This is a genomic window from Atlantibacter hermannii, from assembly GCF_009907385.1.
GTDB classification, from domain to species: Bacteria; Pseudomonadota; Gammaproteobacteria; order Enterobacterales; family Enterobacteriaceae; genus Atlantibacter; species Atlantibacter hermannii_A.
The window spans coordinates 57,672-115,342 of the sequence record NZ_JAAATR010000026.1; the positions used below are offsets into that span (position 1 = coordinate 57,672).

A 57,671-nucleotide genomic window follows, 5' to 3' on the forward strand; every position below is an offset into this window, starting at 1 on the left:
AGCACCACCCGCACCCTTCAGGCGCGTATCGTCATCGCCAACCCTGACCAGAAACTCAAGCCGGGCATGTATCTGGCCATCGGCCTGGACGCGCAAGAGGCGGGCACGCCGCGCCTGGCAATTCCGGAAGAGTCATTAATTGAAACCGGCAGCGCCAATCGGGTGCTGGTGGCCGAAGAGGATGGCTTCTTCCGGGCGGTGAACGTGAAAACCGGGATGCGCGGTGACGGCTGGGTAGAGATAACCGCCGGGCTGGATGAGGGCATGAGGGTGGTGACTTCCGGGCAATTCCTGATCGACTCGGAAGCCAGTCTGCGCAGCGCGCTGCCAGCCGGGGCAATAAAAACCGAGTATCAGGGCACCGGCGTGGTGGACGCGCTGGAAAACGACAGCGTAACGCTGTCCCACGGCCCGATCCCGGCGCTCAAATGGGGCGCGATGACCATGGACTTCGCCCTGAAATCGGCGCAGCCCGGCATCAAGCCAGGGGATAAGGTTCAGTTCTCCTTTACCATGAATGACGACGGCGCGGTGATTACCCATCTGGCACCGCTTAAGGAAGGTGCCCAATGATTGCCGCCATTATTCGAGGCTCGTTGAAAAATCGCTTCCTGGTGCTGATTGCCGCGCTGATGATGGCCGCGTGGGGCATCTGGGCGCTGATGCGCGCCCCGGTGGATGCGCTGCCGGACCTGTCGGACGTGCAGGTGATTGTGCGCGTTGCTTATCCCGGCAAAGCGCCGCAGGTGGTAGAGGATCAGGTGACGTATCCGCTCACCACCACCATGCTGTCGGTGCCGGGGGCGAAAACCGTGCGCGGATTTTCCATGTTCGGCGAAACCTACGTCTATATCCTGTTCGAAGACGGCACCGACCCGTACTGGGCGCGATCCAGGGTGCTGGAGTATTTAAGCCAGGTGCAGTCGCAACTGCCTGCAGAAGCGAAAGCGTCGCTGGGACCGGATGCCACCGGCGTCGGCTGGGTCTACGAATACGCGCTGATCGACCGCTCGGGCAAACACAGCCTGGCGGAGCTGCGCGCCTTACAGGACTGGACGCTGAAGTTTGAACTGAAAACGGTGCCCAACGTGGCGGAGGTGGCGAGCGTCGGCGGCATGGTGCGCCAGTACCAAATTCTGCTGCAACCCGAGCGGCTACGGGCGCTGAATATCACCCATCAACAGGTGGTGGACGCGGTCGGCCAGGCCAACCAGGAGAGCGGCGGTTCGCTGCTGGAGATGGGCGAAGCGGAGTATATGGTGCGCACCACCGGCTATCTCGCCAGCCTGGAGGATTTCCGTAACGTGGTTATCGCGAACCGCAACGGCGTGCCTGTACTGCTGTCCGATGTGGCGACGGTGCGCCTCGGGCCGGAAATCCGGCGCGGCGTGGCGGAGTACAACGGGGAAGGGGAGGTGACCGGCGGAATTATCGTGATGCGCTACGGAAAAAACGCGCTGGAAACCATCAATGCCGTGAAAAGCAAACTTAACGAAATCCAGCGTACCCTGCCGGCGGGCGTGGAGATCGTACCGGTATACGATCGCTCAAACCTGATTGAACACGCCATCGAAAACCTCACTCATAAGCTGATCGAAGAGTTTGTAGTGGTGGCGCTGGTTTGCGTGCTGTTTCTGTTCCACTTCCGCTCGGCGCTGGTGGCGATTATCTCGCTGCCGCTGGGGATTCTGGGCGCGTTTATCATCATGCATTATCAGGGGATCAACGCCAATATTATGTCGCTGGGCGGGATCGCCATCGCCATCGGCGCCATGGTGGATGCGGCGATCGTGATGATTGAAAATATGCACAAGGTGCTGGAGCAGTGGCGGCACGATCGCGACGGCAAAACCCCCAGCGGGGCGGAGTACTGGAAAATTGCCGAACAGGCGGCTGTGGAAGTAGGGCCGGCGCTGTTTTGCAGCCTGTTGATCATCACTCTGTCGTTTATCCCGGTGTTCGCGCTGGAAGCCCAGGAAGGGAGAATGTTCTCGCCGCTGGCCTTCACCAAAACCTGGGCGATGGCGGTTTCCGCCGGGCTGGGGATCACGCTGATCCCGGTGCTGATGGGCGCGTTTATTCGCGGACGCATTCCCGCCGAGCAGGATAACCCGCTCAATCGCTGGCTGATCCGCGCCTACGAGCCGCTGCTGGATAAGGTACTGAACTGGCCAAAAACCACGGTGGCGCTGGCGTTGATCCTGCTGGTGGCGACGCTGTGGCCGCTGAGCCGCCTCGGCAGCGAGTTTATGCCGCCGCTCGATGAAGGGGATCTGCTGTATATGCCCTCGACGCTGCCAGGCATTTCGGCGCGCGAGGCGGCGAAGCTGCTTCAGCAAACCGACCGGTTAATCAAAACCGTACCGGAAGTGGAAAGCGTGTTTGGTAAAGCCGGGCGCGCAGAAACCGCCACCGATCCTGCGCCGCTCACCATGCTGGAAACCACGATCCGCTTTAAACCACACGACCAGTGGCGGCCCGGCATGACCATGGACAAACTGGTGGAAGAGCTGGACGCGCGGGTGAAGGTGCCGGGCATTGCCAACGTCTGGGTGCCGCCGATCCGCAACCGGCTCGATATGCTGGCGACCGGCATTAAAAGCCCGGTAGGGATTAAGGTCAATGGCAGTCGGATTGAGGATATCGAACGGGTGGCCGGTGAAATCGAACAGCTGGTGAAATCGGTGCCGGGGGTGACGTCGGCGCTGGCGGAACGGCTGGCGGGCGGGCGCTATGTGGATATCGTCATCGACCGGCGTAAAGCGGCGCGCTATGGCGTTTCGGTCAGTGAGTTGCAGTCGATGGTCGCTACGCTGGTGGGCGGACAGAATATCGGTGAAACCATCGAAGGGCGCGAGCGTTACCCGATCAACGTGCGCTATCCGCGAGAATGGCGCGACAATATCCAGAAGCTGCGGGCCCTGCCGGTCGTCACCGCCAGCGGAAGCCAGGTTTCGCTGGCGGAGCTGGCGGAAATCACCGTCGCCGACGGGCCGCCGATGCTGAAGAGCGAAAACGCGCGGCTGTCGAACTGGATTTACGTTGATCTGCGCGGGCGGGATTTAAAATCCGCCGTGGAAGACATGCAGCAAATCGTCGCGGCGAATGTCACCCTGCCTCAGGGCGTTACGCTCTCCTGGTCCGGGCAGTTTGAATATCTGGAGCGCGCCACCGCAACGTTGAAAATCGTGCTGCCGTTTACTCTGCTGATCATTTTCATTCTGCTGTATATCACCTTTCAGCGCTTCAGCGACGCGCTGTTAATTATGGGTACGCTGCCGTTTGCCTTAATTGGCGGGGTCTGGCTGCTTTGGCTGCTGGATTATCACCTCTCGGTGGCGGGAGCGGTGGGCTTTATTGCCCTGGCGGGCGTGGCGGCGGAATTCGGCGTGATTATGGTCTTGTATTTAAATCAGGCGTGGCAGCGTAAGCGGCTTGAGCCCGGCGGCGAACAAACGGCGCAGTTGTTGCAGGCCATTCATGAAGGCGCGGTGCTGCGCGTGCGCCCGAAAGTGATGACGGTGGCGACCATCATGGCCGGTTTAATGCCGATTATGTGGGGAAGCGGCAGCGGTTCGGAGGTGATGAGCCGCATTGCCGCGCCGATGATTGGCGGCATGATCACCGCCCCGCTGCTGTCGATGCTGGTGATCCCGGCGCTGTATCTGTTAATCAAAAAACCGGGAAGATAGCCCCTGAAAATGAATATCGCCGGGAATATTGGGAATTATCTGAATATTTCCGGCGTGTTAATCATTTTTCAGGAAATACCCGAGAGACCGTTTAGGGTTGATTAAAATATCCTTTATTAGACTTTTAGACGTTTAAAAAAGGGCATTTATGACGTGACGGTATTTCAAAAAATTGTTGTTGTTTTTATCTTTCTGGCCCCGTTGGTCAGCAATACGGCGACAGCGGCCAAATTACTCGATCATATCGACGCGGGGTATACCACGCTGCGCGATAACGTGGCGGAAACCTGGCATAACCCACAGCATTACGATCTGTATGTCCCGGTGATCACATGGCATGCCCGCTACGCCTACGATCATGATAAAGCGAAATCCTATAATGAACGCCCCTGGGGCGCAGGGTTTGGCCAGTCCCGCTGGGATGAAAAAGGCAACTGGCACAGTTTATATGTGATGGCGTTTAAAGATTCATTCAACAAGTGGGAACCCATTGCCGGTTACGGCTGGGAAGCGACCTGGCGGCCACTGGAAGACGACAAGTTTCACGCAGGCCTGGGGTACACCGTCGGTGTGACGGCGCGCGATAACTGGCATTACATTCCCGTTCCGGTGCTGCTGCCGATGGCCTCAATCGGCTATGGCCCCGCAAATTTCCAGATGACGTATATCCCGGGCACTTACGGTAACGGGAATGTTTACTTTGCCTGGTTGCGATTTCAGTTCTAAAGGTACAAAAAAGGACTATATTTAAAGAGGTGACATAAACCTTGAAAACTAAGGGATAAATCGTGGTTCTACCTCTTTCTGATGAAAAGAACGCGACTTTTATCACTTTTTCTTAAACTTCGACTGGACAAATGTCACCACAATTGTTGTACTGATGCCCGACACAGCATTTGTGTCGTTTTTTCATGTAAAGGTAATTTTGATGTCTAAGATTAAAGGTAACGTTAAGTGGTTTAATGAGTCCAAAGGATTCGGTTTCATTACTCCGGAAGACGGCAGCAAAGACGTGTTCGTACACTTCTCTGCGATCCAGAGCAATGGTTTCAAAACTCTGGCTGAAGGTCAGCGTGTAGAGTTCGAAATCACTAACGGTGCCAAAGGCCCTTCTGCTGCTAACGTAATCGCTATCTGATTCGGCGTTCAGCAAGAATACAAAACCCGCTTAAGTGCGGGTTTTTTTTTGCGTCCGGTCCGGACGATCAGTAAAACAGATAAATCTTCAGAAAGCTCGCCACCACTAACGCTGTAAACAGCAGCGCGCTACCGCTTTGTACATACTCTCTCATCACATTTCCTCACAACGGGCTATAGCGCCATCGTTGCAGGGAAAGATTAAGCCAATATTAAGACGGCAGCGTTAGCGGGCGCTAAGTTGAGAAAATAACCAAAATGCGAGCGCGGTCATCATAAACGACCCTAACAGGTTCACCACCACGTTAAGCGCCGCCCAACCCAGTCGCCCGTCCTGAAGTAAAAACACCACTTCGGCTGAAAAGGTGGAAAAGGTGGTTAATCCGCCGCAAAAGCCGGTAGTGATCAGCAATTTCCACATCGGATCGATATGGCTCATGCGGTTGAACCAGGCGAGGCCTGCGCCGATGACAAAGGCGCCAATCAGGTTAGCCGTCAACGTGCCGATGGGGATTGCGTGATGCATGGGGTTCAGACGTAAACTGAGTAACCAACGGGCAAGGCTGCCCAACCCGCCGCCAAGAAAAACTGCAATCGCAATATTAATCACATGAATGCCTTGTATCGTTTGGATCAAAGCAAAGAGTGTACCGCTGACGGCATACTTATAGCTATGATTGTGAGAGCAATCACGGTAACCCTTCAGGAGCGCGCAATGAAAGTAGCGGCAGGGCAGTTTGCGGTGACGTCCGACAGTGTCAAAAATGTCGGGATTTGCATCGACTATATGCGTCAGGCGCAGGCGGCGGGCGTGGATCTGCTGGTGCTACCGGAAGCGCTGCTGGCGCGGGACGACAACGATCCGGATATGTCGGTTAATTCCGCACAGGCACTGGAAGGGACGTTCGTTAGCACGCTGTGCAAGGCGAGCCTCGACAGCGAAATGACGACGTTTCTTACAATCCATGTGCCGACAACCGCCGGGCGAGCGGCGAATACACAGGTCGCCTTACGAAATGGGGAGATCGTCGCGGTTTACCAAAAGATTCATCTGTATGATGCCTTCTCGATGCAGGAATCGCGTCTGGTGGACGCCGGGGCCACGGTAGGCCCGCTGGTGGAGGTGGCCGGTATGAAGGTCGGTATGATGACCTGCTACGATCTGCGCTTCCCGGAAATGGCAATCAGCCTGGCGCTTGCTGGCGCAGAGGTGTTAGTGCTGCCGACCGCATGGGTGCGGGGTTCGCTAAAAGAGCACCACTGGTCGACGCTGTTGGCCGCCCGTGCTCTGGACAGTACCTGCTATGTGGTTGCCGCCGGAGAGTGCGGCAACAAGAATATTGGTCAAAGCCGGATTATCGATCCGCTTGGCGTGACTATCGCCGCCGCGGCAGAAAGCCCGGCGTTGATTGTCACGGATGTGACAACTGAACGCTTAACAGAAGCGCGCGATAAACTGCCGGTCCTGAAGCATCGCCGCTTCGCGCCGCCGACATTATTGTGATGTTTTTTTAAGCAGAGCTTGATTCAGCTTGTTACAGATTGCTATTGTACGTCCGGCTCAAATAACCGTTAATTGAGTCTGGCTTTTCGGCTGCCATTCCGGCGCCTGTTTATTAAGAAGGTAAGTATGGGTGAGATTAGTATTACCAAACTGCTGGTAGTTGCCGCACTGGTGGTTCTGCTGTTTGGAACCAAAAAGTTACGTACGCTGGGTGGTGACCTGGGTGCAGCCATCAAAGGCTTCAAAAAAGCCATGAATGATGATGAAAACGCGGCGAAAACCACTGCTGCCAACGACGCGACTGGCGAACGCATCGCTCATAAAGAGTAATCGCAGCGACCAGACGTTAAGGTAGAAAAAAACCGGCTCAGATAAGCCGGTTTTTTTATGGTTGCAGATTCTTACGTAACAAGCTGTTACTTCACTTCTTCGCCTTTGGCCTGCATATCAGCATGGTAAGACGAGCGCACGAACGGACCGCAGGCGGCATGGGTAAAGCCCATCGCCATGGCTTCGGCTTTCATCTCATCAAACTCATCAGGGCTGACGTAGCGCTGCACCGGCAGGTGGTGGCGGCTCGGTTGCAGGTACTGGCCCAGCGTCAGCATGGTAACGCCGTGGCTGCGCAAATCGCGCATCACTTCAATGATTTCTGCATTGGTTTCGCCGAGGCCCACCATTAAACCGGATTTGGTCGGGATGTCCGGATGCGCTTCTTTAAAACGCTCCAGCAGCTTCAGCGACCAGTTATAATCCGCGCCCGGACGCACCTGGCGGTAGATACGCGGCACGTTCTCCAGGTTGTGGTTGAATACATCCGGCGGCGTGGCGTTAAGGATATCGAGCGCCTTGTCCATACGGCCACGGAAGTCGGGCACCAGGGTCTCGATTTTAATGTTCGGGCTTTTCTCGCGGATTGCGGTAATGCAATCGGCAAAGTGCTGCGCGCCGCCGTCACGTAAATCGTCACGGTCAACGGAAGTGATCACCACATAACGCAGCGCCATATCGGCAATGGTCTGCGCCAGTTTAAGCGGTTCGTTAGCATCGGGCGCAACCGGGCGACCGTGGGCCACGTCGCAGAACGGGCAGCGACGGGTGCAGATAGCGCCCAGGATCATAAAGGTGGCGGTACCGTGGTTAAAGCACTCAGCAAGGTTAGGGCAGGAAGCCTCTTCACACACCGAATGCAGGCCGTTTTTACGCATGGCTGCTTTGATGCCCTGAATACGCGTCGAGTCGGCAGGAAGTTTAATTTTCATCCATTCCGGCTTTCTTAACAGCGCTTCTCGCTCTGTCGCCACGTTTTTAACCGGGATAAGGGCCATTTTGTCGGCGTCGCGGTATTTAACGCCGCGTTCCATCACGATGGGTTTACTCATAGCATGCGTGTTCCAGTTGCGGATAACGAGAGAAAGCGTCTCAATTCAAGTAAGTGTTGTATTTATCAACTATTTTTGAATTAACACTACGCAGTATATCATTACTCCCTGCGGTAAAGCAGCCTCACCGCAGGTAAAAAGGGAACAGAATTGTAAAATGGTTGTTATTTTGTGCCCTTGCACAGGTTACAACCCTGTTTATTTGCGCAGCGGCTCGTTGACCATTTCCACCGGCGGGTTCCCCAGTAGCGCCAGGGTATGTCTCAGCAGCAGCGGGTTAACGGTATCGAGCGTCGCACCGTCACGGTAAGCGCTTACCTGGGTCATCTCCATACCCGCATAGCCGCACGGGTTGATGCGCAGGAACGGCGCTAAATCCATGTTGATATTCAGCGCCAGGCCGTGAAACGAGCAGCCTTTACGGATGCGTAAACCCAGCGAGCAGATTTTTTTCGCGCCAACGTAAACCCCAGGTGCATCGGCGCGGGGATGGGCTTCGATATCCAGCTCACCCAGGGTATTCACCACGGTTTGTTCCAGCAGAGTGACCAGATCGCGTACGCCCAGTTTGCGGCGTTTCAGATTGAGCATCACATACATCACCTGCTGCCCCGGCCCGTGATAAGTCACCTGGCCGCCGCGATCGCTCTGGATCACCGGGATATCGCCCGGCATTAATACGTGTTCCGCTTTACCGGCCTGGCCCTGGGTAAAAACCGGCTGATGCTCAACCAGCCAGATTTCATCCGGCGTGTCGGCGTCGCGCGTGTCGGTGAAAGTATGCATCGCCTGCGAAATCGGCTCGTAAGGCTGCAAACCCAGTTGACGAATAAGAATGGTTTCCTGAAACAAAACTGCGTCTCCGGAGGGAAAAGGTGGCGGGGAGTATAACACAGCTGGACCGGGGGGACCCGCAGACAACAAACCCGGCCAGGGGCCGGGTTGGGGATTACAGCACCATACGAACGATGTCGATATTACCTAATTCTTCGTACAGGGTTTCTACCTGCTCAATGTGCGTGGCGTTAATCGTGATAGAAACGGAGTGGTAGTTTCCCTTGCTGCTTGGTTTAACCTGCGGCGTGTAGTCACCAGGCGCATGGCGCTGAACTACCTCAACGACCATATCAACCAACTCCGGCTTCGCCAGACCCATCACTTTGTAAGTAAAGGGCGTCGGGAATTCAAGCAGTTCGTTAAGTTTGGTTTTCATGTCAGCTCCAGCATTGGATAAAAAATAATAACTCCCGCCTGAGCGGGAGTTGTTTTGATAGCTAGTATATGGGGACGTAAATCACACTTTCAAGTGTTCAATTTTTATCCAAACCAGTGGTGAAACATCAGCTTGATGTAATCAATGATTTTGCCGAAGAAATTGCCTTCTTCAATCTGCTCCAACACCACCAGCGGACGCTGCTCAATGGTTTTGCCATCCAGCTGGAAGTTGATGGTGCCGACCACCTGGTTTTTCGCCAGCGGGGCATGCAGCTCGCTGCTATTCAACACATAGCTGGCTTTCAGATCTTTCATGCGGCCGCGTGGAATGGTCAGATAAACGTCTTTATCGACGCCCAGCGACGCGCGATCGTGGTCGCCGAACCAGGCTGGCTCGGAGGCGAATTCTTTACCGGCTTTAATCGGGTTCACGGTTTCAAAGAACCGGAAGCCCCAGGTCAGCAGCTTTTTGCTTTCCGCTTCGCGGCCTTTGAAGGTACGTCCGCCCATCACGGCGGAGATCAGGCGCATCTGGCCTTCAGTGGCCGAGGCCACCAGGTTGTAACCCGCTTTGTCGGTATGACCGGTTTTAATGCCGTCCACGTTCAGGCTGTTGTCCCACAGCAGACCGTTACGGTTGGTCTGGCGGATGCCGTTAAAGGTGAACTCTTTTTCTTTATAAATAGTGTATTCGTTCGGCACGTCGCGGATCAGCGCCTGGCCGATCAGCGCCATATCGCGCGCGGAGCTGAACTGGCCATCAGCATCCAGACCATGAACGGTCTGGAAGTGGGTGTTTTTCAGGTTCAGCGCGTTGACGTAGTTGTTCATCAGGCCGACGAACGCGTCCTGGCTGCCCGCAACGTAATCCGCCATCGCCACGCAGGCGTCGTTGCCGGATTGCAGGTTGATGCCGCGGATCAGCTGAGAAACCGGAACCTGCATGCCCGGCTTCAGGAACATCAGCGAGGAGCCTTTAAACACCGGGTTGCCGGTGGCCCAGGCGTCGTTGCCGATGGTCACCAGGTCAGATTCTTTGAATTTTCCTGCCTTCATCGCCTGGCCGATGACGTAGCTGGTCATCATTTTCGTCAGGCTTGCAGGGTCGCGGCGCACATCCGCGTTTTGCTCTGCCAGCACTTTGCCAGAGTTGTAATCAATCAGGATGTAGGACTCGGCATCGATTTGCGGAACGCCTGGGATCATCGTTTTAATATTCAGGTCGTCGGCATGAGCGGTGGAGAGTGCCGCAACGGCCAGCGCTGTGGTGAGCGCGATGCGCTTAGCGAAACGTACGGAGAGAGTGGTCTTCATGGTAAAACAACGACATCCGTGATGAAGTGAAAAAAAGTGCCTTACTATAGCAAATGGCGGTTGGGCTGGCATCCGACTTTGCGAATGACTTTGTTAGCGGTTTTTACGCACCAACGCCGCGTCAGCCAGCCCGGATGCGTTACTGCGCGCCGCCGTTTGTTATGAATGACTGTAATTGCGCCTCGCTGCTCAGACGTTGCTGGAGCGCGGCGGCTTCGGATTTACTGCTGAACGGCCCAAGCTGAACGCGATACACCGCGCCGTTCGGCGTCACGCGCCCCGGCACGCCGAATTGCTGGCTGAGCTTCTGCTGCCACTGGCTGGCGCGCGCGCTGTCGCTGACCGCGCCGACCTGGACCACGTAGCTGCCTGTCGCGGCGGCGGTCACTGGCGTAGTGACGCTGCCCTGTACTGAACCCGGCGCAGTGACCGGAGCCGGAGCGGCGGCGGGCGCGGTTTGCGGTGCGGTCACCGGCGCAGTAACCGGAGCGGCAACCGCTGCCGGCGCATCGCTTTCAATCACACCGCTGTTCAGCGGCGTGGGCGCACCTAAAAACCCGCTACTGCGGACCGGTGCGCCAGTGGTATCTTCGCTTTGCAGCGTATCATTGCTGATGGCGCGCACATCGCCGGCGGGTTCCGCCTGTGGCATTGACGACGCGCTACCCATGCCGGTATTCAGGTCGGGACGCGCGGGCAGGGCGTAGGTCTGTTTAGCGACCGTGGTGCAGGCCATTCCCGGCCCGGACAGGGAGCCGTCCGGCGCAACGATAATCGGGTCGACACGTACTTTGGTGTTGTTCGAGGTATTCAGGCGGTCCGCGGACGCGCGGGACAGCGAAATAATCCGGTCATTGCCATACGGGCCACGATCGTTAATCCGCACCACAATCATGCGGCCATTCGCCAGGTTGGTGACGCGCGCATAGCTCGGGATAGGCAATGTAGGGTGCGCGGCGGTCAACTGCATCGGATCAAAGGCTTCGCCCGAGGCGGTCAGATTACTGCCCGGCTCGGCGTCATAAATAGCGGCCAGCCCGGCCTGGCTGAAGCGCGAGGCGTCCTGCACGATTTTATAGCTTTTGCCGTCGCGCTGATAATCCTGATTCACGGAAGGGTTCAGCGACTCATAGCGCGGCTCCGCGCCGCCGATTTCCACAACCGGGCCATTACACACCGCAGGCTGCGGGGCCACGGTGGTAGGCGCCTGACCGTCATCATTTGAACTACAGGCCGCCAGCAATCCTGCTGCGACGCAGATTCCAAGCCACTGCTTACGCATTGCGTTCCCCTTATACGCTTTTAGACAGCATTTTTCGGTGGGTATGTATCGACATCACGATACCAAACCCGGCCATCAGGACAATCAAGGCCGAGCCCCCATAACTCACCAGAGGCAGCGGCACCCCAACCACCGGCAGAATACCGCTTACCATACCAATATTCACAAACACATAAACGAATAAAATCAGCATTAAACCGCCCGCCATCACCCGGCCAAAGGTGGTTTGCGCCCGGGCCGCAATCCACAGCCCACGCATAATCAGCAGAATGTAGAGCGCCAGCAGGATCAGCACGCCGACCAGCCCCAGCTCTTCTGCCAGCACAGCGAAGATAAAGTCGGTATGGCGCTCGGGCAAAAACTCCAGCTGCGACTGGGTGCCGTGCAGCCAGCCTTTGCCGCGCAAACCGCCTGACCCAATAGCAATTTTAGACTGAATAATATGATAGCCCGCGCCGAGCGGATCGGATTCCGGATCGAGCAACATCATCACGCGCTGACGCTGATAGTCATGCATCAGGAAGAACCACAGAATCGGGATAAATGCCGCCACCAGCAGCACGGCGATTAAAATCAGCCGCCAGCTCAGGCCGGATAAGAACAGCACGAACAGGCCGGAAAGCGCCACCAGAATCGAGGTGCCGAGGTCTGGTTGCGCCGCCACCAGCAGCGTCGGCATGAAGATCAGCACCAGCGCGATACCGGTGTTCTTCAGGCTGGGCGGGCAGACGTCGCGGTTGATAAAGCGCGCCACCATCAGCGGCACCGCAATTTTGGCAATTTCCGAGGGCTGGAAGCGAACGATGCCCAAATCCAGCCAGCGCTGCGCCCCTTTGGAGATGGCCCCGAAGGCGTCCACCGCCACCAGCAAAATAATACACACGATGTACAGATAGGGCGCCCAGCCCTCGTACACGCGCGGGGGGATTTGCGCCATCACCACCATCACCACCAGCCCCATCAGGATCTGGCCGATTTTACGTTCAGTCATATCCAGGTCCTGGCCGCTGGCGCTCCAGATAACCAGGGCGCTGTAGGTTAACAGCGCCAGGATGATCAGCATAAAGGTGGGATCAAGATGGATTTTATCCCAGATGGTTTTTTTATTCGGATTATCGGTCATTAGTCCTCCGCCGCGGCCACAGCCGGATTTTCAGCGGGCAGTTCGGTGTTGTTATCCCCGAGCATGATATGGTCGAGGATCTGGCGCATGATGGTGCCTACCGCCGGGCCAGCGCCGCCGTTCTCCAGGATCATGGCGACCGCGACCTGCGGTTTATCGTACGGGGCGAATGCGGTCATCAGTTTGTGGTCGCGCAGACGCTCGGCGATGCGGTGGGCGTTATAGGTTTCGTTGGCTTTCAGACCGAAAACCTGCGCGGTACCCGACTTCGCGGCGATTTTATACGGCGCGCTGGCAAAATATTTGTGGCCCGTACCGTTGGCGCGGTTCGCCACGCCGTACATCCCGTCTTTGGCGATTTCCCAGTAGCCGGAGTGGATATCGCCCACCGGCGGCTGCTCCGGTTGCACCCAGGGCTGCTGTTTGCCGTCGATGGTGGTGCTCATCAACAGATGCGGCACTTTTACGATGCCGTCGTTAATCAGGATCATCATCGCTTTATTCATCTGCAGCGGCGTTGATGTCCAGTAACCCTGGCCGATACCGACCGGGATGGTGTCCCCCTGATACCAGGGCTTCTTAAAGCGTTTCTGCTTCCATTCACGGGTCGGCATGTTGCCGGAGCGCTCTTCCGCCAGGTCGATACCGGTGTAATGACCGTAGCCAAATTTGCCCATCCATTCGGAGAGCCGGTCGATGCCCATGTCATAGGCCACCTGATAGAAGAAGGTATCCGCCGATTCTTCCAGTGACTTGGTAATGTTCAGGCGGCCATGGCCCCATTTTTTCCAGTCGCGGTAGCGTTTTTCTGAACCAGGCAACTGCCACCAGCCGGGGTCGAACAGCGTGGTATTGCGGGTGATCACCCCGGAGCTCAGCGCCGAGACGGCGACATAGGGCTTCACGGTAGACGCGGGCGGGTAGATCCCCTGTGTGGCGCGGTTGACCAGCGGGGTATTAGGGTCGTTCAGCAGCGCCGAATAATCCTTGCTGGAGATGCCGTCGACGAACAGGTTAGGGTTGTAGCTGGGCGTGGACACCATCGCCAGCACGCCGCCGGTACGCGGATCGGTAACCACCACCGCCGCGCGGCTGCCCTGCAACAGCGTCTCGATATAGGCTTGTAGCTGTAAATCTATGGTGAGATGGATGTCATGCCCGGCCTGCGGCGGCACTTCTTTCAGCTGGCGGATCACCCGGCCGCGGTTGTTAACTTCCACCTCTTCATAGCCGGTCTGGCCGTGCAGCACATCCTCATAGTAGCGCTCAATACCCAGTTTGCCGATATCGTGGGTCGCGGCATAGTTCGCCAGCTTGCCGTCTTTGTCGAGGCGCTCCACGTCTTTGTCGTTGATTTTCGACACGTAGCCGATAACGTGGGTCAGGGCGGAACCATAGGGGTAGTAGCGGCGTTTATAACCTTTCACTTCTACGCCGGGAAAACGGTACTGGTTCACGGCGAAACGTGCTACCTGCACTTCCGTCAGGTTGGTTTTCACCGGGATCGACGTAAAGCGATGGGAGCGGGAGCGCTCTTTTTTGAATGCCGCGATATCGTCGTCCGTCAGATCCACCACGCCGCGCAGCGCGTCGAGCGTCTGCTGCACGTTATCGACTTTTTCCGGCATCATCTCGATTTGGTAGATGGTGCGGTTGAGGGCCAGCGGGATGCCGTTGCGATCGTAAATAATGCCCCGGCTGGGCGGGATCGGCACCAGCTTGATGCGGTTTTCGTTGGAGCGCGTTTGGTAATCGGTGTAACGCACGATCTGCACATTATAAAGGTTGGCGATCAGCACGCCGGTGAGCAGCAAAATCCCCACAAAGGCAACAAGCGCCCGACGCACAAAAAGCGCGGACTCAGCCGAATAGTCGCGAAAAGAATTCTGTAATTTCATCCGCTGCTTAATCTACCTGGTAGCGTTTACTCACGATGGTAAGGGTGGTTGGTGGTAATGCTCCACGCCCGATAAAGGCTTTCTGCGACCAGAACACGCACCAGCGGGTGCGGCAGCGTCAGCGCAGAGAGCGACCAGCTCTGTTCGGCAGCGGCTTTACAGGCTGGCGATAACCCTTCCGGGCCACCAATAAGCAGACTCACGTCTCGACCATCCAGCTTCCAGCGTTCCAGTTCATTGGCAAGCTGCGGCGTATCCCACGGACGGCCTGGAATATCGAGCGTGACAATGCGATTTTTGCCTGCTGCAGCCAACATCATTTCGCCCTCTTTATCGAGAATGCGTTTAATGTCGGCGTTTTTGCCCCGCTTTCCCGCCGGGATTTCGATCAGTTCGAACGGCATGTCTTTCGGAAAGCGGCGCAGATATTCGGTAAAACCGGTTTGCACCCAGTCAGGCATTTTGGTGCCAACGGCGACCAGTTGCAGTTTCACGCCTTAACTCCAGAGCTTTTCGAGTTCGTACAGACGACGGCTCTCTTCCTGCATGACATGCACAATCACATCACCCAGGTCGACAACGATCCAGTCTGCCGCGCTCTGGCCTTCAACGCCGAGCGGCATCAGGCCGGCATGGCGGGATTCGCTCAGCACGTGGTCGGCAATGGACATCACGTGGCGCGTAGAAGTACCGGTACAGATGATCATGCAATCCGTAATGCTGGATTTACCCTGAACGTCGATAGCAACGATATCCTGACCTTTCAGGTCGTCGATTTTATCAATAACAAAATCCTGGAGTGCTTTACCCTGCAAGTGTTCCCCCTGGGAATATGAACGCTGATGATGCCGCCGGGAGCGCATCAAACTCAATGAGATAACAGCGGCGACACGCCGGCTGTATGAAGTGGGCTATCATCCCACCGCTGACATGAGTTTGCATCGCCATTTTTGTAAAACAATTTAGAAAATGGCCGTCGGCGGGAGAAAGTCTGGCAGCGGAGGATATCAGCCTTATATAGCCTGTCAATACGCAACGGCTCGCCAGAAGAAAATCAGACGTCTCCACCCGGGTGAATAACCGCTGCCGCCCGGTTATTCAGGGTACGCAGGGTGACAAAATCCTGCTGGATTTCCACCATGCTCCAACTGCCTTGTTCGATCATAAAATGCCACAGTGAGGGCGGCGGCATCCCCATCAGCGTGGCGATGAGCAGACTCAGCACGCCCTGATGGCTAACCACCAGAATATTTTCCTGCGGCATGGCGCGCAAATCCCGGGAAAGCGCCAAAATCCGCTGTGAAAAATTGTGAAAGCCTTCGCCATTGGTGGGGACAGTGTTTTGCCAGTCCCGGCACCAGGCGGCATAGGTAATGGCGTCTTCACGCTGCAAATCAAGATGGTGGCGCATTTCCCAGTCGCCAAAATGCATCTCATTGAGCAACGGATTGGTTTCAATGGCCCGGTCGCGGCCCTCCAGCACCAGGTGAGCGGTATGCTGCGCCCGCCCCAGCGCGCTACTCAGCACCCGATCGAAAGGCACCGCCTGAAGCAGTTGTCCGACCTGCGTCGCCTGACGAATGCCCTGCTCGGTGAGCGCGGTTTCACTACGTCCGCTGTACAACCCGGCGACGTTCGCCTCGGTTTGTCCATGTCTTACCAGCCACAGTTTCATGCCTTGCTCCTTAATTCACCGCTATTGAGTCTACCATCAGTCGCCGCCTGGCGCAGGCTTTGGGGTAAGATGGCGTTTTACGATGACGGAGGCGAGATGTTTACCAGCAATCATGGCGGCAATATTCGCGAAGCGGGGGCGCTGGCCGGTGTGGATCCGGCGCAACTGATTGATTTCAGCGCCAATATCAATCCGCTCGGGATGCCCGCCACCCTGAGGCGCGCCATAATTGAAAATCTCGACGCGGCGCAGCGCTATCCGGATCCGGAGTATCTGGCGCTGCACCAGGCGCTGGCGGCGCATCACGACGTGCCGCTGAACTGGCTGATGGCGGGCAATGGCGAAACCGAACTGATTTTTCAGCTGTTGGCCCATCTCGCGCCCCGTCATGCGCTGCTGCTGACGCCGGGTTTTGCCGAATATCGCCGGGCGTTGAGCCGGGTGGGGTGCCGCATTACCGACTATCCGTTAACCGAAGCAGACGGCTGGCAGCCGGACAGCCGGTTGCTTTCGGCCCTGACGCCGGACCTTGACTGCCTGGTATTGTGTACGCCAAACAATCCCACCGGATTGATGCCGGAACGCGAGTTGATGCAGGCGATCGTTGCCCGCTGTGCAGAACACGGTATCGCGCTGGTGGTCGACGAGGCGTTTATCGACTTTATACCCGATGCTACCGGCTGCACCGACTGGCTTGCGGATCATCCCAACCTGTGGATTTTGCGCTCTCTGACTAAGTTCTACGCCATTCCCGGCCTGCGGCTGGGCTACGTAATTAACAGCGACGAGCAGCGCGTATCGGCGTTACGGGCCAGTCGCGAACCCTGGACCATCAACGCTTTCGCGGCGCTGGCAGGGGAAATCGTCCTGAATGACGCCGCGTATCAGCAGGCGACTTTTCACTGGCTGGAAATGGAACGGCATTTTTTATGGCAGGCGCTCAATGCGCTGCCGTCGATCACCGTGTGGCCAGGAGAGGCGAACTATCTGTTTTTCCGCTACGACGGTGAGCGGGATTTGCAGCGCCGGTTGCTGGCGCAGCATATTTTAATCCGCAGCTGCGCGAATTATCCGGGGCTGGACCCGCGTTATTTCCGGGTGGCGGTGAAAAGCCGGGCAGACAACGAGGCGCTGATCGCCGCGTTAACAGCAATCAGTCGCGATACAAACCGTGGCGCGTGATGTAGTCCATCACCGGGCCGGGAACGAGATCGTCGCAGGGCTGGCCGTTCTGCAGACGCTGGCGGATGTCGGTGGCTGAAATCGCTAACAGCGGCGTGTCGGCAAGAAAAATCTTCCCGGCGGGCAGGGCGTGGAGTTCGCCTGCATCGGTTGCCAGATGCTGTTCCAGCCAGCGCTGCTGTTCGGCATCGGGCATGGTGAGAGGATAACCCGGGCGGCGACTCACCAGCAGGTGGCAGCAGGCGAGAATATCGGCATAGCGATGCCAGGTTTGAAACGCCAGCAGCGAGTCCTGGCCGATAATAAACCCCAGCGGCTGCGCAGCGCCCTGTTCAGCACGCAGCGCTTCCATGGTGTCGGCAGTCCATGAGGGCATAGCGCGTTGCAGTTCCCGGTCATCGAGTTCGAACAGCGCATGGTTGTGGATCGCTGCTTCAATCATCGCTTTACGCTGGGCGCTGCTGGCCTCGGGCTGAGGCCGATGGGGCGGCACGTTATTAGGGATAATCACCACTTTTTGCAAACCCACCTGCCGCGCGAGCGCTTCTACCGGCTTGAGGTGCCCAAAGTGAATGGGATCGAACGTCCCACCGTAATAAGCAAGCAGCGCCTTAGCCATGGATAAACACATCCGGCAAGGCTTTATGGCACAGCAGCAGGGATAATCCTTCCAGCTCCTGCCATACCGATTGGCCATAATCCTGTTTTAGCGTCAGTTCGATCCGCGTGAGCAGGCTGACCGCCTGGCGCAGCTGATCGTCACTCAACCGGGCTAGCGCTTCGCTCAGCAGCGTGCGGCGGTTTTGCCAGACCCGATGCTGATCGAACAAATTACGCAGCGGCGCGTGTTGCGACTGGCGTTTAAGCGTGACCATCAGCAGCAGTTCCCGTTGTACGGTGCGCAGCAGGATCACCGGTTCGCTACCCTCCAGCCGTAGCTGTTGCAGAATGTGCAGCGCACGTTTGCTTTTGCCGGCCAGCAACGCATCCACCCAGTGGAACGGCGTGAAATGCGCGGCGTCGTTAACCGCCTGTTCCACGCGGGGCAGGGTGAGTTTGCCATCGGGCCACAGCAGCGCCAGCCGGTCCAGCGCCTGGGCCAGCGCCAACAGGTTGCCTTCGTAGCAGTAGCAGAGTAACTGGCAGGCCGCGTCATCCAGCGTGAGCTGACGGCTTTTCGCCCGGTTAGTCACCCAGCGCGGTAGCTGCGCCTGTTCGGGCGTCTGGCAGTTTACCATCACGCCGCGGCTGGACAGGGCGGTACACCAGGCGGCATTTTCCTGGGCTTTGGTGAGCTTCACCGCACGCACCACCAGCAGCAGATCCTCGTGCAGCAGGTTGACCAGCTCGGCTAATTTATCGTTAATCGCCGCGTTGGGGCCGTTGTCGGGAAGGATCAGCAGCAGCGTCTGGCGGCTGGCAAACAGGCTTAGTGCGCGGGTGATCGAGAAAATCTCTTCCCAGTCGGTTTGCGCATCGATCTGGCGGGTATGGTGTTCGTCGAAGCCTTGCTCCTGCGCGGCCTGACGGATGGCGTCCTGGCTTTCCTGCAGCAGCAGCGGATCGTTTCCGGTCAGCAGATACGCCGCGCGCAGCCCTTCTTTGAGCTGCGCGCGGAGTTGTTCAGGCCAGACTCTGACCATTACTGAGCGGAAAGCGTGGTGGAAACGCGGCCCGACGAGGTCGTCGTGCTGCTCTGCTGGGTGGTCGGCGCTTCAGATTTGGTGGCTTCCAGATCTTTTACCTGTACCGACATCAGCTTACGGATCAGTTGTTCCGCCGCGCGATCATACATTTCCTGGATAATGATGTCCTGTTCGGCATCTTTCGCCAGCGCGGTGAGTGGGTTATCGAAGAACGAGCGGAACACTTTGGTGCTGATCGGGTAAATATCGTGGCCCGGGATCAGCACTGTAGCATTGACCGTCATCACCATCTGATACTCCGCCGTACGGCCATCCTGGAACACCGACGCGGTATCCTGAGATATCAATGCGCCGCCAAGGCGCAGAGACGGAATGTCTTTCCGCACTTTACTCGGCTCAACTATTTCTACACCGTTCAGACGCAGCTGCTTACGCACCGCGCGGCTTAAGGGGCCATACGGGTCACCTGAATCCAGGATCAGCGTATGCATTTGCTCAGGCACCTGGGTGGTGCCGCGCAAGTGCCAGCCACATCCGGCGGTCACCAGTACCGCCAGGCTCACTATCAGAGTGATGAGATATCGCACGCTTCCTCCTGTGCTTAGCCAACAACCAGGTTAAGCAATTTACCCGGTACGTAAATCACTTTACGTACAGTTACGCCTTCAAGGTACTTCGCGACCAGATGTTCCTGAGCGGCGCGCTCGCGCACCTGTTGTTCAGTGGCATCGGCCGGAACGGTAATTTTACCGCGCACTTTGCCGTTAACCTGCACGACCACCAGACGGGAATCTTCCACCATGGCGCTTTCATCCGCCTGCGGCCACGGCGCGTTATCGATATCGCCCTCGCCATTCAGTTCCTGCCACAGCATAAAGCAGACATGCGGAGTGAACGGGTACAGCATGCGCACCACGGCCAGCAGGGCTTCACGCATTAACGCGCGGTCCTGATCGCTTTCCTGCGCCGCTTTCACCAGCTTGTTCATCAGTTCCATGATCGCGGCGATGGCGGTGTTGAAGGTCTGGCGGCGGCCGATATCATCCGTCACTTTCGCGATGGTTTTGTGGATATCGCGACGCAGCGCTTTTTGATCTTCGGTCAGCGCAGCGACGTCCAGATTGCCCGCAGCGCCCTGCGCCGTGTGCTCGTAAACCAGGCGCCAGACGCGTTTCAGGAAGCGGTTAGCCCCTTCAACGCCGGATTCCTGCCATTCCAGCGTCATATCTGCCGGAGAGGCGAACATCATAAACAGACGCACGGTATCCGCGCCGTAACGCTCAACCATCACCTGCGGGTCGATGCCGTTGTTTTTCGACTTCGACATTTTGCTCATGCCAGCATAGACCAGTTCGTGGCCCGCTGCGTCGGTGGCTTTAACAATACGGCCTTTATCATCACGCTCAACGATGGCGTCTACCGGGGAAACCCAGTTGCGCTCGCCGCTTGCGCCCACGTAGTAGAACGCGTCCGCCAGCACCATCCCCTGGCAGAGCAGCTGTCTGGCAGGCTCGTTGGAGTTCACCATACCGGCATCGCGCATCAGCTTGTGGAAGAAGCGGAAGTACAGCAGGTGCATGATCGCGTGTTCGATACCGCCGATATAAATATCCACCGGCAGCCAGTAGTTGGCGGCATTGGAATCGAGCATGCCTTTGTCGTACTGCGGGCAGGTGTAGCGCGCGTAGTACCAGGAAGACTCCATAAAGGTGTCGAAGGTGTCGGTTTCACGCAGCGCAGGCTGACCGTTAACGCTGGTTTTCGCCCACTCCGGGTCGGCTTTGATTGGGCTGGTGATGCCGTCCATTACCACATCTTCCGGCAGGATCACCGGCAGCTGATCTTCCGGGGTCGGCATTACGGTGCCGTCCTCCAGGGTCACCATCGGGATAGGCGCGCCCCAGTAACGCTGACGGGAAACGCCCCAGTCGCGCAGACGGTAGTTAATTTTGCGCTCGCCGACGCCTTTGGCGGCCAGTTTGTCGGCAATGGCGTTAAACGCTTGTTCAAACGGCAGGCCGTCGAATTCACCCGAGTTGAACAGTACGCCTTTTTCAGTCAGCGCCTGTTGCGACAGATCCGGCTCGGAGCCGTCCTGCGCCAGGATAACCGGCTTGATCGCCAGACCGTATTTGGTGGCGAATTCCCAGTCGCGCTGATCGTGGCCCGGAACGGCCATCACGGCACCGGTGCCGTATTCCATCAGCACGAAGTTTGCGACCCATACCGGTACCGCTTCGCCGGTCAGCGGGTGGATGGCGTTGAAGCCGGTCGCCATGCCTTTTTTCTCCATCGTCGCCATGTCGGCTTCGGCAACTTTGGTGTTACGGCATTCCGCAATGAAATCGCCCAGCGCCGGGTTGGTCGCCGCGGCAGCCTGCGCCAGCGGATGGCCCGCTGCCACGGCCAGATAGGTCACGCCCATAAAGGTGTCCGGGCGGGTCGTGTAAACCGTCAGCTTATCGGCGCGGTTTTCCACGTCGAAGGTGATCTCCACGCCTTCGGAGCGGCCGATCCAGTTGCGCTGCATGGTTTTGACGGTGTCTGGCCACTGATCCAGTTTATCCAGATCGTTCAGCAGCTCATCAGCGTAGGCGGTGATTTTGATAAACCACTGCGGGATCTCTTTACGCTCGACTTTGGTGTCGCAGCGCCAGCAGCAGCCGTCGATAACCTGCTCGTTCGCCAGTACGGTCTGATCGTTCGGGCACCAGTTCACCGCGGAGGTTTTCTTGTACACCAGCCCTTTTTTATACAGCTCGGTAAAGAACTTTTGCTCCCAGCGGTAGTATTCCGGGGTACAGGTCGCCAGCTCGCGGCTCCAGTCGTAACCGAAGCCCAGCATTTTGAGCTGGTTCTTCATGTAATTGATGTTGTCGTAAGTCCACGGCGCGGGCGCGGTGTTGTTTTTCACCGCTGCGCCTTCCGCAGGCAGACCGAACGCATCCCAGCCGATCGGCTGGAGCACGTTTTTGCCCAGCATGCGCTGGTAACGGGCAATCACATCGCCGATGGTGTAGTTACGGACGTGACCCATGTGTAGTCGACCAGAAGGATAGGGAAGCATCGACAGGCAGTAATACTTCTCTTTGCTCTCGTCTTCAGTCACTTCGAATGTGCGCTTCTCTTCCCAGTGATGCTGTACGTGGGATTCAATCTCTTCCGGGCGATATTGCTCTTGCATGGCAGCCAGTGGTCCTGTTTTCATTGCCGCTACGTAGGTAGCATGTATGAGTGTGATTAAGATCGGCATAGCATAGCCGATTCGACTGCGGCAAAACAGCCTTTGATTGGTTTCCCTGTTGCCTCCGACCTTTGCATTCCTTTACCTGCGATGTGCGTCGGCTAACATAGCCAGCCGGGATTAACGTCTATCATTAGAAGACGTTACCCGACCAGGAGAAGTGCTGAAATGAACAAGGTTGCTCAATTTTATCGTGAACTGGTGGCGACATTAACCGAACGTTTACGCAACGGTGAGCGGGATATCGATGCGCTGGTGGCCAGCGCGCGCCAGCAGATGGCGCAAACCGGCGAGCTCACCCGCACAGAAGCTGAAGAGGTAACGCGCGCGGTGCGGCGCGATTTAGAGGAATTCGCCCGCAGTTACGGCGAAAGCCAGGAAGAGTTCACCGACAGCGTATTTATGCGGGTCATTAAAGAGAGTATCTGGCAGGAGCTGGCAGACATCACCGACAAGACCCAGCTGGAATGGCGCGAAGTGTTCCAGGATTTAAACCACCACGGGGTTTATCACAGTGGGGAAGTGGTTGGTCTTGGCAATCTGGTGTGTGAAAAATGCCATCACCATCTGGCGTTTTATACCCCGGAACCGCTGCCGCTGTGCCCGAAATGCGGTCACGATCAGTTCCAGCGCAGGCCGTTTGAGCCGTAATAAACAAACATTAAAAAAGGAGCAGCCTGGCTGCTCCTTTTGGTTTCTGCGGACGATTAATGCAGGATTTTCGCCAGGAAGTCTTTGGCGCGTTCCGATTTCGGGTTGGCGAAAAACTCCTCCTTCGCCGAATCCTCAACGATTTTTCCTTCATCCATAAAAATCACCCGGTTAGCCACTTTACGGGCAAAGCCCATTTCGTGGGTCACCACCATCATGGTCATGCCTTCGTTGGCCAGCTCCACCATCACGTCGAGCACTTCATTGATCATTTCGGGGTCGAGCGCGGAGGTCGGTTCGTCAAACAGCATCGCCACCGGATCCATGCACAGCGCGCGGGCAATGGCCACACGCTGCTGCTGGCCGCCGGACAACTGCGCCGGGTATTTCTCGCCGTGCGCCGATAACCCGACGCGCTCCAGCAGTTTTACCGCTTTCTGACGCGCCGCCGCTTTATCGCGCTTGAGCACTTTCACCTGCGCCAGGGTCAGGTTTTCGATAATCGACAGGTGCGGGAACAGTTCAAAGTGCTGAAACACCATGCCTACGTGAGAGCGTAGCTCGGCGAGGTTGGTTTTCTTGTCGTTGACTTTGGTGCCGTTAACGATGATTTCGCCTTTCTGAACCGGCTCAAGGCCGTTCACCGTTTTAATCAGCGTGGATTTCCCGGAGCCGGACGGCCCGCATACCACCACCACTTCGCCTTTGGTCACTTCCGTTGAACAGTCGGTCAACACCTGAAATTGACCATACCATTTAGAAACATTTTTCAGGGAAATCATTATACCGTCCTTTTCTTCAGCCAACTGACCAGCAGCGACGCACTTAAACTAATGATGAAATATACGCCACCTGCAAACAGGATCATTTCGACCTGAGTCCCGTCGCGCTCGCCAATCGTGGAGGCGGTACGGAAGAAGTCTGCAAGGCTTAATACGTAAACCAGCGAGGTGTCCTGGAACAGCACGATGCCCTGGGTTAACAGCAGCGGCACCATGGCGCGGAACGCCTGCGGCAGAATAATCAGCTTCATGGATTGCCAGTGGGTCATGCCCAGCGCCAGCGCGGCGTTGGATTGTCCACGGGAGATGCTCTGAATACCGGCGCGGATGATTTCCGAATAGTAGGCGGCTTCAAACATCGAAAACGCCACCATGGCGGAAATCAGGCGGATATCGGTTTTCGGGGATAACCCCAACACGTTTTGCAGGAAACCCGGCACGATCAGATAAAACCACAACAGTACCATCACCAGCGGAATCGAGCGGAACACGTTCACGTAGCTGGTGGCGAACCAGGCGACAGGTTTAAAGCTCGACAGGCGCATGACTGCCAGCAGGGTGCCCCAGATAATCCCGATAATCACCGCCGTGACGGTGATTTTCAGCGTAATAACCAGTCCATCGAGCAAATAGGGGAAGGAGGGAACAATCGAACTCCAGTCAAATTCGTACATTATTTGCTCCCCAGATTGCCGGGCAGGCGGATTTTGCGCTCTACCACATTCATCACCAGCATAATCAGGGTGTTAATAAACACATATGCTAACGTAATCGCCGTGAAAGATTCCCAGGCGTGCGCCGAGTAATCCAGCAGTTTGCCGGCCTGCGCCGCCATATCCACCAGCCCGATAGTTGAGGCGATGGCGGAGTTTTTCACCAGGTTCATCATTTCTGAGGTCATCGGCGGCACGATCACGCGATAGGCGTTGGGCAGCAGCACATAACGGTAGGCCTGCGGCAGTGTGAGACCCATCGCCAGGGCGGCGTTTTTCTGGCCGCGCGGCAGCGACTGGATCGCGGCGCGGACCTGCTCGCACACGCGTGCGGCGGTGAACAGGCCCAGGCAGATCATCGACGACAGGAAAAACTGCACGTTGGGATCGAGCTCAGCTTTAAACCACATCCCCAGATCTTCAGGCAGCAGTTCCGGTACCACCAGATACCAGGTAAAGAACTGAACGATCAGCGGAACGTTACGGAACAGTTCGACGTAGCAGGTCCCGATCCCGGAGAGGAAACGGTTTGGGACGGTACGCAGGATGCCAAACAGGGAGCCGACGAGGAAGGCAATAATCCAGGCTGTGATCGACAGCGCGACCGTAACCTGAAAACCACTCCATAGCCAGCCCAGATAGGTGGTGTTGCCGAACGGGGCGGGCTGTAAAAAAATACCCCAGTTCCAGTCTATAGACATACGTTACTCCAAAAAAAATAAGGGTAGCCTGGCTACCCTCGAAGATTGCTACGAAGCCTTCTCCGCTGTTTCCTTATTTGACTCGCTGGAAACGAGAGGAGTGTTCACGCCGGATGGGGAACGGCCATCCGACGCAGAGTCTGTCCGGGCTGTCGAAACAATCGAGAGGGCAGGATGTCCCGCCCCTTAATGGTTGTAATTAGTTCAGTGCTTTATCGTTAGGCTCTTTGAACAGCGCTTTCATCTCATCAGAGAGTTCAAAGTTCAGGTTCAGGTTTTTCGGTGGGATCGGGTTCTTAAACCACTTGTCGAACCATTTTTCCGCTTCGCCGGAGGTCTGCGCCTGGGCGATGGTGTCGTCCATCAGCTTTTTGAACTCAGGATCGTCTTTACGCAGCATACAGCCGTAGGCTTCTTCGGACTGCGCTTTACCGACGATTTCCCACTGATCCGGTTTCTTCGCTTTCGCGCGTTCGCCAGCCAGCAGGGCGTCATCCATCATAAATGCCACCGCGCGGCCGCTTTCCAGGGTACGGAACGAGTCACCGTGGTCTTTGGCGCTGATAATGCGCATATCCATTTTCTGCTCGTCGTTCAGCTTGTGCAGCAGAACTTCAGAGGTGGTGCCGGAAGTGACGACAACCGCTTTGCCTTTCAGATCCGGGAAGTCCTTAATATCGCCGCCTTTCTTTGCCAGCAGACGGGTGCCCACCACAAAGATGGTGTCGGAGAAGGCTGCTTGTTTCTGGCGCTCAAGGTTGTTAGTGGTGGAGCCGCATTCGAAGTCAAAGGTGCCGTTTTGCAGCAGCGGGATACGGTTCTGGGAGGTGATTGGAATCAGTTTAACCTGCAGATCAGGCTTGTTCAGTTTCTTCTTCACCGCTTCAACGATAGCGTTGGAGTAATCCTGAGAATAGCCGACCACTTTTTGCTGATTATCGTAATAAGAAAACGGTACGGAAGATTCGCGATGGCCCACGACGATAACGCCATTTTTCGCGACTTTCGCCAGCGTACCTTGCTGTGCGGCAGCGTCAGCGGTTTTTGCCTCTTCGGCGTGGGCTAACCCTGCGCCCAACCCCATGACTAACATTGCTGCGGCCAGTTTACGTAATTGCATATCCAACTCCTTATCGTAGCGCCATCGGCGCCAGTGATAACCCATGTGAGTGTTTGTGTTGTTTTTATTGTTGCACTACTGCGCAACATTGTGTCTGCTTGTTAACATTTAGCCTGGCTGAATGTAAAGGTTTTGCTATTTATTTGTTTATTTTTGCGAAGTGCGCCGCACCATTTAAAGGCAAATCTCGCGCGTTGCACCGATATAGTGCTGCGGTTGATCCGTCGTGGTGCAACCCGCTTTCACCGGCTTCGTCCGAAAAGGAAATTTGCAAAGTGCCTGATAATATTAAGCAATCGTCGTGCCAGAAATAAAAAAGGCCAGCAAAGCTGGCCTTAAAAAGTGTAGAGCGGTTTAAAGATTTTTGCGGCGCAACGCGACGATCAACGCCATAAAGCTCATCACGCCAGTGAGCAGCCACAGGGGCCAGTGGCCGAAGCGGGCATAAGGAGTAATACCGCGGGCAGGCGTTACCTGGGCGGTTAATACTTCACGGGTAAACTGCGGGATCATCTTCTGTACTTCGCCGGTTGGGCTAATCACGGCGGTCACGCCGTTATTGGTGCTACGCAGCAACGGGCGCGCCAGCTCCAGCGCGCGCATCCGCGCCATCTGGAAGTGCTGCCACGGACCGATGGAGCGGCCAAACCAGGCGTCGTTGGAAATGGTCAGCAGGAAATCGGTGTCCGGCCGGAAGTTATCGCGCACCTGCTCGCCAAGGATGATCTCATAGCAAATCGCTGCGGTCATTTTAAAGCCGTGGGCCAGCAGTTGCGGTTGCTGATACGGACCGCGGCTGAACGACGACATCGGCAAATCGAAGAACGGCGCCAGCGGACGCAGGATCGATTCCAGCGGTACAAATTCACCGAACGGCACCAGATGATTCTTGTTGTAGCGGTTCGGGGAATTGTAGCTGTACGGGTTATCCGCGCCCAGGGTAATAATGGTGTTGTAAGTGTCGTAGCGATTCTGCTTGTTGAGACGCGCGTCCACCAGGCCGGTAATCAGGCTGGTATTGTGCTCGCGCAACATGCCGTCCAGCTCGGTCAAAAAGCGCTGCTGATTGATTTCCAGATCGGGGATCGCCGACTCCGGCCAGATAATCAACTGGGACTGGCCCATTTTCGGCTCGGACGCGTTGAGATAGATGCGCAACGTATTCAGCAGTTCGCTTTCATCCCACTTCAGCGACTGGGGAATATTCCCCTGCACCAGCGAGACGTTAAGCTGGCGCTCCGGCAACAGTTGATACCACTGGATATAACGCAGCGGGAAGGGCAGCGCAAAAAGCACCACGGCGAAGATGGCTGGCGCAATATGCCGACGCGCCAGCGCCAGTACCATCAAACCGCTGACCATCATCAGCAGAAAGTTAATCCCTTCCACGCCGGTAACCGGCGCCAGGCCTTTAAGCGGGCCATCCACCTGGCTGTAACCGAACTGTAGCCACGGGAAGCCGGTCAGCACCCAGCCGCGTAAAAATTCCGTTACCTGCCAGACCACCGGCGCGGCAATTGCCACGCGCCAGGCGTTGGTTTTCGGCCACAGTTTACCCAGCACGCCCGCGAACAGGCCGGTGTACAGCGAGAGATACGCAGCCAGCAACACCACTAAAAAGACGTTGATCGGGCCAGGCATCCCGCCGAACTGGGCGATACTCACGTAAACCCAGTTAATACCGGTGCCAAAGAGACCCAGCCCCCAGAAAAAACCAATCCAGGCGCTTTGCAGCGGGCGGCGGTTGAGCGTCAGGCCCTGCAAGCCGATCAGCGAGATCAGCGCGGCGGGCCAGAAGTCATAAGGAGAAAAAGCCAGCGTTCCGCTGGCTCCCGTTAACAGCGCCAGCAGCAAGCGCACGCGCTGGCGTTCAAACAATGCAGAAAAGCGCATTCCATTACTCTTCAAGTTTGGGGGAAGGCGAGTCGTCCGGAATTTTTACATGAACCTGGATAATGCGTCGGCTGTCCGACATGGCGACCTTAAACTGGTAGCCGTCGATTTCAACAGTTTCGCCGCGCGCCGGTAAATGGCCGAACGCCTGCATCACCAGGCCGCCAATGGTATCGACCTCTTCATCGCTAAACTGGGTGCCGAAGGTTTCGTTGAAATCTTCGATTGGCGCCAGGGCGCGAACGGTCCAGGTGTGGCGACTCAGCTGACGAAAATCGAGATCCTCTTCTTCGTCATATTCGTCTTCGATTTCACCCACAATCAGTTCCAGAATGTCTTCGATGGTGACCAGGCCGGAGACCCCGCCAAACTCATCAATGACAATCGCCATGTGGTAACGCTGAGAACGGAACTCTTTCAGCATGCGGTCAACCCGCTTGCTTTCCGGCACAACCACCGCCGGGCGTAACACTTTTTCCATACTGAACGGCTCGGCATCGCTGCGCATAAACGGCAGCAAATCTTTCGCCATCAGAATCCCTTCAATGTGATCTTTGTCTTCGCTGATGACCGGGAAACGCGAGTGGGCGGATTCGATGATCACATCGAGACATTCGTCCAGGCTCTGGTTGCGTTTAACGGTGACCATCTGCGAGCGCGGGATCATGATGTCGCGAACCCGTTGGTCAGCGATATCCATTACCCCTTCAAGCATATCGCGGGTATCCAGGTCGATAAGCTCGTTTTGTTCGGAATCACGGATCAGTGCCAGTAACTCTTCACGGTTTTTGGGTTCGCCGTGGAAAAGCTGGCTCAGTAAAAGGGAGAAGAATCCCTTCTTGCTGTTAAGCGTGTCACTACTGTGTGAATTATCGTCGCTCATGGCGTCTGGTACAGGACCTCATGTTGGTTTGATCGTGCCGTCGCCGGAAAACACACGGCGGCGGCCTGGGTGCAGGGGCAACATTGCCTCACTGCTTACTCTTTCTCGGAAATGTACGGATCGCTAAAGCCCAGAGCAAGCATTATCTCTGTTTCCAGCCCTTCCATTTCTTCGGCTTCGTCGTCTTCGATATGGTCATAGCCCAGCAGATGCAGGCTGCCATGGATGACCATATGCGCCCAGTGGGCGTCCAGCGGCTTCACCTGCTCAATCGCTTCACGCTCCACCACCTGGCGGCAAATGATCAGATCGCCTAACAGCGGCAGCTCGATTCCCGGCGGCGCTTCAAAGGGAAACGAGAGCACGTTAGTGGGCTTGTCTTTGCCGCGATAAGTCAGATTCAGGTTGTGGCTTTCCGCTTCGTCCACCAGACGAATGGTCACTTCCGCCTCTTCCTGAAATTGAGGCAGTACCGCTTCAAGCCAGGCCTGAAACTGTGTTTCGTCCGGTAAACCGGAGGTGTCTTCACAGGCCAGCTGTAAATCCAGAATCACCTGGCTCATGGCTGCTCCTGCTGACCCGCAGCCTGCGCCAGCGCTTCGCGCTTGCGTTCCGCCGCCTGTTCCGCTTTACGCTTCTGATCGGCTTCTTCCCAGGCTTCATAGGCGTTAACAATGCGCGCGACCACCGGGTGGCGCACCACGTCTTCGCTGTGGAAGAAGTTAAAGCTGATCTCTTCCACTTCGCTCAGCACTTCGATGGCATGGCGCAGGCCGGATTTCATGTTGCGCGGCAAGTCGACTTGCGTCACGTCGCCGGTAATCACCGCTTTCGAATTAAAGCCGATACGCGTCAGGAACATCTTCATCTGTTCGATGGTGGTGTTCTGGCTCTCGTCGAGGATGATAAACGCGTCGTTGAGGGTACGGCCACGCATATAGGCCAGCGGAGCCACTTCAATCACGTTGCGCTCCATCAGCTTCTCAACGCGCTCAAAGCCGAGCATTTCGAACAGCGCATCGTACAGCGGGCGCAAATACGGGTCGACTTTCTGGCTGAGATCCCCTGGCAGGAAGCCGAGTTTCTCACCCGCTTCTACCGCCGGACGGGTCAACAATATACGGCGAATTTCCTGGCGCTCCAGCGCATCCACTGCCGCAGCCACCGCCAGATAGGTTTTACCGGTCCCTGCAGGGCCGACGCCAAAGGTGATGTCGTGGTCGAGAATATTGGCGATGTATTGCGCCTGATTTGGCGTGCGCGGTTTAATCACGCCGCGCTTGGTCTGTATGTTGACCGCTTTGCCATAGTCCGGCACGCTTTCCGCGTTCTGCTCCAGCACGCGGAACTCTTTGATCGCCAGGTGGATTTGTTCGGGCTCAATGTCCTTGATCTTGCCACGCATCGGCGCCGTATCCACGTACAAATGGCGAAGAATATCCGCCGCAGCGCTGACGCTCAGGCTACGTCCGGTGAGTTTGAAGTGGTTGTCACGACGATTAATTTCGATGCCGAGGCGCCGTTCGAGCTGTTTGATATTGTCGTCAAACGGTCCGCAAAGGCTAAGCAGACGTTCGTTATCTGCAGGTTCCAGGGTGAATTCACGTGTTTCGATATTCAAACTTATCCTCTTGGTCACACAGGGCCAGTTAGGTGAACAATATGCGTGCTGATTTTCTCAGGCTTAAGGAAATTATTCACGGCGTGGGAAAAAGGCGCAAGCTTCAGGCCTGATATTTGGGTAACAGCGTGCAATTACAAGGGCGGGGCAGTGCAAAAGCCCCGATATACTGCGAGCGACGCAGCATATCGGGCGAGAATTATGGCTGGTAAATACCTACGCCGATTTCATTCTCTTTACGGGTGCGGGCAATCACCGATTCCGGGGATTCGACGATACGTAAACCCATCTCTTCTTCGGTGCGTATCACCGTACCGCGCAGCGAGTTTGGAAACACGTCGGTGATTTCCACATCGACGAATTTACCTACCATATCCGGCGTGCCTTCAAAGTTCACCACACGGTTGTTCTCGGTACGGCCAGAGAGTTCCATAATACTTTTACGCGAGGTGCCTTCCACCAGGATACGCTGAACGGTGCCTGCCATCCGGCGGCTCCAGGCCATCGCCTGCTGGTTGATGCGTTCCTGAAGAATATACAGGCGCTGTTTTTTCTCCTCTTCCGGCACATCGTCCACCATATCGGCGGCTGGCGTACCCGGACGTGCGGAGAAAATAAAGCTGTAGCTCATGTCGAAATTCACATCGGCAATCAGCTTCATCGTCTGCTCGAAGTCCTGCTGGCTTTCGCCCGGGAAGCCGACGATAAAGTCAGAGCTGATCTGGATATCCGGACGCGCGGCGCGCAGTTTACGGATAATCGCTTTATATTCCAGCGCGGTGTGGGTGCGGCCCATCAGGTTAAGTACGCGGTCTGAACCGCTCTGCACCGGCAGGTGCAGGAAGCTCACCAGCTCCGGGGTGTCGCGGTACACTTCCACGATGTCATCAGTAAATTCAATCGGATGGCTGGTGGTGAAGCGAATGCGGTCGATGCCGTCAATGGCCGCCACCAGACGCAGCAGGTCGGCAAAACTGCCCTGAGTACCGTCGTAGTTTTCCCCGCGCCAGGCGTTCACGTTCTGGCCCAGCAGGTTGACTTCACGCACGCCCTGCGCCGCCAGTTGGGCGATTTCAAACAGGATATCGTCGCACGGACGGCTGACTTCTTCGCCGCGGGTATAAGGCACCACACAGTAGGTGCAGTACTTGTTACAGCCTTCCATGATCGACACAAACGCCGTTGGGCCGTCGGCGCGCGGTTCAGGAAGACGGTCAAATTTTTCGATTTCCGGGAAGCTGATGTCCACCACCGGGCTGCGATCGCCACGTACGCGGTTGATCATTTCCGGTAAACGGTGCAGGGTCTGCGGCCCAAAAATAATGTCCACATAGTGGGCGCGCTGGCGAATGTGATCGCCTTCCTGCGACGCCACACAGCCGCCGACGCCGATAATCAGTTCCGGGTTCTTTTCCTTAAGCGCTCTCCAGCGACCCAGCTGATGGAAGACTTTTTCCTGAGCCTTTTCACGGATTGAGCAGGTGTTGAGCAACAACACATCCGCTTCTTCCGCCACGTCGGTCAGTTGATAGCCGTGAGTGGCATCCAGCAGATCGGCCATCTTCGATGAATCGTATTCGTTCATCTGACAGCCCCAGGTTTTGATATGGAGTTTTTTTGTCATCGACATGCTCATTGCTTAAGTTAACCGCCGTAATGCAGGGCGCGTATTGTAATGCTTTGACGCTGCCGTGACCAGTGGCGAGGATTGCGACGCCAGCCACCCGAAAATCCGGTAAACTGAATCAACTGCGTTTAAGGATAAATGACCATGGCAAATCAACCAACTGAAGTCGCCGTTATCGGCGCAGGCATGGTGGGCGCCGCAATTGCACTGGGGCTCGCGCAAAACGGTTTTCAGGTCAGCGTAATTGAACATGCGCCGCCCGCGGAATTTGACCCGGCGTCGCCGCCTGACGTGCGTATTTCGGCGATTAGCGCGGCTTCCGTGGCGCTGCTGAAGCAGCTGGGCGTATGGGATGACATTCTCGGCATGCGCGCCCACGCCTGGCGACGGCTGGAAACCTGGGAGTGGGAAGCCTCCCACGTGGCGTTTGACGCCTCGGAGCTGAAGCTGCCGGAGCTAGGCTTCATGGTAGAAAACCAGGTCCTGCAACGGGCGCTGTGGGCGGCGCTGGCGCAGCATCCCTGCGTCACGCTGTACTGCCCGGCGGCGCTTACCCAGATGCATCGGCATAATGACGTCCATGAACTGACCTTTGAAGATGGCTCCCTGCTGGAGGCGAAGCTGGTCATCGGTGCCGATGGCGCGAATTCACGGATCCGCGAGTGGGCCGGTATCGGTATTCACGCCTGGAACTACCAGCAGTCCTGCCTGTTGATGTCGGTGCGCTGCGAAAGCGACCCTGGCGACAGCACCTGGCAACAGTTTACCCCGGACGGCCCGCGCGCTTTCCTGCCGCTGTACGATCACTGGGCATCGCTGGTGTGGTACGACAAACCGGCGCGTATTCGCCAGTTGCAAAGCATGTCGATGGAACAACTGGGCCGGGAGATTGCTCTGCATTTCCCACGGCGCGTCGGTAACGTTACTCCACACGCCTGCGGCGCGTTTCAACTGACCCGTCGTCACGCGCTGCGTTATGCCCAACCGGGCCTGGCGCTGGTGGGCGATGCGGCGCATACCATCCATCCGCTGGCGGGGCAGGGCGTCAACCTGGGTTATCGCGACGTGGACGCGTTGCTGGACGTGCTGGTGCGCGCCCGTAGCCACGGCGAACCCTGGGCGAGCTATGAGATCTTGCGCCGTTATCAGATGCGCCGCCAGGGGGATAACTTCCTGATGCAAAGCGGTATGGATCTGTTCTATGCCGGGTTCAGCAACGATCTGCCGCCAGTGAAACTGCTGCGCAACCTTGGCCTGATGGCGGCTGAACGCGCGGGCGTACTGAAACGCCAGGCGCTGAAGTATGCGTTAGGGCTGTAACAGCGTTTTATGCCGTCCTTATTGAAGCTAAGAACGGCATATTTCATGGATCGCAGAAAACAAAAAGCTCGCCGAAGCGAGCTTTTTAAAGAGTGGCTGGGGTACGAGGATTCGAACCTCGGGATGGTGGAATCAGAATCCACTGCCTTACCGCTTGGCGATACCCCAACAGGGTGCGGTTGCTGATGCAATCCGTCTTTTAAAATTGGCTGGGGTACGAGGATTCGAACCTCGGAATGGTGGAATCAGAATCCACTGCCTTACCGCTTGGCGATACCCCAAAAGATGGTGGCTACGACGGGAATCGAACCTGTGACCCCATCATTATGAGTGATGTGCTCTAACCAGCTGAGCTACGTAGCCATGTTGTATTTCTACCAGCCGAAACTGACTGGCTGGGGTACCTGGATTCGAACCAGGGAATGCCGGTATCAAAAACCGGTGCCTTACCGCTTGGCGATACCCCAATGACACTGTGCATAAGCACAATCGTCAGAAAAGGTGGCTGGGGTACCTGGATTCGAACCAGGGAATGCCGGTATCAAAAACCGGTGCCTTACCGCTTGGCGATACCCCATCCGTGCAACGTGAAGATAATGGTGCGGGAGGCGAGACTTGAACTCGCACACCTTGCGGCGCCAGAACCTAAATCTGGTGCGTCTACCAATTTCGCCACTCCCGCAAAAAGATGGTGGCTACGACGGGAATCGAACCTGTGACCCCATCATTATGAGTGATGTGCTCTAACCAGCTGAGCTACGTAGCCATCTTTTTTTTGCGTTACCTTATCGGCGTTGCGGGGCGCATTATGCGTATTGGACCTTGCAGCGTCAACACATTTTTTCCCGAAAAGCGCCTGATAATCGCTGTTTGACTAGCTTGCGAACAGCTTGGCGAAATATCCAGCAGTTATTGGTTATTTAACACGTGGCTTGCTGATAATTAACGTTTTCAGCACCCGCAACGCGCCATAAAAAAGGAGCCTGAAAGGCTCCTTTTTAGGCAGGCTACCGGTTACTTGTAGGCTGACTGATGCACGCCAACCGCGCGGCCTGACGGATCGTTCATGGTTTTGAACGCTTCATCCCATTCAATCGCTTTGGCGGAAGAGCAGGCCACAGACGGGCCGCCAGGGACGCACTCCGCTGCGCTCGGCACCGGGAACAGCTCTTCGAAGATTTCACGGTACAGGTACGCTTCTTTAGAAGACGGCGTATTGTACGGGAAACGGAAACGCGCAGTTTCGAGCTGCTGATCGCTCACCTGTTGGGCCGCCACTTCTTTTAAGGTGTCGATCCAGCTGTAGCCGACGCCGTCGGAGAACTGTTCTTTTTGACGCCACGCCACGCTTGCCGGCAGGTAAGATTCAAAACATTCGCGCAGCACGTGTTTTTCCATTTTGCCGTTGCCACACATTTTATCCTGCGGATTGATGCGCATTGCCACGTCGAGGAATTTCTTATCCAGGAACGGAACGCGGGCTTCCACGCCCCAGGCAGACATCGCTTTGTTGGCGCGGGCGCAGTCAAACATATGCAACGCCTGCAGCTTACGCACGGTTTCTTCGTGCAGCTCTTTGGCATCCGGCGCTTTATGGAAGTAGAGATAGCCGCCGAAGACCTCATCGGAGCCTTCGCCTGACAGCACCATTTTAATGCCCATGGCTTTAATCTTACGCGACATTAAATACATCGGCGTTGAGGCGCGAATAGTGGTCACGTCATAGGTTTCAATGTGGTAAATCACATCGCGGATGGCATCCAGGCCTTCCTGCACGGTGAAGTGAATTTCATGGTGCACGGTGCCCAGGTGATTCGCGACTTCCTGCGCAGCTTTCAGATCCGGCGCGCCTTTCAGGCCGACGGCAAAAGAGTGCAGCTGTGGCCACCAGGCTTCGCTGCGCTCTTCATCTTCCACGCGGCGGGCGGCGAATTTTTTGGTAATGGCGGAGATCACCGAGGAGTCGAGACCGCCGGAAAGCAGCACGCCGTAGGGAACGTCAGACATTAAATGGCTCTTAACGGCATCTTCCAGAGCCTGACGCAGGGCGTTTTTATCGGTAACGTTGTCTTTAACCGCATCGTACTCAAACCAGTCGCGCTGATAGTAAGAACGGATCTCGCCATCCTGGCTCCACAAATAGCTGCCTGCCGGGAACTCTTTAATGGTGCGGCATACTGGCACCAGCGCTTTCATTTCTGAGGCGACATAGAAGTTGCCGTGTTCGTCGTGGCCCATATACAGCGGGATAATACCGATATGGTCGCGGCCAATCAGGTAGGCGTCTTTTTCGCTGTCATACAGGACGAAGGCGAACATGCCCTGCAGGTCATCGAGGAATGCCGGGCCTTTTTCCTGATACAGCGCCAGGATCACTTCACAGTCAGAACCGGTCTGGAACTGATAGCGGTCGCCGTATTCGGCGCGCAGGGCCTGATGGTTGTAGATCTCGCCGTTCACCGCCAGCGCGTGGGTTTTGGCTTCGTTGTACAGTGGCTGTGCGCCGGCGTTGACATCAACAATCGACAGACGCTCGTGGGCGAGAATGGCTTTATCGCTGGCGTAAACGCCAGACCAGTCCGGCCCGCGGTGGCGCATCAGGCGAGACAGTTCCAGCGCTTTTTTACGCAGCTCGCCTGCATCAGTTTTAATATCCAGTACACCAAAAATCGAACACATAGACTTCTCCATTAACCTGGCGGTGATGTTGTTGGCCGGCAGACGGCGCGCTTTACCGGGCCGTTTGCGTTGCTATGGCTAAGAAAATGCCGCAAACCGGACCGTGCTGGCAAGGCTTTTCCGTTTACTTTGGTGAAAAGTTCAGTGAGGGTTGCGGATCGTTAAAAAAAGGACAGTATTTAAACGCAGTTATTGATGGTTTCTCAATAAAAAGACGTTTTTATTAGATGGGGTATTTTAATGCGGCGATAAAATAACAAAGCCACGATAATCGTGGCTTTGGCTCAGATAACATCGATTTCCGCGACGGAGGGATAAATCCATGAAGGCCGGAACGGCATGGCGTCAATATCATTCAGGGTGGAAACCCCGGAGAGCACCAGAATTGTTTCCAGGCCGGCCTGGAAGCCCGCCAGAATATCGGTACGCAGGTTATCGCCAACAATCACCGTCTGCTCGGAATGGGCCTGCATCTTATTCAACGCGGCGCGGATGATCCACGGGCTCGGTTTACCGACGTAAAACGGTTTACGCCCGGAAATTTTTTCAATCCCGGCGCACAGCGCGCCGCAGGCTGGGTAGAAGCCGCGACCGTGGGTATCGGGGTTAGTGGCGATAAAACGCGCGCCGTTAGCCACGAAGAACGCGGCTTTATGCATCATTTCCCAGTTATAGGAACGGGTTTCACCCACAATCACGAAGTCCGGATTAATATCGGTGATAGTGAAGCCGGCTTTGTACAACTCATGGATTAACGCGCCTTCGCCTACCACATAGGCTTTTTTGCCTTCCTGGCGGCGCAGAAAGTCTGCGGTGGCCATGGCGGAGGTGTAAAACACGCTGTCCGGCACGTTAATGCCCGCAGAAGCGAAACGGTTGGCGAGATCCTGGCCGGTTTGCGACGGATAGTTAGTCAGCAGCACCAGCGGCAAGCCTTTCTCCAGAATACGGGTCAGGAATTCGCTCGCGCCGGGGACGGCCACGTTATCGTGCATCAGCACGCCGTCAATATCACAAATTACGTTCTGAATGGTCATGGACTACTCTGGTCTGCCTGAAAGATAAGAACTAACTATAACGGAAATGGCTCTGGCGATTTCAACTTTCCAGCAAACGTTGCAGCATTATCCCGTTCAGCATTGCGCGTTTAACCAGGGCGAATGCGCCAATGGCTGAGCGGTCGTCGAGGGATGAGCGTACCACCGGCAAATTTTTACGAAACGCCTTGAGTACCTGGGTGTTGATGCAGCTTTCAATAGCGGGTAGCAGCACTTTTTCCGCGCTGATGATTTCGCCTGCGATAACCACTTTCTGCGGGTTAAATAAATTAATCGCAATAGCGACGGCTTTGCCAAGATGACGTCCAACATGCTCAATCACTTCACTGGCCAGCGGATCGCCACGGTTGGCGGCTTTGCAGATCGCATCAATATTACAGTCGTCAACGGTCAGGCGGCTCTGGTAGCCACGTTCCAGCAGATGACGCACCCGCGCTTCAATGGCGGCGTTGGCGGCAATGGTTTCCAGACAGCCAAAGTTACCACAGTGGCAGCGTTCTCCCAGAGGATCCACCTGAATATGGCCGATTTCACCGACGTTGCCGTTGCGGCCAATAAAAATCCGGCCATTGGAGATGATGCCAGCGCCGGTGCCGCGGTGTACGCGCACCAGAATAGAGTCTTCACAGTCGCGGGTTGCACCGAAATAGTGCTCAGCCAGGGCCAGGCTGCGAATATCGTGGCCTACGAAGCAGGGGAGATTAAAGCGTTTTTCGAGCTTTTCGACCAGCGGCCAGTTTTCTACCTCTATATGCGGCATATAACGCACTACGCCGGTATCCGGGTCGACCAGGCCTGGCAAAATAACAGAAATAGCGATCAGTTCACGGATTTTGCGCAGGTTATTTTCGCTGAATTGAGCGATGGCGTTGAGCAACGCATCTTCCAGCGTTTCCTGCGTGCGTTCGGGCAGGGCAAAATGCTCTTCCGCCAGCGCTTTGCTGCTGAGATCGAACAGCGTCAGCGTAGCATCATGGCGGCCCAGCCGCACACCGATAGCCTGAAAGCCACGGGTTTCGGTAATGATTGAGATTGCGCGGCGGCCCCCGGTGGAGGCCTGCTGATCGACTTCTTTGATCAACCCGCGTTCAATCAACTGGCGTGTGATTTTGGTGACGCTGGCGGGCGCGAGTTGGCTCTGTTCGGCAATCTGAATGCGCGAAATCGGTCCGTGTTGATCGATTAGGCGATACACCGCCGCGCTGTTCAGTTGTTTTACCAGATCAACATTACCAATTTGAGCCTGTCCGCCAGTTGTCATGCCTGTTCTTACTCTGTGACGACCTCGTTACCATTAACGATGGTCTTGATAATTTTGTAATCGCGGGTAAAGGCGGTCAGGTTGGCCACTTTCCCGGCTTCGATTGTGCCGAGATCTTTATCCACGCCCATTGCGCGAGCCGGGTAGAGTGACGCCATGCGCAGCGCTTCGTCCAGCGCGATGCCGACATGCTCAACAAGATTATGCACGCCTTCAATCATGGTCAGTGCAGAACCGCTGAGGGTGCCGTTCTCATCCACACACAGCCCGTTGCGGTAGTATATTGTTTTACCGGCAAAAATGAACTGATCGATATCAGCACCGGCCGGGGCTGTGGCATCGGTGACAAGGCAAAGTTTATCGCCCTTGATCTGCTTGGCAATACGGACATTGGCGTAGTCGACATGCAGACCATCGCCGATAATACCGCAGTACAGCTCTGGCTCATCGAAAATCGCGCCCACCAGGCCCGGTTCGCGGCCGGTAATATACGGCATGGCGTTAAATAAGTGGGTGGCAAAGCCAATGCCTGCGCGGAAGCCGATTTTGGCTTCTTTATAAGTCGCGTTGGAGTGTCCGGCGGAAACGATAATGCCTGCCGCCACCAGTTGGCGAATAAACTGCGAATCGACCTGCTCAGGCGCCAGCGTGACTTTGGTAATCACATCGGCATTTTCACACAGGAAATCAACCAGTTCGGCATCAGGTTTGCGCACGTAATCCGGATTGTGCGTGCCTTTTTTCACCAGATTCAGCCAGGGGCCTTCAAGATGGAGGCCCAGCGCCTGGTGCGGGTGTTTGGCCAGGTATTCACGCATCACGCGAATACCTTGCTTCATTAATTCGTCACTACTGGTAATCAGCGTGGGAAGATAGCTGGTGCAGCCGGATTTCTCATTGGCGGCCTGCATAATTTCCAGCGTTTTCACTGTGACAGCCTCGGCGGTGTCATTAAACTGGACGCCGCCGCAGCCGTTAAGCTGCACATCAATAAAACCGGGGGCAATTATGGCACCGCCGACGTCGCGCTGTTCAATGCCGGATGGGACATCGGCAAGCGGACAAACGCGTTCAATCAGGCCATTCGCGATAACAATCGCGTGGTCGTCCAGAACTTCATGGCCGGTATAAATGCGGCCGTGGATTAATGCGTACATAGTGACCCCCGGTAAATACTGACTTAAAGACCTTTGATATTTTCTGCTTCGAGTTCGGTAAAGTATCTCAGCGTCTTCACTTTGAGCTCCATGGTAGACGGCTCATCGCAAACGATCACGGCTTTAGGATGCAATTGCAGGCAACTGATCGTCCACATATGGTTCACATTGCCTTCCACCGCCGCCTGTAGCGCCAGTGCTTTCACATGACCCAGCACCAGAATCATCACCTCTTCGGCATCCAGCAGTGTGCCGACGCCTACGGTCAGAGCATATTTCGGTACCTGGCTGACATCACCGTCGAAGAAACGGGAGTTTGCCACGCGAGTGTCATGGGTCAATGTCTTAATACGGGTGCGGGAAGCCAGCGAGGAAGCCGGTTCGTTGAAGGCGATATGACCGTCATTACCGACGCCGCCCATAAACAGGTGAATTTTGCCGTAGGAGCGAATTTTCTCTTCGTACTGACGGCATTCTGCGTCAATATCCGGCGCGTTGCCATCCAGTAAGTTGATGTTTTCAGCAAGAATATCAACGTGGTCAAAGAAGTTGCGGTGCATGAAGCTGTAGTAGCTCTCCGGATGCTCTTTCGGAAGGCCGACGTATTCATCCATATTAAACGTGACGACATGTTTAAAGCTCACCTGGCCCGCTTTATGCATCTCTACCAGCGCTTTGTATGCTTCCAGCGGTGTGCCGCCGGTCGGCAAACCCAACACAAAAGGACGATCTGCTGTCGGTTTGAACGCATTAATGCGGTTCACAATATGGCGCGCTGCCCATTTACCGACCTGCTGTGCCGTTGCCAGGGGAATCAGTCTCATTATTCACCTCAGATAGTTAATTTAAAACAGACGGGCGGAACATACAGTTAGTGTAAAACGGTTCCTTTTATCGTGCCTGTCAGGAACGTTCCGCCTTGATTTTTTGAATCATAAAATAAGTTTTGGGAGTTAGCCAGTGTAATGGGGGGTGTATAGCGATATTTGGTGATAAATCTCACAAAAAATGCGCGTTTAATTTGCGATACGAATTAATTTTTCACACACTTCCGGTGTGATGCGCAACGTCACCGCATTTTTCAAGGTTGGTTACACAATAAAAAAACGGCTTTGAAAGAGCCTTATCAGGTCTCATAGGGGGATAAAGTGAGTATTCTAGGTTATTTGCAACGAGTAGGCCGGGCGCTAATGGTGCCGGTTGCTACCCTGCCTGCAGCAGCAATTCTGATGGGGGTAGGTTACTGGATTGACCCGGTTGGCTGGGGTGGAGATAACGCGCTTGCGGCATTCTTCATTAAGTCTGGTTCTGCCATTATTGATAACATGTCGGTTCTGTTCGCCATCGGTGTGGCGTACGGGATGTCTAAAGATAAAGACGGTGCGGCGGCGCTCACCGGGTTTGTCGGCTTTTTAGTGTTAACGACTCTCTGCTCGCCGGCAGCGGTCTCGATGATCCAAAAAATCCCTGCCGATCAGGTCCCCGCGGCGTTTGGTAAAATCAATAACCAGTTCGTTGGTATCCTGGTGGGTATTATCTCTGCGGAACTGTACAACCGCTTCAGCGGCGTTGAGCTGCCAAAAGCGCTGTCGTTCTTCAGCGGCCGTCGTCTGGTGCCTATTCTTACCTCTTTCGTGATGATCGTGGTGGCGTTCATCCTGATGTACATCTGGCCAATGATCTTCGACGGCCTGGTGACCTTCGGTGAACATATCCAGAAGCTCGGCTCCGTCGGCGCGGGCGTTTACGCCTTCTTTAACCGCCTGCTGATTCCGGTCGGCCTGCACCACGCGCTGAACTCCGTGTTCTGGTTCGACGTGGCGGGCATCAACGATATTCCTAACTTCCTGGGCGGCGCGCAGTCTATCGAATCCGGTAAAGGCATTGTGGGTATCACCGGTCGTTATCAGGCGGGCTTCTTCCCAATCATGATGTTTGGTCTGCCTGGCGCGGCGCTGGCGATTTATCACTGCGCACGTCCGGAAAACAAAGCGAAAGTGCTGGGTATCATGATGGCGGGCGCGTTTGCTGCCTTCTTCACGGGTATCACCGAACCGCTGGAATTCTCCTTCATGTTCGTTGCGCCGGTGCTGTATGTGATCCACGCCGTTCTGACGGGTATTTCGGTATTTATCGCGGCCAGCATGCACTGGATTGCCGGTTTCGGCTTCAGCGCCGGTCTGGTGGATATGGTGCTGTCGACCCGTAACCCGCTGGCGACCCAGTGGTACATGCTGATCGTTCAGGGTCTGGTGTTCTTCGTTATCTACTACGTGGTGTTCCGTCTGGTTATCACCAAATTCAACCTGATGACTCCGGGTCGTGAACTGGCCGTTGCCGGCAGCGAAGCGGATGGTCAGGATGTGAACGTCAGCGGCACCAAAGAGCAGGATGTCACCGGTCTGGCGCGTCAGTACGTAGCGGCAGTCGGCGGTTCCGATAACCTGACCGGTATTGACGCTTGTATTACCCGTCTGCGTCTGTCCGTGAAAGACTCTTCCCGCGTTAACGAAGCCCTGGCGAAACGTCTTGGCGCTACCGGCGTTATCCGTCTCAATAAAACCGGCGTACAGATTATCGTTGGCTTTATGGCGGAAAAAATCGCCGATGCGATGAAAACCGTGGGCAACGTACCTGCCGCCGCCCCTGCCGCCGGTGAAACTGCGCCGGTTGCAGCACCGGTTCAGACGGCGAAACCGCAGGCTACGCCGAATACCACCACCACTATCGCCACGCTGGTAGCGCCGGTGACCGGTGATGTGGTTGCGCTGGACGATGTTCCGGACGAAGCCTTCGCCAGCAAAGCAGTTGGCGACGGCGTGGCGATTAAACCGACGGCCAAAACCGTGGTTTCACCCGCCGCAGGCACCATCGTTAAGATCTTCAACACCAACCATGCGTTCTGCCTGGAAACCGAAAACGGCGCTGAAATCGTTGTCCATATGGGTATCGATACGGTGGCGTTGAACGGTCAGGGCTTTAGCCGCCTGGTCGAAGAGGGTGCTGAAGTGACGGCGGGCCAGCCAGTTCTGGAAATGGACCTGGACTTCCTGAACGCCAATGCGCGCTCCATGATTAGCCCGGTGGTTTGCAGCAATATCGACGACTTCAGCGGCCTGGTGATTAAGGCGCAGGGTCAGGTTATTGCCGGTCAAACCCCGCTGTATGAGATTAAAGGCAAATAATCGCTCCTGAGTAACAGGTTGCCTTAAGCGGCGGAAGAGAATTCCGCCGCTTTTTTTATGCGAAATCGCCGCAACGCAGCGGTAATTGTGTTTTTGTGCAACTAATGGTTGTGTCCCGTCTTAGGTTATAAGATCATTCACCGTTATCTATTTTGCGAAGCTTTGAGGAATGCGCGATGAGTGAGGCTGAAGCCCGCCCGACTAACTTTATTCGCCAAATCATTGATGAAGATTTGGCCAGTGGAAAACACTCGACTGTTTACACCCGTTTCCCGCCTGAGCCGAACGGTTATTTGCATATTGGCCATGCAAAATCGATCTGCCTGAACTTTGGCATCGCCCAGGATTATCAGGGCCAGTGCAATCTGCGTTTCGATGACACTAACCCGGTAAAAGAAGATATCGAATACGTTGATTCCATCAAGAACGACGTCCAGTGGTTAGGTTTCCAGTGGTCAGGAGACGTGCGTTATTCCTCTGACTACTTCGACGCGCTGCATCAATACGCCGTTGAGCTGATCAACAAAGGCCTGGCTTACGTTGACGAACTCTCTCCGGAGCAAATTCGCGAATATCGCGGCACCCTGACCCAGCCGGGCAAAAACAGCCCGTTCCGCGATCGCAGCGTGGAGGAAAACCTCGCGCTGTTCGAAAAAATGCGTAGCGGCGGTTTTGAAGAAGGTAAAGCCTGCCTGCGCGCGAAAATCGATATGGCGTCGCCGTTTATCGTGATGCGCGACCCGGTGATTTACCGGATTAAGTTCGCCGATCATCACCAGACCGGCAGCAAGTGGTGCATCTACCCGATGTACGACTTTACCCACTGCATCTCCGATGCGCTGGAAGGCATCACCCATTCGCTGTGTACCCTCGAATTCCAGGACAATCGCCGTCTGTATGACTGGGTGCTGGATAATATCACCATCCCGGTTCACCCGCGTCAGTACGAGTTCTCTCGTCTGAATCTTGAGTATGCGATTATGTCCAAGCGCAAACTCAACCTGCTGGTGACGGAAAAGATCGTCGAAGGCTGGGATGACCCGCGCATGCCGACCATTTCTGGTCTGCGTCGTCGCGGTTATACCGCTGCCTCTATCCGCGAATTCTGCAAGCGCATCGGCGTGACCAAGCAGGACAACACGGTAGAAATGGCTGCGCTGGAAGCCTGCATCCGCGAAGATCTCAACGAAAACGCGCCGCGCGCGATGGCGGTTATCGACCCGGTGAAACTGGTGATTGAGAACTATCCGCAAGGCCAGAGCGAAATCGTTGCGATGCCGAACCATCCGAATAAGCCGGAAATGGGCAGCCGCGATGTGCCATTTAGCGGTGAGGTGTGGATCGACCGCGCCGATTTCCGTGAAGAAGCCAACAAGCAGTATAAGCGTCTGGTGCTGGGGAAAGAAGTTCGCCTGCGCAACGCTTACGTGATCAAGGCCGAACGCGTTGAGAAGGACGCTGAAGGTAACATCACCACTATCTTCTGTCGCTACGATGCAGAAACGCTGAGCAAAGACCCGGCTGATGGCCGTAAAGTGAAAGGTGTCATCCATTGGGTAAGCGCCAGCCATGCGCTACCGATCGAAATTCGCCTGTACGATCGTCTGTTTAGCGTGCCGAATCCTGGCGCTGCAGAAGATTTCCTGTCGACCATCAATCCGGAATCGCTGGTCATCAAACAGGGCTTTGGCGAGCCAGGCCTGCAGAACGCGGAAATGGGTAAAGCGTTGCAGTTCGAGCGCGAAGGATATTTTTGCCTCGACAGCAAATATTCCACCCCTGAGCATCTGGTGTTCAACCGTACCGTAGGGTTACGCGATACCTGGGCGAAAATCGGGGAATAACCCGTACCTGTCACCGCTAAAACGCCGCGTCATGCGGCGTTTTTTTTGGGTTGTTATCCGTTAAAGGCTTATTAAAAGTCAAACACTCAGATTTTTAACGAGTGTGTTTGGCTATTTACGGTATCAATTTAATTTTTCTGGTAGCTGATTGATAGTCAGCAACTTGCCTCTTTTAACATCAATATAATTTTTTGCCCGCAGCGCGGATAAAACCTTCATGACAATACTGCGGGATAAGTTGGTTCGTTTGACGATAAAATCCGCCACATTGATTTTTGCGCGCATGAATTCATCTAACTGATTGAGATGAAGAATATTTCCCTTAATCATTTGATAACTGTTTCTTCCCATCATCATCTCATCACGATACAGCAAACTTTCAATATGCCAGGATAACACGGCAGGTATCAAATGCAGCGAATGATTCTCCTCCAGGCGCTGCATAAAAGCCTCCAGAGGCACGAGTTGGAAATGGCACTGAGAATCGGCATAAATACGAAGATAGGATAACGTCTGGGGATTACCGCTTAAACCAAACAGCGCGGGCGCCGTATGCTTCTCAAATAATAGCCTGTCGCTGCTACGAATGAGGGAAAACTGGCCGCCATGAATCAGCGTAACGGTATGCGCTTTTATCGGTATTAACGTATATCTCTCAACGCGTGTGAGTTTGTTGTAATCCGTGAATAAATCCGTTAAGCGATATAATTCAGAGAGAGGTTTTTGCGGTAATGTCATTGCGATTAACCAGATTTATATTATCGAATGCGATGTTAGCTGGTATTTTAATGGATGGTATTTTTAAACCGCAATGCAACAATCGGGCAGGCTGACTTTAATGCCACATTATATATCCTAACTTACTGAATTTTAGAATTATTGATAAATTCTTAAAGTGTAATTAACGATATTTAATTTATTACAGGATTTACTTAGATGTTCTTTTATTTATTGCTCTGGAATGCATTATTATATTGAATTATTATCCAAAAAAAAGCCGACATTAGTCGGCTTTTACTGGAATGAGTGATTCTAAAAAAAATTATTTCTCTGTGATTTCATGAGCATTTTCATCTTCGCGGCAGTCGCCTTCCGCGCAATGCCCATACAGATACAGACTGTGGTTTGTTAAGCGAATACCATGGCGGGACGCAATTTCACGCTGGCGCGCTTCAATGGAGTCATCGCTAAACTCAATCACTTTACCGCAGTCCAGGCAAATGAGGTGATCGTGATGATGCTGCTGAGTCAGTTCGAAAACCGATTTACCGCCTTCGAAATTATGACGCGTAACAATACCAGCATCATCGAACTGATTAAGCACACGGTAAACCGTCGCTAAACCAATCTCTTCGCCCATATCAATCAGGCGTTTGTATAAATCTTCCGCACTGACATGGTGGTTGTCCGGCCCCTGCAACACTTCGAGGATTTTTAACCTCGGAAGCGTGACTTTCAGGCCAGCCTTCTTCAATGCGGTATTGTTGTCAGTCATGCGGAATTTGTCCTGTTACGTAACGATTCGCTCCTCAGGGAGCAAGAGATCGAATGCAAGGCATTATGCGTTTCATTATAGAACTGCCATGCCTAAATGAAAACTGCAACTGCCTTGCTAAAAAATACCCAAAATCGTGGCGCTGCCTGCATTTGTTGCAAAATCACCCGATGCGTGAGGGTTGTATTGTACAGGTCTGTAGGCAAAAGTTAAAAATTTGTAGCAATTATTTTTATCGCTTTTGCCTATCAATGGCAGAATAAAGGCGCTAAGGGGTTTAGCGCCTTGAGTCATCAGGCGTTGATGATGTCTTGCAAATGCAGCTCTTCAGAAACCTGGTTCACCCATTTTTCTACGCGTTCAGCAGTGAGTTCAGGCTGGCGATCTTCATCGATAGCTAAACCCAGGAAGTGATCGTCATCTGCCAGGCCTTTAGAGGCTTCAAAGTGGTAACCTTCGGTCGGCCAGTGGCCAACGATGGTTGCGCCGCGTGGTTCGATAATGTCGCGCATAGTGCCCAGCGCATCACAGAAGTATTCAGCGTAGTCTTCCTGATCGCCGCAGCCAAACAGGGCAACCAGCTTGTTGTTAAAATCGATTTCTTCAAGGGTAGGGAAGAAGTCATCCCAGTCGCACTGCGCTTCGCCGTAGTACCAGGTTGGAATACCCAGCAGCAGAATATCAAAACTTTCGAGGTCTTCTTTGCTGCTTTTAGCAATATCACGCACTTCAGCCACATCTTTACCAAGCTGTTTTTGAATCATTTTTGCGATATTTTCAGTATTGCCGGTATCGCTGCCGAAGAAAATGCCTACGATTGCCATGAGTAAAATAACCTCTTGAAACTTAATGAGATGGTTGAGGCAAAAAGCCTACAGATAGGGCAATCATAGCAGAACAGACAAGCTGGCGGAAATGTCTATCACGGCCATGTGCACAGTCTGCTACATTGTGCCGTGTTTTTAGATAACTCTCAGTCCTTCAGGGCCGCAAGTTGTGACAGCAGAATATCTTCGATTAATTCGCTGCGGCTGATATTGCGGGCTTCCGCCAGCATGTTGAGCGCCTCAACGGCTTCAGCGTTCAGTTTAAGCTCAACGCGCTTGAGCCCACGTACTTTGTCACGCTTCAACTGGTTGCGCTTATTGATGCGCAACTGTTCATCGCGTGACAGCGGGTTAGTCTTGGGTCTGCCCGGGCGGCGTTCGTCCGAGAACAGATCTAATGTCGTACGGTCCGTTTGTTCTTTGGCCATGATGCGCGTTTTGACAGGGAAAACAGGGTGCAGGAGCGGGGCTCGGATGCAGTTAAGCGCGCCATCATACATGAGGGAATCCGGAGCGCCAACGCGTTAACGGCACTCACACTTATCAGCCGCTCTATTTTTAACCAGCTTGTTACACATCATCAAGGTAGCGGCGGATGGCCCGCACCACGGCCTGCGGTTTTTCGGCATGAACCCAGTGACCCGCTCCAGCCACGACATGCGCGCGCGCCTGAGGAAATTGCGCCAGCAGCGCGTCGCGATGGGTTTCATCCACATACGGCGAATGGCCGCCGCGAATAAACAGCGCAGGGCGATCCCAGGCGGGCACCGTTTCCCAGCCGACAATGTGTGAATATTGATCCCAAAGGACCGGCACATTGAAGCGCCACTCGCCGGCGACGAAAGACTTCAGCAAAAACTGGATCACGCCGTCTTCCTGGATATGCTCGCGCATCAGCGCCGTCGCGTCCTGGCGCGAGGTGATGCCGGCTTCAGTGACCGCATTGATCGCAGCGAAAATCTCATCATGCCGCCGCACCTGGTAATCCACTGGCGCAATATCAATCGCCACCAGTTTATCGATGCGTTGCGGCGCGATTTTGGTCGCCGCCATCACCGCTTTGCCCCCCATGGAGTGGCCGATAAAAGTGGCTTTGTCGATACTCAGTTCGTCAAGCGTATCAATCAGGTCCTGGGCCATGGCCGGATACGTCATGACATCGCTGCGCGGCGATAACCCGTGATTGCGCATATCCACCTGGATAACGTCGAAATCGGAAATCAGTTCGCGCGCCAGCACGCCCAGGTTATCCAGGCTGCCGAACAGCCCGTGGACCAGCACGATCGGCGAGGCGTTATGCGATTGTTGTGCAGATTGCGCTCGGGTATGTAATTTCATGGCAAAGTTCTTTTTTTGCAGGTGTCAGGTTAGGGTATTATGTTGAACATTCTGCCGCCCGGTCGCAAGATCCAGTTAAATCTGACTTTTGCCGCCACCCTGGCTTGACGCTATCCGCTGTTGGGGTTTGATCCTATACTCCCAACGATTTGTATTCAGAAAGATATCGCACTGGATTAAAATGAAAACGATTGAAGTTGATGACGACCTTTATCGCTATATCGCGAGCCACACCCAGCACATTGGTGAAAGCGCGTCCGACATTTTGCGTCGCATGCTGAAATTCAACCCCGCGCAACCGCAGGCCGAGAAACCGGCAAAAGAGAGCAGCGCGGCCGTCGCCGTGATGGAACAGAAACCCGCCAACAACCCCAAAGATCGTGTGCGCGCCGTTCGCGAGCTGCTGCTTTCTGACGAGTACGCGGAGCAAAAACGCGCCGTCAACCGTTTCATGCTGGTGCTGTCTACACTCTATACACTGGATCCAAAAGCGTTCGCCGATGCCACCGAGTCGCTGCATGGCCGTACCCGCGTCTATTTCGCGGGCGATCAGCAAACGCTTTTGCAGAGCGGTAATCAAACCAAACCCAAACATGTGCCAGGTACGCCATACTGGGTAATTACCAACACCAATACCGGTCGTAAATGCAGCATGATTGAGCACATCATGCAGTCAATGCAGTTCCCGGCGGAATTGATTGAAAAGGTTTGCGGCACCATTTAACTAATGCGTCAAAAGGACCAGGCCATGGCAATTCATAACCGTGCAGGGCAGCCTGCACAACAGCGTGATTTGATTAATGTTGCCCAACTCACCGCACAGTATTACGTGCTGAAACCGCAGCCGGGGAACAGCGAGCATGCGGTGAAATTCGGGACTTCCGGCCATCGCGGCAGCGCGGCGCGCCACAGCTTTAACGAGCCGCATATTCTGGCGATCGCGCAGGCTATCGCCGAAGAGCGCGCTAAGAACGGCGTGACTGGCCCTTGCTATGTAGGTAAAGACACGCACGCGCTTTCCGAACCGGCATTTATCTCGGTGCTGGAAGTGCTGGCTGCCAACGGCGTGGATGTGATTGTTCAGGAAGATAACGGTTATACCCCGACGCCGGCTGTGTCCAACGCGATTCTGGTGCACAACCGCCAGGGCGGAAAGCAGGCTGATGGGATTGTCATCACGCCGTCCCATAACCCGCCGGAAGATGGCGGCATCAAATACAATCCGCCTAACGGTGGCCCGGCAGACACCAACGTCACCAAAGTGGTGGAGGATCGTGCCAACGCCCTGCTGGCAGAGGGCCTGGCGTCGGTGAAACGCGTTTCGCTGGATGAAGCCTGGGCGAGCGGCCACATTACCGCCAAAGATCTGGTGCAGCCGTTTGTTGAAGGGCTGGCGGATATCGTCGACATGGCGGCCATTCAAAAAGCGGGCCTGACGCTGGGCGTCGATCCGCTGGGCGGTTCCGGTATCGATTACTGGAAACGCATCGCGGCGCACTACAACTTAAATCTGACCATCGTTAACGATCACGTCGATCAAACCTTCCGCTTTATGCACCTGGATAAAGACGGCGCGATCCGCATGGACTGCTCGTCCGAATGCGCGATGGCGGGCCTGCTGGCGCTGCGTGACAAATTCGATCTGGCGTTTGCCAACGATCCGGATTACGACCGTCACGGTATCGTTACGCCGGCAGGGTTGATGAATCCTAACCATTACCTGGCCGTGGCGATTAACTATCTGTTCCAGCATCGTCCGCAGTGGGGCAAAGACGTCGCGGTGGGTAAAACCCTGGTGTCTTCCGCGATGATCGACCGCGTGGTCAACGATCTGGGCCGCAAACTGGTTGAAGTGCCGGTGGGCTTTAAATGGTTTGTTGATGGCCTGTTTGACGGCAGCTTCGGCTTCGGCGGCGAAGAGAGCGCGGGCGCTTCGTTCCTGCGCTTCGACGGCACCCCGTGGTCCACCGATAAAGACGGCATCATCATGTGTCTGCTGGCGGCAGAAATCACTGCCGTCACCGGTAAAAACCCGCAGCAACATTATGACGAGCTGGCTAAACGCTTCGGCGCGCCGAGCTACAACCGTTTACAGGCGTCCGCGACCTCCGCGCAGAAAGCCGCGCTGTCTAAACTCTCTCCGGAGATGGTCAGCGCCAGCACCCTGGCAGGCGATCCGATCACTGCGCGCTTAACCGCTGCGCCGGGCAATGGCGCATCGATTGGCGGCCTGAAGGTGATGACCGACAACGGCTGGTTCGCGGCGCGTCCGTCCGGCACCGAAGATGCCTACAAAATTTACTGCGAAAGCTTCCTGGGCGCGGAACACCGTGCGCAGATTGAGAAGGAAGCGGTAGAGATTGTCAGCGAAGTACTGAAAAACGCCTGATAACGTTTAAAGAAAAAGGGAGCCTCGGCTCCCTTTTTTACTGCTGCGTTTTCGGTTAACCGTGTTTGTTAGTCAATTCAAAGCGCGGTGATACCAGCCCGTACAGCGTCCAGCCCATAAAGGTCACAATAGCGCCATACAGCATCGCTTCGGAACCGGAAGAGTAGAGCGCGTAGAAGCTGTAAATCGCCCCAACCAGCGCCACGAAGTTCGCCATTTTCGCTTTGCTCGGATCGACCTTCGCCACTTTCTGGATAATCACCAGCGCCGCCATCGACAGGATGTACGGAATGATGTTAGTGACAACCGCCAGGTTTACCAGCACGTTGAACTGGTTATTCAGCGACGGGCTGATGGTCATCAGCGCCAGTACGCTCTGGAAAATCACAATCGTCAGCATGCCCTTAACCGGCGCGTCGGCTTTCGACACCTTCGAGAAGATTTTCGGGAAATAACCTTCATCCGCCGAGGATTTAAACACCTGGGCAATCGTAAACTGCCAGCCGAGCAGCGAGCCGCAGCAGGACATCACCATCAGGCCCATGATCACTTTACCCACGGTAGGGGTGAACATTTGCGCGAAGGCCAGCCCGAACGGCGCGGTGGAGTTCGCCAGATCCATATTCGGCACAATCCCGGCGATCACGTTGGTCGAGACGATGTAGATCACCGCCGCGCCCAGCGTCCCGCCCAGTACCGCAATCGGCACGTTGCGTTCCGGGTTTTCCACCACTTCGGTATTGGCGCAGGCGGATTCCAGCCCTAAAAATGCCCACAGCGTCATGGCGATGGACGAGCCCACAGCGTCAAAGAACGGCACGTTGTGCGGGTTCCAGGATTCGGCGTACATCGACGGGCTGAACCAGAACCAGCCAATCACCGACAGACCGACCACCGGAATGATCACGCCCCACACGGTAATACCGCTGAGTTGCCCGGTGATGCGCGCGCCGCCAAAGTTAGCGACAGTGCAAATCCACAATACGCAAATGGTGGCGATGCCAATCTGCACCGGGCTCAGCGTCGCGCCGAACAGCTCGCTGCCGTAACCGACGGCGGAAATCGCAATCGCCACGTTGGCGATCAGCAGCGATACCCCGTAGGTGTAGTTGGCCATAAAGTTGCCGGATTTACCGAACGCGTACTCGGCATACCCGCCCATGCCACCCGATTTACGGCTGAACATCCCGCACTTGGCAAACGCCCAGGCCAGCGCCATCGATCCTAACGCCGTCACCAGCCAGGAGATAATCGAGATCGTCCCCACTTCGGCCAGTTTGGTCGGCAGCATGATGATGCCGGAGCCCATCATGTTCACCATCGTCAATATTGTGAGCGGCACCACGCCCATCTTATTGGATTTACTCATAATCTGATTTCCTTTTGTGCTGACGCTTTCACCACGGCCTGCTTGATAACGTGGCACCACACCTGTTTACGACCGTCCTGCTCCTCGACATACACGCCCTGCAGTTCCGGCGCGAAGCCCGGCAGCAGGTTGATGCCTTCCTCCAGCGCCTGGAAGTAGCGCAGCACCGCGCCGCCCCAGATTTCGCCCGGGACCACGCACAGTACGCCCGGCGGGTAAGGCAGCGCGCCTTCCGCCGCCACGCGTCCTTCCGCATCGCTGAGTTTCACCAGTTCGGTTTGCCCACGGATAAAGGCGTAGTTAGCGTCCTGCGGGTTCATCACCACGCGCGGGAAGTACGCTTTACGGAACATTTCTTTCTGAAGCTGCTTCACATTGTGGCTGGCGTAGAAGTCATGCATTTCCTGGCACAGCTGACGCAGGGTGTACTCGCCGTAGCGATCCTGATGCTGTTTCCAGAGCGACGGCAGCACTTCACTCAACGGCGCGTCGTGCTCCAGTAACTGCTCGAAACGTACCAGCAGCGCGACCAGCTGTTGCATTTTGCCCATCTCTTCAGCCGGGGTGAGCAGGAACAGGATCGAGTTGAGGTCGCATTTCTCCGGCACCACGCCGTTTTCACGCAGGAAGTTGGCAAGAATGGTGGCCGGTACGCCAAAGGTGTCGTACTCGCCGGTGGCGGCATTGATGCCCGGGGTGGTCAGCAGCAGTTTGCAGGGGTCGACGAAATACTGATGCTCCGCATAGCCTTCAAACGCATGCCATTTGTCGCCGGGAACAAAGTGGAAGAAGCGCAGATCGCGGGCGATCTGTTGGGTATCCCAGCTTTCCCACGCTTTGCCGTCAACGGTCGCGGGGACGAACGGACGGATATGGTGGCAGTTATTGAGGATCAGCTTACGGGTGTCGATACCCACTTCCACGCAGTTCATCCACATTTGCTTGCCGCCTTCGCCTTCATGCATCCGGGCGTTAACGTCCAGCGCAGCAAACAGCGGATAGAAAGGGCTGGTGGAGGCGTGCATCATAAACGCGTTGTTCATGCGCTTATGGGAAACATAGCGATCCTGCCCTTTGATATGGCTGTCTTTTTTATGGATTTGCGAAGTCTGGGAGAACCCGGCCTGCTGTTTATGCACCGACTGCGTCACCAGGATACCCGGATCGTTTTCGGTCAGTTCCAGCAGCAGCGGCGAACAGTCCGCCATCATGGGGATAAACTGCTCATAGCCCACCCACGCCGAGTCGAACAGGATGTAGTCACACAGGTGACCAATCTTATCCACCACCTGGCGCGCGTTATAAATGGTGCCGTCGTAGGTGCCTAACTGGATCACCGCCAGGCGGAACGGACGAGCGTCCTGAGCACGGTCGGCGGCCACTTCGCGGATGCAGTCGCGCAGATAGCGTTCTTCGAAGCAGTGAGCGTCAATCCCGCCGATAAAGCCATACGGGTTACGCGCCGTTTCCAGATAAACCGGCGTCGCACCGGCTTGCAGCAGCGCGCCGTGGTGGTTCGACTTATGGTTGTTGCGGTCGAACAGCACCAGGTCGCCCGGCGCCAGCAGCGCATTCAGCACCACTTTGTTGGAGGAAGACGTGCCGTTGAGCACAAAGTACGTTTTATCAGCATTAAACACTTTGGCAGCATGTTTTTGTGCCGTGCACGGCGCGCCTTCGTGGATCAGCAAATCGCCCATCGCCACGTCCGCATTACATAAATCAGAGCGGAACAGGGTTTCGCCAAAGAAGTTCACGAACTGATTGCCCGTCGGGTGACGGCGGAAGAACTGCCCCCCCTGGTGGCCGGGGCAATCAAACGCGCTGTTGCCTTGTTTAACGTAATCAACGAGGGCGCGGAAGAACGGCGGTTTCAGGCTGGTTTCGTATTTCGCTGCGGCGGCCTCAAGCTGGCGGCCATAGAATTCTGAACGAGACTCGCTGATTTCAAACACGCCGTTGATACGCGCTAACCAGTGTTCGGGCACGCGTTCATTATTATGGGTCGCAATAAAAATCGGCAGACCAAAACCGGTACGCTCGATTTTATCAATAATACCGTTATCGATATCGGCCAGCGCCACGACGGCGGCAGCGATATCAATAAAATCGGTATCCATAATTGAAACGACTTCCCGTTGAGTATTAACGCAGTCCGGACAGATGCGGCTAACCGCAATTTTTAACTTTTGCATGGTGATCCTGAAATTTAAGCAATACATTCCCGCAATTTCTTTATTGAAGAAATTGAGTGGTGCCGGAAATTAAGCAAAGGAATATCGTGCAGCCAAACGGCAGCAAAATAATCGACGCTATTTTTTAGGATGAATAAAGCCCGTCAATCCGGCGATTGAAGTAAATAATTGGCTTTATCAGAGATCAGACGCGAGCGCGCGCAGGCATTAAAACCCAAAAGCAAAGGGTATGAAGAGGCCTGTGCTACGGCGCACCTGCCAGGACGTGACTATCGGGCGTTGAAGAAGTGAAAATCGAAGCTATTACGATGGGCAAACATCATTATATGTGTGGTTCGCCTTATATGCGGCATTAACCGGTTGTTGTTTTCCATAATTAAATCCTTTTCAAAATAAAGGCGGGGCTATTTTAGCTCTGGAAAAAGGATAAACCGTGATGAGTATCAATAAAATGATTGAGTTTCACTACATATACGCATCAGGACAAATTAATACAGAGTATTCCACTGCAATTTACCTGCGTTATTAGTGGATGTGTTTGTGTAACAATCTTTGGTGAGTTTATTTAACAAGCCCTGACTGATCTGAGTTAAGGAATGAATTAACCGAGTGGTTAATTATTCGTTATAACGTTTTTGTTATTCAGATTTATTCACCCGGAGTGGATTGAAGAGACATAATTACACTACTGCAAAAGAACAGTGTGAAGGGTAAGCGAGGCGGCGCTGGGGATGCATAAAAATGCAGAGTAATAACGGGTAAACACAATTATTTATCACCGCAGCAAAAATAATGAAAATCAGTTTCAGCCGCTTTTTATTAACAAATTACCGCCTCAGAAACAGGTTTATCGGGGGATTAAATCAACGATAAGCCCCTGTTGCAGGCGATCGACCAGAGCGGCAGGCGGTGGGGGAAGGGTATGCAGCGATGTGGCGGCCATCATCACACGCTCGCACCAGTTTTCATCACCTCCCACGCGCGCCACGTCCAGAACGGTGCCGTCTCCGTCCGCCGCAATGCGTAAGGTGCACAACTTGCCTGCCCAGGGACGGGTGTCGCCTGCTCTGGCGTAAATCTCTTCAATAATGTTTCGCGCATAATCTTCATCGTTGGGCGCATTCCGCTGGCCGACCGGGAACGACAGGCCTGCGCCGACCCCTACGCCTGGCGAGCCCGTTCCCACGCCCAGGCCGAGTTGCGTGCCGGTACAGGCGCAAAGCGTTAACGCGACAACCGACAAGGTGAGGATCTTGTTCATCATGGATACTCTCGGTAATTGCTGTTTTTATTACAGCATAAACCGATAGCCTATGCCTGTTTCAGTGAGCAAATGTCGGGGGCGAGCCGGATCGATTTCCAGTTTCTGGCGCAAATGGCCCATATAGATGCGCAGATAGTGGCTGTGCTCCACCGCATTCGGCCCCCACACCTGATTTAACAGCTGGCGCTGGGTCAGCACTTTTCCATGATGATTCAACAGCACCGCCAGTAACCGAAATTCGATGGGCGTTAGATGGATTTCCTGTCCATCTCGCGTAATGCGCCGCGCCGGGATATCCACGCTGATCCCCGAAAAGTTACAGGTCGTGTCACCCTCGGGTCTCGACGATTGCCGGCGCAGCGCCACGCGCAGCCGCGCCTGCAACTCGCCAATGCCGAAGGGTTTGCTCAGGTAATCGTCAGCGCCCGCGTCCAGCGCGGTGATTTTATCGGTCTCTTCACTGCGCGCCGACAGCACGATAACCGGCGCCTGGCTCCACAGGCGGAACTCATGAATAAAGCTGATGCCGTCGCCATCCGGCAGGCCCAGGTCGAGGATCACCAGATCGGGCTTGCGGGTGGCGGCTTCAATCAGCCCGCGCTGCAACGTTTCGGCGTCGTACACGCGCAGGGAATCCGCTTCCAGCGCGGTGCGCAGAAAACGGCGGATCTCTTTTTCATCTTCAATAATCAGAACGGTAGTCACAGAGCCTCGTGCATGTCAGCCATATCCGGCGGCGTAGGCAACGGCAACTGAATATGGAAACTGGCGCCGCCTTCGGGACGATTACCGGCGTATATTATCCCGCCGTGGACATCAACAATAGCCTGGCATATTGCCAGCCCAAGCCCAACGCCAGGGATCGCCGATTCCTTATCACCGCGCGAAAATTTTTCGAAAATCGCCTGCTCCTGGCCGGAAGGAATGCCTGGCCCGGTATCCCACACCTCAATATCCAGCCAGTTGGGCTGCATCTTGCTGCGAATGCCGATCTGCGCCGCGCTGCCGGCATATTTAACGGCGTTTTCGAGGAGATTGATCAGCACGCGTTCAAACAGCGGGCCATCGACATAAATCAGCTGCAACGGGTTGGGTAGATCCAGCGCAATCTGGCGTCCGGCCAGGCCGGGTTCCAGCATATTCAGGGCGCTACCCACCACTTCTTCCAGCGTGAGCCATTCGCGTTGCAGATTAAACCCGCCGGACTGAATGCGCGCCATATCCAGCAGATTATTCACCAGCCGGGTGGTATTCAGCACGTGCTGGCGGATGTCGCTGGCCTGACGGGCATGGGGGGAGCCTTCGCTTGCCAGATCGAGGGTTAACATTTCCGCCTGGCCGAACAGCACCGTCAGCGGGGTGCGCAAATCGTGGGACAGCGCCGCCAGCAGGGAGTTACGCAACTGCTCGCGCTCGCTGGTCAGCCGCGCCTGTTCTTCACTACGCGTCAGGGCCAGGCGTTCCAGCGCGTTCGCCGCCAGGAGCGTAAAGGTTTCCAGCAGGCGCTGCTGCTCGGGGATCATCAACAAACGCAGATTTGCGGGCTCGACAATCACCAGCCCAACGGTTTTGCCTGCGGCGCGCAGCGGCGCAATCTGATAGGGCACGCCGGGAAGCGTATCGGTTCCCGCGCCGGCGGGCTGGCCGTTATCAAAACTCCAGCGGGCGATGGCCTCATCCCAGAACGGCGTCACGCTCTCGTCGGGCTGCGGCTTTAACGCGCCGTGCTCGTTGGGCAACAACAGCTGGCTGCGGGCAAAAAACGTGGCATCGATAAACTGGCTGCTGGTGGCGGCGATATCCTGGGGGGTGCGGCCCACCGCCAGGGATTTGGATAACTCATACAGTGAACGGGTGCGCTGCTCGCGATAGCGGGCAACCCGCGCCTGGTAACGCACCCCGGCAGTGAGATTACCGATAACCAGCCCCACGGTCAGCATCACGCCGAAGGTGAGCAGATACTGCATATCCGACACCGCCAGGGTGCCGCGCGGATTGACGAAAA

Annotated in this window: 53 protein-coding genes and 7 tRNA genes (2 of these 60 cut by a window edge); 13 read left to right on the forward strand and 47 right to left on the reverse strand. The window is 55.4% G+C overall.

Going from position 1 to position 57,671, the window contains the following annotated elements:
- The 4 genes from GV764_RS08085 to cspE form a co-directional block, all read left to right on the forward strand.
- Positions 1-573, forward strand: partial view of an efflux RND transporter periplasmic adaptor subunit gene (locus GV764_RS08085; RefSeq protein WP_161659712.1) — the end only. It extends 858 nt beyond the left edge of the window; only the last 573 of its 1,431 coding nucleotides appear in the window; its start codon lies off the left edge, out of view; it ends in the stop codon at positions 571-573.
- Positions 570-3,692, forward strand: a complete 3,123-nt coding sequence (locus GV764_RS08090; protein ID WP_161659713.1) for an efflux RND transporter permease subunit — start codon at positions 570-572, stop codon at positions 3,690-3,692. Before GV764_RS08085 ends, GV764_RS08090 begins: the two co-directional genes overlap by 4 nt.
- A 153-nt stretch (positions 3,693-3,845) precedes the next feature.
- Complete coding sequence (gene pagP / locus GV764_RS08095; protein ID WP_161659714.1) at positions 3,846-4,418, forward strand: lipid IV(A) palmitoyltransferase PagP; 573 nt, start codon at positions 3,846-3,848, stop codon at positions 4,416-4,418.
- Positions 4,419-4,620: 202 nt separating this feature from the next.
- Positions 4,621-4,830 (forward strand): transcription antiterminator/RNA stability regulator CspE, encoded by a 210-nt coding sequence (gene cspE / locus GV764_RS08100; protein ID WP_002436076.1) that lies wholly within the window; start codon positions 4,621-4,623, stop codon positions 4,828-4,830.
- 225 nt (positions 4,831-5,055) lie between these two features.
- Here the strand turns inward: cspE and crcB are convergent, their stop codons facing one another.
- Entirely contained in the window at positions 5,056-5,439 is a 384-nt protein-coding gene (gene crcB / locus GV764_RS08105; protein ID WP_161659715.1) for a fluoride efflux transporter CrcB, read from the reverse strand.
- A 105-nt stretch (positions 5,440-5,544) separates the two neighbouring features.
- Here crcB and GV764_RS08110 point away from each other — a divergent pair, with 105 nt between their 5' ends.
- Positions 5,545-6,333 (forward strand): deaminated glutathione amidase, encoded by a 789-nt coding sequence (locus GV764_RS08110; RefSeq protein WP_161659716.1) that lies wholly within the window; start codon positions 5,545-5,547, stop codon positions 6,331-6,333.
- Positions 6,334-6,459: 126 nt separating this feature from the next.
- Complete coding sequence (gene tatE, locus GV764_RS08115) at positions 6,460-6,663, forward strand: twin-arginine translocase subunit TatE (protein WP_002436071.1); 204 nt, start codon at positions 6,460-6,462, stop codon at positions 6,661-6,663.
- A gap of 86 nt (positions 6,664-6,749) precedes the next feature.
- Here tatE and lipA read toward each other — a convergent pair whose 3' ends face one another.
- The 10 genes from lipA to GV764_RS08165 all read right to left on the reverse strand — a co-directional run bounded on the left by lipA (position 6,750) and on the right by GV764_RS08165 (position 16,222).
- Entirely contained in the window at positions 6,750-7,715 is a 966-nt protein-coding gene (lipA, locus tag GV764_RS08120; RefSeq protein WP_161659717.1) for a lipoyl synthase, read from the reverse strand.
- Positions 7,716-7,913: 198 nt separating this feature from the next.
- Positions 7,914-8,567, reverse strand: a complete 654-nt coding sequence (gene lipB / locus GV764_RS08125) for a lipoyl(octanoyl) transferase LipB (protein ID WP_161659718.1) — start codon at positions 8,565-8,567, stop codon at positions 7,914-7,916.
- A 97-nt stretch (positions 8,568-8,664) separates the two neighbouring features.
- Positions 8,665-8,928 carry a DUF493 family protein YbeD gene (gene ybeD / locus GV764_RS08130; RefSeq protein ID WP_161659719.1) on the reverse strand — a complete coding sequence of 88 codons (264 nt, stop codon included), beginning with the start codon at positions 8,926-8,928 and terminating at the stop codon, positions 8,665-8,667.
- 104 nt (positions 8,929-9,032) lie between these two features.
- Positions 9,033-10,244 carry a D-alanyl-D-alanine carboxypeptidase DacA gene (gene dacA, locus GV764_RS08135; protein WP_125294569.1) on the reverse strand — a complete coding sequence of 404 codons (1,212 nt, stop codon included), beginning with the start codon at positions 10,242-10,244 and terminating at the stop codon, positions 9,033-9,035.
- 139 nt (positions 10,245-10,383) lie between these two features.
- Positions 10,384-11,526 carry an endolytic peptidoglycan transglycosylase RlpA gene (gene rlpA, locus GV764_RS08140; protein ID WP_161659720.1) on the reverse strand — a complete coding sequence of 381 codons (1,143 nt, stop codon included), beginning with the start codon at positions 11,524-11,526 and terminating at the stop codon, positions 10,384-10,386.
- 10 nt (positions 11,527-11,536) lie between these two features.
- Complete coding sequence (gene mrdB / locus GV764_RS08145; protein ID WP_125294567.1) at positions 11,537-12,649, reverse strand: peptidoglycan glycosyltransferase MrdB; 1,113 nt, start codon at positions 12,647-12,649, stop codon at positions 11,537-11,539.
- The gene (gene mrdA / locus GV764_RS08150; protein WP_161659721.1) at positions 12,649-14,547 is read right to left on the reverse strand and encodes a peptidoglycan DD-transpeptidase MrdA; all 1,899 of its coding nucleotides are present in this window, start codon (positions 14,545-14,547) and stop codon (positions 12,649-12,651) included. The genes mrdB and mrdA overlap by 1 nt, the downstream gene beginning before the upstream one ends.
- 26 nt (positions 14,548-14,573) lie before the next feature.
- Positions 14,574-15,041: a 23S rRNA (pseudouridine(1915)-N(3))-methyltransferase RlmH gene (rlmH, locus tag GV764_RS08155; protein ID WP_161659722.1), complete on the reverse strand. Its 468-nt coding sequence runs from the start codon at positions 15,039-15,041 to the stop codon at positions 14,574-14,576.
- Positions 15,042-15,044: 3 nt separating this feature from the next.
- On the reverse strand, positions 15,045-15,362 hold the full coding sequence (gene rsfS / locus GV764_RS08160; RefSeq protein ID WP_161659723.1) for a ribosome silencing factor: 318 nt from the start codon (positions 15,360-15,362) through the stop codon (positions 15,045-15,047).
- Positions 15,363-15,601: 239 nt separating this feature from the next.
- The gene (locus GV764_RS08165; RefSeq protein WP_161659724.1) at positions 15,602-16,222 is read right to left on the reverse strand and encodes an adenosylcobalamin/alpha-ribazole phosphatase; all 621 of its coding nucleotides are present in this window, start codon (positions 16,220-16,222) and stop codon (positions 15,602-15,604) included.
- 96 nt (positions 16,223-16,318) lie between these two features.
- Between GV764_RS08165 and cobD the strand changes: the two genes are divergently transcribed.
- On the forward strand, positions 16,319-17,404 hold the full coding sequence (gene cobD / locus GV764_RS08170) for a threonine-phosphate decarboxylase CobD (RefSeq protein WP_161659725.1): 1,086 nt from the start codon (positions 16,319-16,321) through the stop codon (positions 17,402-17,404).
- On the opposite strand, the gene nadD is transcribed toward cobD, so the two are convergent.
- Genes nadD through leuS form a run of 4 tightly spaced genes read right to left on the reverse strand, consistent with a single transcriptional unit; the run spans position 17,376 to position 22,234 of the window.
- Complete coding sequence (nadD, locus tag GV764_RS08175) at positions 17,376-18,023, reverse strand: nicotinate-nucleotide adenylyltransferase (protein ID WP_161659726.1); 648 nt, start codon at positions 18,021-18,023, stop codon at positions 17,376-17,378. The two genes, cobD and nadD, sit on opposite strands and share 29 nt — an antisense overlap.
- The gene (holA, locus tag GV764_RS08180; protein ID WP_161659727.1) at positions 18,016-19,047 is read right to left on the reverse strand and encodes a DNA polymerase III subunit delta; all 1,032 of its coding nucleotides are present in this window, start codon (positions 19,045-19,047) and stop codon (positions 18,016-18,018) included. Before holA ends, nadD begins: the two co-directional genes overlap by 8 nt.
- Positions 19,047-19,637 (reverse strand): LPS assembly lipoprotein LptE, encoded by a 591-nt coding sequence (lptE, locus tag GV764_RS08185; RefSeq protein WP_161659728.1) that lies wholly within the window; start codon positions 19,635-19,637, stop codon positions 19,047-19,049. The genes holA and lptE overlap by 1 nt, the downstream gene beginning before the upstream one ends.
- A 14-nt stretch (positions 19,638-19,651) precedes the next feature.
- Entirely contained in the window at positions 19,652-22,234 is a 2,583-nt protein-coding gene (gene leuS / locus GV764_RS08190) for a leucine--tRNA ligase (RefSeq protein WP_161659729.1), read from the reverse strand.
- A 228-nt stretch (positions 22,235-22,462) separates the two neighbouring features.
- Here leuS and GV764_RS08195 point away from each other — a divergent pair, with 228 nt between their 5' ends.
- Complete coding sequence (locus tag GV764_RS08195) at positions 22,463-22,945, forward strand: zinc ribbon-containing protein (protein WP_161659730.1); 483 nt, start codon at positions 22,463-22,465, stop codon at positions 22,943-22,945.
- Positions 22,946-23,001: 56 nt separating this feature from the next.
- Here GV764_RS08195 and GV764_RS08200 read toward each other — a convergent pair whose 3' ends face one another.
- From GV764_RS08200 to miaB, 9 genes are all read right to left on the reverse strand, one after another.
- Positions 23,002-23,727: an amino acid ABC transporter ATP-binding protein gene (locus GV764_RS08200; protein WP_125294557.1), complete on the reverse strand. Its 726-nt coding sequence runs from the start codon at positions 23,725-23,727 to the stop codon at positions 23,002-23,004.
- On the reverse strand, positions 23,727-24,401 hold the full coding sequence (gltK, locus tag GV764_RS08205) for a glutamate/aspartate ABC transporter permease GltK (protein ID WP_161659731.1): 675 nt from the start codon (positions 24,399-24,401) through the stop codon (positions 23,727-23,729). Before gltK ends, GV764_RS08200 begins: the two co-directional genes overlap by 1 nt.
- The gene (locus GV764_RS08210) at positions 24,401-25,141 is read right to left on the reverse strand and encodes an amino acid ABC transporter permease (protein WP_161659732.1); all 741 of its coding nucleotides are present in this window, start codon (positions 25,139-25,141) and stop codon (positions 24,401-24,403) included. Before GV764_RS08210 ends, gltK begins: the two co-directional genes overlap by 1 nt.
- A gap of 199 nt (positions 25,142-25,340) precedes the next feature.
- A complete protein-coding gene (locus GV764_RS08215; RefSeq protein WP_161659733.1) occupies positions 25,341-26,261 on the reverse strand; it encodes an amino acid ABC transporter substrate-binding protein in 921 nt (306 codons plus the stop codon).
- A gap of 354 nt (positions 26,262-26,615) precedes the next feature.
- Entirely contained in the window at positions 26,616-28,154 is a 1,539-nt protein-coding gene (gene lnt, locus GV764_RS08220; RefSeq protein WP_161659734.1) for an apolipoprotein N-acyltransferase, read from the reverse strand.
- A gap of 4 nt (positions 28,155-28,158) precedes the next feature.
- Positions 28,159-29,037 carry a CNNM family magnesium/cobalt transport protein CorC gene (gene corC, locus GV764_RS08225; protein WP_125294551.1) on the reverse strand — a complete coding sequence of 293 codons (879 nt, stop codon included), beginning with the start codon at positions 29,035-29,037 and terminating at the stop codon, positions 28,159-28,161.
- Between the two features lie 95 nt (positions 29,038-29,132).
- Positions 29,133-29,600, reverse strand: coding sequence for an rRNA maturation RNase YbeY (ybeY, locus tag GV764_RS08230; protein ID WP_161659735.1), 468 nt, complete (start codon positions 29,598-29,600; stop codon positions 29,133-29,135).
- A complete protein-coding gene (locus GV764_RS08235) occupies positions 29,597-30,658 on the reverse strand; it encodes a PhoH family protein (protein WP_201743105.1) in 1,062 nt (353 codons plus the stop codon). The genes ybeY and GV764_RS08235 overlap by 4 nt, the downstream gene beginning before the upstream one ends.
- Before the next feature lie 199 nt (positions 30,659-30,857).
- Positions 30,858-32,282, reverse strand: a complete 1,425-nt coding sequence (gene miaB, locus GV764_RS08240; protein ID WP_161659737.1) for a tRNA (N6-isopentenyl adenosine(37)-C2)-methylthiotransferase MiaB — start codon at positions 32,280-32,282, stop codon at positions 30,858-30,860.
- A 147-nt stretch (positions 32,283-32,429) separates the two neighbouring features.
- On the opposite strand from miaB, the gene ubiF reads away from it, so the two are divergent.
- Entirely contained in the window at positions 32,430-33,605 is a 1,176-nt protein-coding gene (gene ubiF, locus GV764_RS08245; protein WP_161659738.1) for a 3-demethoxyubiquinol 3-hydroxylase, read from the forward strand.
- 93 nt (positions 33,606-33,698) lie between these two features.
- Here ubiF and GV764_RS08250 read toward each other — a convergent pair.
- From GV764_RS08250 to nagB, 12 genes are all read right to left on the reverse strand, one after another.
- A tRNA-Gln gene (locus tag GV764_RS08250) sits at positions 33,699-33,773 on the reverse strand.
- Between the two features lie 38 nt (positions 33,774-33,811).
- A tRNA-Gln gene (locus tag GV764_RS08255) sits at positions 33,812-33,886 on the reverse strand.
- Positions 33,887-33,891: 5 nt separating this feature from the next.
- Positions 33,892-33,968 (reverse strand) — tRNA-Met (locus tag GV764_RS08260).
- A 29-nt stretch (positions 33,969-33,997) separates the two neighbouring features.
- Positions 33,998-34,072: transfer RNA gene (locus GV764_RS08265), tRNA-Gln, on the reverse strand.
- 35 nt (positions 34,073-34,107) lie between these two features.
- Positions 34,108-34,182: transfer RNA gene (locus tag GV764_RS08270), tRNA-Gln, on the reverse strand.
- 20 nt (positions 34,183-34,202) lie between these two features.
- A tRNA-Leu gene (locus tag GV764_RS08275) sits at positions 34,203-34,287 on the reverse strand.
- Between the two features lie 7 nt (positions 34,288-34,294).
- A tRNA-Met gene (locus GV764_RS08280) sits at positions 34,295-34,371 on the reverse strand.
- A gap of 248 nt (positions 34,372-34,619) precedes the next feature.
- On the reverse strand, positions 34,620-36,284 hold the full coding sequence (gene asnB, locus GV764_RS08285) for an asparagine synthase B (RefSeq protein WP_161659739.1): 1,665 nt from the start codon (positions 36,282-36,284) through the stop codon (positions 34,620-34,622).
- Positions 36,285-36,568: 284 nt separating this feature from the next.
- Entirely contained in the window at positions 36,569-37,321 is a 753-nt protein-coding gene (locus GV764_RS08290) for an HAD-IIA family hydrolase (protein WP_125294545.1), read from the reverse strand.
- Positions 37,322-37,382: 61 nt separating this feature from the next.
- Positions 37,383-38,603: a DNA-binding transcriptional regulator NagC gene (nagC, locus tag GV764_RS08295; RefSeq protein ID WP_161659740.1), complete on the reverse strand. Its 1,221-nt coding sequence runs from the start codon at positions 38,601-38,603 to the stop codon at positions 37,383-37,385.
- 8 nt (positions 38,604-38,611) lie between these two features.
- Positions 38,612-39,760 (reverse strand): N-acetylglucosamine-6-phosphate deacetylase, encoded by a 1,149-nt coding sequence (gene nagA, locus GV764_RS08300; RefSeq protein WP_161659741.1) that lies wholly within the window; start codon positions 39,758-39,760, stop codon positions 38,612-38,614.
- Between the two features lie 23 nt (positions 39,761-39,783).
- A complete protein-coding gene (gene nagB, locus GV764_RS08305) occupies positions 39,784-40,584 on the reverse strand; it encodes a glucosamine-6-phosphate deaminase (RefSeq protein ID WP_161659742.1) in 801 nt (266 codons plus the stop codon).
- 324 nt (positions 40,585-40,908) lie between these two features.
- Here nagB and nagE point away from each other — a divergent pair, with 324 nt between their 5' ends.
- Entirely contained in the window at positions 40,909-42,945 is a 2,037-nt protein-coding gene (nagE, locus tag GV764_RS08310; RefSeq protein WP_161659743.1) for an N-acetylglucosamine-specific PTS transporter subunit IIBC, read from the forward strand.
- 176 nt (positions 42,946-43,121) lie between these two features.
- On the forward strand, positions 43,122-44,789 hold the full coding sequence (gene glnS, locus GV764_RS08315; RefSeq protein WP_161659744.1) for a glutamine--tRNA ligase: 1,668 nt from the start codon (positions 43,122-43,124) through the stop codon (positions 44,787-44,789).
- A gap of 123 nt (positions 44,790-44,912) precedes the next feature.
- Here the strand turns inward: glnS and GV764_RS08320 are convergent, their stop codons facing one another.
- The 5 genes from GV764_RS08320 to ybfF all read right to left on the reverse strand — a co-directional run bounded on the left by GV764_RS08320 (position 44,913) and on the right by ybfF (position 48,449).
- Positions 44,913-45,527, reverse strand: a complete 615-nt coding sequence (locus GV764_RS08320; protein WP_161659745.1) for a helix-turn-helix domain-containing protein — start codon at positions 45,525-45,527, stop codon at positions 44,913-44,915.
- A 304-nt stretch (positions 45,528-45,831) separates the two neighbouring features.
- Positions 45,832-46,284 carry a ferric iron uptake transcriptional regulator gene (fur, locus tag GV764_RS08325; protein ID WP_161659746.1) on the reverse strand — a complete coding sequence of 151 codons (453 nt, stop codon included), beginning with the start codon at positions 46,282-46,284 and terminating at the stop codon, positions 45,832-45,834.
- A gap of 293 nt (positions 46,285-46,577) precedes the next feature.
- A complete protein-coding gene (gene fldA, locus GV764_RS08330) occupies positions 46,578-47,108 on the reverse strand; it encodes a flavodoxin FldA (RefSeq protein ID WP_201743106.1) in 531 nt (176 codons plus the stop codon).
- A gap of 149 nt (positions 47,109-47,257) precedes the next feature.
- Positions 47,258-47,539 carry a LexA regulated protein gene (gene ybfE, locus GV764_RS08335; RefSeq protein ID WP_183170933.1) on the reverse strand — a complete coding sequence of 94 codons (282 nt, stop codon included), beginning with the start codon at positions 47,537-47,539 and terminating at the stop codon, positions 47,258-47,260.
- Positions 47,540-47,681: 142 nt separating this feature from the next.
- On the reverse strand, positions 47,682-48,449 hold the full coding sequence (gene ybfF, locus GV764_RS08340) for an esterase (RefSeq protein WP_161659748.1): 768 nt from the start codon (positions 48,447-48,449) through the stop codon (positions 47,682-47,684).
- Between the two features lie 181 nt (positions 48,450-48,630).
- Here ybfF and seqA point away from each other — a divergent pair, with 181 nt between their 5' ends.
- Both seqA and pgm read left to right on the forward strand, forming a co-directional pair.
- Positions 48,631-49,173, forward strand: a complete 543-nt coding sequence (seqA, locus tag GV764_RS08345) for a replication initiation negative regulator SeqA (protein WP_144128992.1) — start codon at positions 48,631-48,633, stop codon at positions 49,171-49,173.
- A gap of 24 nt (positions 49,174-49,197) precedes the next feature.
- On the forward strand, positions 49,198-50,838 hold the full coding sequence (gene pgm, locus GV764_RS08350; RefSeq protein ID WP_161659749.1) for a phosphoglucomutase (alpha-D-glucose-1,6-bisphosphate-dependent): 1,641 nt from the start codon (positions 49,198-49,200) through the stop codon (positions 50,836-50,838).
- Between the two features lie 55 nt (positions 50,839-50,893).
- Here pgm and potE read toward each other — a convergent pair whose 3' ends face one another.
- The 6 genes from potE to kdpD form a co-directional block, all read right to left on the reverse strand.
- Positions 50,894-52,207 carry a putrescine-ornithine antiporter gene (gene potE / locus GV764_RS08355; protein ID WP_161659750.1) on the reverse strand — a complete coding sequence of 438 codons (1,314 nt, stop codon included), beginning with the start codon at positions 52,205-52,207 and terminating at the stop codon, positions 50,894-50,896.
- Positions 52,204-54,402, reverse strand: a complete 2,199-nt coding sequence (speF, locus tag GV764_RS08360; RefSeq protein ID WP_161659751.1) for an ornithine decarboxylase SpeF — start codon at positions 54,400-54,402, stop codon at positions 52,204-52,206. Before speF ends, potE begins: the two co-directional genes overlap by 4 nt.
- 269 nt (positions 54,403-54,671) lie before the next feature.
- Positions 54,672-54,776, reverse strand: coding sequence for a leader peptide SpeFL (gene speFL / locus GV764_RS08365; protein WP_106875989.1), 105 nt, complete (start codon positions 54,774-54,776; stop codon positions 54,672-54,674).
- 473 nt (positions 54,777-55,249) lie between these two features.
- Complete coding sequence (locus tag GV764_RS08370; protein ID WP_161659752.1) at positions 55,250-55,666, reverse strand: cell envelope integrity TolA C-terminal domain-containing protein; 417 nt, start codon at positions 55,664-55,666, stop codon at positions 55,250-55,252.
- Positions 55,667-55,693: 27 nt separating this feature from the next.
- Positions 55,694-56,371 (reverse strand): two-component system response regulator KdpE, encoded by a 678-nt coding sequence (gene kdpE, locus GV764_RS08375; protein ID WP_161659753.1) that lies wholly within the window; start codon positions 56,369-56,371, stop codon positions 55,694-55,696.
- Positions 56,368-57,671: the end of a two-component system sensor histidine kinase KdpD gene (gene kdpD, locus GV764_RS08380; RefSeq protein ID WP_161659754.1), read on the reverse strand. The gene runs 1,381 nt beyond the window's last position; 1,304 of the gene's 2,685 nt are visible here — the last part of the coding sequence; its start codon lies beyond the right edge, outside the window; the stop codon is at positions 56,368-56,370. The genes kdpE and kdpD overlap by 4 nt, the downstream gene beginning before the upstream one ends.

Coding starts and splice junctions, on each gene's coding strand:
- GV764_RS08090 (WP_161659713.1), top strand. CDS start 570: ATGATTGCCGCCATTATTCGAGGCTCGTTGAAAAATCGCTTCCTGGTG.
- cspE (WP_002436076.1), top strand. CDS start 4,621: ATGTCTAAGATTAAAGGTAACGTTAAGTGGTTTAATGAGTCCAAAGGA.
- GV764_RS08110 (WP_161659716.1), top strand. CDS start 5,545: ATGAAAGTAGCGGCAGGGCAGTTTGCGGTGACGTCCGACAGTGTCAAA.
- tatE (WP_002436071.1), top strand. CDS start 6,460: ATGGGTGAGATTAGTATTACCAAACTGCTGGTAGTTGCCGCACTGGTG.
- lipA (WP_161659717.1), bottom strand. CDS start 7,715: ATGAGTAAACCCATCGTGATGGAACGCGGCGTTAAATACCGCGACGCC.
- ybeD (WP_161659719.1), bottom strand. CDS start 8,928: ATGAAAACCAAACTTAACGAACTGCTTGAATTCCCGACGCCCTTTACT.
- dacA (WP_125294569.1), bottom strand. CDS start 10,244: ATGAAGACCACTCTCTCCGTACGTTTCGCTAAGCGCATCGCGCTCACC.
- rlpA (WP_161659720.1), bottom strand. CDS start 11,526: ATGCGTAAGCAGTGGCTTGGAATCTGCGTCGCAGCAGGATTGCTGGCG.
- mrdB (WP_125294567.1), bottom strand. CDS start 12,649: ATGACCGATAATCCGAATAAAAAAACCATCTGGGATAAAATCCATCTT.
- mrdA (WP_161659721.1), bottom strand. CDS start 14,547: ATGAAATTACAGAATTCTTTTCGCGACTATTCGGCTGAGTCCGCGCTT.
- GV764_RS08165 (WP_161659724.1), bottom strand. CDS start 16,222: ATGAAACTGTGGCTGGTAAGACATGGACAAACCGAGGCGAACGTCGCC.
- cobD (WP_161659725.1), top strand. CDS start 16,319: ATGTTTACCAGCAATCATGGCGGCAATATTCGCGAAGCGGGGGCGCTG.
- nadD (WP_161659726.1), bottom strand. CDS start 18,023: ATGGCTAAGGCGCTGCTTGCTTATTACGGTGGGACGTTCGATCCCATT.
- holA (WP_161659727.1), bottom strand. CDS start 19,047: ATGGTCAGAGTCTGGCCTGAACAACTCCGCGCGCAGCTCAAAGAAGGG.
- leuS (WP_161659729.1), bottom strand. CDS start 22,234: ATGCAAGAGCAATATCGCCCGGAAGAGATTGAATCCCACGTACAGCAT.
- GV764_RS08195 (WP_161659730.1), top strand. CDS start 22,463: ATGAACAAGGTTGCTCAATTTTATCGTGAACTGGTGGCGACATTAACC.
- GV764_RS08200 (WP_125294557.1), bottom strand. CDS start 23,727: ATGATTTCCCTGAAAAATGTTTCTAAATGGTATGGTCAATTTCAGGTG.
- gltK (WP_161659731.1), bottom strand. CDS start 24,401: ATGTACGAATTTGACTGGAGTTCGATTGTTCCCTCCTTCCCCTATTTG.
- GV764_RS08210 (WP_161659732.1), bottom strand. CDS start 25,141: ATGTCTATAGACTGGAACTGGGGTATTTTTTTACAGCCCGCCCCGTTC.
- GV764_RS08215 (WP_161659733.1), bottom strand. CDS start 26,261: ATGCAATTACGTAAACTGGCCGCAGCAATGTTAGTCATGGGGTTGGGC.
- lnt (WP_161659734.1), bottom strand. CDS start 28,154: ATGCGCTTTTCTGCATTGTTTGAACGCCAGCGCGTGCGCTTGCTGCTG.
- corC (WP_125294551.1), bottom strand. CDS start 29,037: ATGAGCGACGATAATTCACACAGTAGTGACACGCTTAACAGCAAGAAG.
- ybeY (WP_161659735.1), bottom strand. CDS start 29,600: ATGAGCCAGGTGATTCTGGATTTACAGCTGGCCTGTGAAGACACCTCC.
- miaB (WP_161659737.1), bottom strand. CDS start 32,282: ATGACAAAAAAACTCCATATCAAAACCTGGGGCTGTCAGATGAACGAA.
- ubiF (WP_161659738.1), top strand. CDS start 32,430: ATGGCAAATCAACCAACTGAAGTCGCCGTTATCGGCGCAGGCATGGTG.
- asnB (WP_161659739.1), bottom strand. CDS start 36,284: ATGTGTTCGATTTTTGGTGTACTGGATATTAAAACTGATGCAGGCGAG.
- GV764_RS08290 (WP_125294545.1), bottom strand. CDS start 37,321: ATGACCATTCAGAACGTAATTTGTGATATTGACGGCGTGCTGATGCAC.
- nagC (WP_161659740.1), bottom strand. CDS start 38,603: ATGACAACTGGCGGACAGGCTCAAATTGGTAATGTTGATCTGGTAAAA.
- nagA (WP_161659741.1), bottom strand. CDS start 39,760: ATGTACGCATTAATCCACGGCCGCATTTATACCGGCCATGAAGTTCTG.
- nagB (WP_161659742.1), bottom strand. CDS start 40,584: ATGAGACTGATTCCCCTGGCAACGGCACAGCAGGTCGGTAAATGGGCA.
- glnS (WP_161659744.1), top strand. CDS start 43,122: ATGAGTGAGGCTGAAGCCCGCCCGACTAACTTTATTCGCCAAATCATT.
- GV764_RS08320 (WP_161659745.1), bottom strand. CDS start 45,527: ATGACATTACCGCAAAAACCTCTCTCTGAATTATATCGCTTAACGGAT.
- fur (WP_161659746.1), bottom strand. CDS start 46,284: ATGACTGACAACAATACCGCATTGAAGAAGGCTGGCCTGAAAGTCACG.
- fldA (WP_201743106.1), bottom strand. CDS start 47,108: ATGGCAATCGTAGGCATTTTCTTCGGCAGCGATACCGGCAATACTGAA.
- ybfE (WP_183170933.1), bottom strand. CDS start 47,539: ATGGCCAAAGAACAAACGGACCGTACGACATTAGATCTGTTCTCGGAC.
- ybfF (WP_161659748.1), bottom strand. CDS start 48,449: ATGAAATTACATACCCGAGCGCAATCTGCACAACAATCGCATAACGCC.
- seqA (WP_144128992.1), top strand. CDS start 48,631: ATGAAAACGATTGAAGTTGATGACGACCTTTATCGCTATATCGCGAGC.
- pgm (WP_161659749.1), top strand. CDS start 49,198: ATGGCAATTCATAACCGTGCAGGGCAGCCTGCACAACAGCGTGATTTG.
- potE (WP_161659750.1), bottom strand. CDS start 52,207: ATGAGTAAATCCAATAAGATGGGCGTGGTGCCGCTCACAATATTGACG.
- speF (WP_161659751.1), bottom strand. CDS start 54,402: ATGCAAAAGTTAAAAATTGCGGTTAGCCGCATCTGTCCGGACTGCGTT.
- speFL (WP_106875989.1), bottom strand. CDS start 54,776: ATGGAAAACAACAACCGGTTAATGCCGCATATAAGGCGAACCACACAT.
- GV764_RS08370 (WP_161659752.1), bottom strand. CDS start 55,666: ATGATGAACAAGATCCTCACCTTGTCGGTTGTCGCGTTAACGCTTTGC.